This window comes from Mesorhizobium sp. WSM4806, assembly GCF_055811635.1.
Window position 1 is genome coordinate 42,449 of the sequence record NZ_JBVVQZ010000024.1, and the last position, 54,365, is coordinate 96,813.

At 63.0% G+C, this 54,365-nt stretch carries 60 protein-coding genes (1 of these 60 cut by a window edge); 26 read left to right on the forward strand and 34 right to left on the reverse strand.

The genetic code is table 11. The features are described from left to right. Window positions 1-177 precede the first annotated feature (177 nt). Entirely contained in the window at window positions 178-495 is a 318-nt protein-coding gene (locus tag AC0L2M_RS29600; RefSeq protein WP_473536617.1) for a hypothetical protein, read from the reverse strand. Between the two features lie 134 nt (window positions 496-629). On the opposite strand from AC0L2M_RS29600, the gene AC0L2M_RS29605 reads away from it, so the two are divergent. Then, window positions 630-896: a BrnA antitoxin family protein gene (locus AC0L2M_RS29605; RefSeq protein WP_473536653.1), complete on the forward strand. Its 267-nt coding sequence runs from the start codon at window positions 630-632 to the stop codon at window positions 894-896. 43 nt (window positions 897-939) lie between these two features. Here the strand turns inward: AC0L2M_RS29605 and AC0L2M_RS29610 are convergent, their stop codons facing one another. Further along, a complete protein-coding gene (locus AC0L2M_RS29610; protein ID WP_473536618.1) occupies window positions 940-2,421 on the reverse strand; it encodes an ATP-binding protein in 1,482 nt (493 codons plus the stop codon). Then, window positions 2,418-3,137: a response regulator gene (locus AC0L2M_RS29615; RefSeq protein WP_023798507.1), complete on the reverse strand. Its 720-nt coding sequence runs from the start codon at window positions 3,135-3,137 to the stop codon at window positions 2,418-2,420. Before AC0L2M_RS29615 ends, AC0L2M_RS29610 begins: the two co-directional genes overlap by 4 nt. 311 nt (window positions 3,138-3,448) lie before the next feature. Between AC0L2M_RS29615 and AC0L2M_RS29620 the strand changes: the two genes are divergently transcribed. Genes AC0L2M_RS29620 through soxA form a run of 8 tightly spaced genes read left to right on the forward strand, consistent with a single transcriptional unit; the run spans window position 3,449 to window position 9,754 of the window. Further along, on the forward strand, window positions 3,449-3,919 hold the full coding sequence (locus AC0L2M_RS29620; RefSeq protein WP_128172455.1) for a (2Fe-2S)-binding protein: 471 nt from the start codon (window positions 3,449-3,451) through the stop codon (window positions 3,917-3,919). A gap of 11 nt (window positions 3,920-3,930) precedes the next feature. After that, window positions 3,931-6,105, forward strand: coding sequence for a xanthine dehydrogenase family protein molybdopterin-binding subunit (locus AC0L2M_RS29625; protein WP_473536620.1), 2,175 nt, complete (start codon window positions 3,931-3,933; stop codon window positions 6,103-6,105). Continuing rightward, entirely contained in the window at window positions 6,092-6,454 is a 363-nt protein-coding gene (locus AC0L2M_RS29630; protein ID WP_473536621.1) for a c-type cytochrome, read from the forward strand. Before AC0L2M_RS29625 ends, AC0L2M_RS29630 begins: the two co-directional genes overlap by 14 nt. After that, complete coding sequence (locus AC0L2M_RS29635; protein ID WP_473536623.1) at window positions 6,441-7,703, forward strand: FAD-dependent oxidoreductase; 1,263 nt, start codon at window positions 6,441-6,443, stop codon at window positions 7,701-7,703. The genes AC0L2M_RS29630 and AC0L2M_RS29635 overlap by 14 nt, the downstream gene beginning before the upstream one ends. After that, on the forward strand, window positions 7,703-8,152 hold the full coding sequence (gene soxX, locus AC0L2M_RS29640; protein ID WP_473536654.1) for a sulfur oxidation c-type cytochrome SoxX: 450 nt from the start codon (window positions 7,703-7,705) through the stop codon (window positions 8,150-8,152). The genes AC0L2M_RS29635 and soxX overlap by 1 nt, the downstream gene beginning before the upstream one ends. A 2-nt stretch (window positions 8,153-8,154) precedes the next feature. Then, on the forward strand, window positions 8,155-8,655 hold the full coding sequence (locus tag AC0L2M_RS29645; RefSeq protein ID WP_473536624.1) for a SoxY-related AACIE arm protein: 501 nt from the start codon (window positions 8,155-8,157) through the stop codon (window positions 8,653-8,655). Next, entirely contained in the window at window positions 8,655-8,975 is a 321-nt protein-coding gene (gene soxZ, locus AC0L2M_RS29650) for a thiosulfate oxidation carrier complex protein SoxZ (RefSeq protein ID WP_023798501.1), read from the forward strand. The genes AC0L2M_RS29645 and soxZ overlap by 1 nt, the downstream gene beginning before the upstream one ends. Beyond that, window positions 8,975-9,754, forward strand: a complete 780-nt coding sequence (gene soxA / locus AC0L2M_RS29655; protein WP_128168219.1) for a sulfur oxidation c-type cytochrome SoxA — start codon at window positions 8,975-8,977, stop codon at window positions 9,752-9,754. Before soxZ ends, soxA begins: the two co-directional genes overlap by 1 nt. A gap of 27 nt (window positions 9,755-9,781) precedes the next feature. Here the strand turns inward: soxA and AC0L2M_RS29660 are convergent, their stop codons facing one another. The 11 genes from AC0L2M_RS29660 to AC0L2M_RS29710 form a co-directional block, all read right to left on the reverse strand. After that, on the reverse strand, window positions 9,782-9,913 hold the full coding sequence (locus AC0L2M_RS29660; RefSeq protein ID WP_023798499.1) for a hypothetical protein: 132 nt from the start codon (window positions 9,911-9,913) through the stop codon (window positions 9,782-9,784). An 18-nt stretch (window positions 9,914-9,931) separates the two neighbouring features. After that, the gene (gene ccoS / locus AC0L2M_RS29665) at window positions 9,932-10,120 is read right to left on the reverse strand and encodes a cbb3-type cytochrome oxidase assembly protein CcoS (protein WP_128168220.1); all 189 of its coding nucleotides are present in this window, start codon (window positions 10,118-10,120) and stop codon (window positions 9,932-9,934) included. Further along, window positions 10,117-12,375: a heavy metal translocating P-type ATPase gene (locus AC0L2M_RS29670; protein ID WP_128168221.1), complete on the reverse strand. Its 2,259-nt coding sequence runs from the start codon at window positions 12,373-12,375 to the stop codon at window positions 10,117-10,119. Before AC0L2M_RS29670 ends, ccoS begins: the two co-directional genes overlap by 4 nt. Window positions 12,376-12,378: 3 nt before the next feature. Continuing rightward, a complete protein-coding gene (locus AC0L2M_RS29675) occupies window positions 12,379-13,197 on the reverse strand; it encodes a DUF2189 domain-containing protein (RefSeq protein ID WP_287228108.1) in 819 nt (272 codons plus the stop codon). Window positions 13,198-13,208: 11 nt separating this feature from the next. Then, window positions 13,209-13,355, reverse strand: coding sequence for a hypothetical protein (locus tag AC0L2M_RS29680; protein ID WP_473536626.1), 147 nt, complete (start codon window positions 13,353-13,355; stop codon window positions 13,209-13,211). 44 nt (window positions 13,356-13,399) lie between these two features. Continuing rightward, the gene (gene ccoP, locus AC0L2M_RS29685) at window positions 13,400-14,281 is read right to left on the reverse strand and encodes a cytochrome-c oxidase, cbb3-type subunit III (RefSeq protein ID WP_128168224.1); all 882 of its coding nucleotides are present in this window, start codon (window positions 14,279-14,281) and stop codon (window positions 13,400-13,402) included. Continuing rightward, window positions 14,272-14,442, reverse strand: coding sequence for a CcoQ/FixQ family Cbb3-type cytochrome c oxidase assembly chaperone (locus AC0L2M_RS29690; protein WP_023798493.1), 171 nt, complete (start codon window positions 14,440-14,442; stop codon window positions 14,272-14,274). The genes ccoP and AC0L2M_RS29690 overlap by 10 nt, the downstream gene beginning before the upstream one ends. Window positions 14,443-14,456: 14 nt before the next feature. Then, window positions 14,457-15,209 (reverse strand): cytochrome-c oxidase, cbb3-type subunit II, encoded by a 753-nt coding sequence (gene ccoO, locus AC0L2M_RS29695; protein ID WP_023798492.1) that lies wholly within the window; start codon window positions 15,207-15,209, stop codon window positions 14,457-14,459. Between the two features lie 3 nt (window positions 15,210-15,212). Continuing rightward, window positions 15,213-16,853 (reverse strand): cytochrome-c oxidase, cbb3-type subunit I, encoded by a 1,641-nt coding sequence (ccoN, locus tag AC0L2M_RS29700; RefSeq protein ID WP_473536629.1) that lies wholly within the window; start codon window positions 16,851-16,853, stop codon window positions 15,213-15,215. A gap of 26 nt (window positions 16,854-16,879) precedes the next feature. After that, the gene (locus tag AC0L2M_RS29705) at window positions 16,880-17,335 is read right to left on the reverse strand and encodes an Rrf2 family transcriptional regulator (protein ID WP_128168226.1); all 456 of its coding nucleotides are present in this window, start codon (window positions 17,333-17,335) and stop codon (window positions 16,880-16,882) included. A gap of 144 nt (window positions 17,336-17,479) precedes the next feature. Next, complete coding sequence (locus AC0L2M_RS29710) at window positions 17,480-17,923, reverse strand: group III truncated hemoglobin (protein WP_128168227.1); 444 nt, start codon at window positions 17,921-17,923, stop codon at window positions 17,480-17,482. Between the two features lie 164 nt (window positions 17,924-18,087). On the opposite strand from AC0L2M_RS29710, the gene AC0L2M_RS29715 reads away from it, so the two are divergent. Beyond that, the gene (locus AC0L2M_RS29715; RefSeq protein WP_473536630.1) at window positions 18,088-18,351 is read left to right on the forward strand and encodes a DUF1858 domain-containing protein; all 264 of its coding nucleotides are present in this window, start codon (window positions 18,088-18,090) and stop codon (window positions 18,349-18,351) included. Between the two features lie 310 nt (window positions 18,352-18,661). On the opposite strand, the gene AC0L2M_RS29720 is transcribed toward AC0L2M_RS29715, so the two are convergent. Then, a complete protein-coding gene (locus AC0L2M_RS29720) occupies window positions 18,662-19,369 on the reverse strand; it encodes a Crp/Fnr family transcriptional regulator (protein WP_128168229.1) in 708 nt (235 codons plus the stop codon). 172 nt (window positions 19,370-19,541) lie between these two features. Here AC0L2M_RS29720 and AC0L2M_RS29725 point away from each other — a divergent pair, with 172 nt between their 5' ends. Next, window positions 19,542-19,985 carry a pseudoazurin gene (locus AC0L2M_RS29725; RefSeq protein ID WP_473536631.1) on the forward strand — a complete coding sequence of 148 codons (444 nt, stop codon included), beginning with the start codon at window positions 19,542-19,544 and terminating at the stop codon, window positions 19,983-19,985. 714 nt (window positions 19,986-20,699) lie between these two features. Here the strand turns inward: AC0L2M_RS29725 and AC0L2M_RS29730 are convergent. Continuing rightward, window positions 20,700-21,017 carry a pyridoxamine 5'-phosphate oxidase family protein gene (locus tag AC0L2M_RS29730; RefSeq protein ID WP_473536632.1) on the reverse strand — a complete coding sequence of 106 codons (318 nt, stop codon included), beginning with the start codon at window positions 21,015-21,017 and terminating at the stop codon, window positions 20,700-20,702. A 268-nt stretch (window positions 21,018-21,285) separates the two neighbouring features. On the opposite strand from AC0L2M_RS29730, the gene AC0L2M_RS29735 reads away from it, so the two are divergent. Continuing rightward, window positions 21,286-21,912, forward strand: coding sequence for a class I SAM-dependent methyltransferase (locus AC0L2M_RS29735; protein ID WP_128168230.1), 627 nt, complete (start codon window positions 21,286-21,288; stop codon window positions 21,910-21,912). 47 nt (window positions 21,913-21,959) lie between these two features. Here the strand turns inward: AC0L2M_RS29735 and AC0L2M_RS29740 are convergent, their stop codons facing one another. From AC0L2M_RS29740 to nirK, 10 genes are all read right to left on the reverse strand, one after another. Then, entirely contained in the window at window positions 21,960-22,685 is a 726-nt protein-coding gene (locus AC0L2M_RS29740; protein WP_473536633.1) for a NapC/NirT family cytochrome c, read from the reverse strand. A 1-nt stretch (window position 22,686) separates the two neighbouring features. Next, window positions 22,687-23,184, reverse strand: a complete 498-nt coding sequence (locus AC0L2M_RS29745; protein ID WP_287239543.1) for a nitrate reductase cytochrome c-type subunit — start codon at window positions 23,182-23,184, stop codon at window positions 22,687-22,689. Next, window positions 23,157-25,658, reverse strand: a complete 2,502-nt coding sequence (gene napA / locus AC0L2M_RS29750) for a periplasmic nitrate reductase subunit alpha (protein ID WP_287228104.1) — start codon at window positions 25,656-25,658, stop codon at window positions 23,157-23,159. The genes AC0L2M_RS29745 and napA overlap by 28 nt, the downstream gene beginning before the upstream one ends. After that, a complete protein-coding gene (locus tag AC0L2M_RS29755) occupies window positions 25,655-25,960 on the reverse strand; it encodes a chaperone NapD (RefSeq protein WP_287239542.1) in 306 nt (101 codons plus the stop codon). The genes napA and AC0L2M_RS29755 overlap by 4 nt, the downstream gene beginning before the upstream one ends. Before the next feature lie 4 nt (window positions 25,961-25,964). Then, window positions 25,965-26,162 (reverse strand): periplasmic nitrate reductase, NapE protein, encoded by a 198-nt coding sequence (gene napE, locus AC0L2M_RS29760; RefSeq protein WP_287260351.1) that lies wholly within the window; start codon window positions 26,160-26,162, stop codon window positions 25,965-25,967. A 151-nt stretch (window positions 26,163-26,313) separates the two neighbouring features. After that, window positions 26,314-27,555: an NnrS family protein gene (locus AC0L2M_RS29765; RefSeq protein ID WP_287239541.1), complete on the reverse strand. Its 1,242-nt coding sequence runs from the start codon at window positions 27,553-27,555 to the stop codon at window positions 26,314-26,316. Continuing rightward, a complete protein-coding gene (locus tag AC0L2M_RS29770; RefSeq protein WP_287239540.1) occupies window positions 27,555-27,968 on the reverse strand; it encodes a hypothetical protein in 414 nt (137 codons plus the stop codon). The genes AC0L2M_RS29765 and AC0L2M_RS29770 overlap by 1 nt, the downstream gene beginning before the upstream one ends. Further along, window positions 27,965-28,429, reverse strand: a complete 465-nt coding sequence (locus AC0L2M_RS29775) for a hypothetical protein (RefSeq protein ID WP_473536662.1) — start codon at window positions 28,427-28,429, stop codon at window positions 27,965-27,967. Before AC0L2M_RS29775 ends, AC0L2M_RS29770 begins: the two co-directional genes overlap by 4 nt. Then, complete coding sequence (locus AC0L2M_RS29780) at window positions 28,353-29,240, reverse strand: SUMF1/EgtB/PvdO family nonheme iron enzyme (protein ID WP_287260352.1); 888 nt, start codon at window positions 29,238-29,240, stop codon at window positions 28,353-28,355. Before AC0L2M_RS29780 ends, AC0L2M_RS29775 begins: the two co-directional genes overlap by 77 nt. 61 nt (window positions 29,241-29,301) lie before the next feature. Next, complete coding sequence (nirK, locus tag AC0L2M_RS29785; RefSeq protein ID WP_473536634.1) at window positions 29,302-30,405, reverse strand: copper-containing nitrite reductase; 1,104 nt, start codon at window positions 30,403-30,405, stop codon at window positions 29,302-29,304. 265 nt (window positions 30,406-30,670) lie between these two features. Between nirK and AC0L2M_RS29790 the strand changes: the two genes are divergently transcribed. Further along, window positions 30,671-31,201 carry a YcnI family protein gene (locus tag AC0L2M_RS29790; RefSeq protein WP_287260355.1) on the forward strand — a complete coding sequence of 177 codons (531 nt, stop codon included), beginning with the start codon at window positions 30,671-30,673 and terminating at the stop codon, window positions 31,199-31,201. A 51-nt stretch (window positions 31,202-31,252) separates the two neighbouring features. On the opposite strand, the gene AC0L2M_RS29795 is transcribed toward AC0L2M_RS29790, so the two are convergent. The 6 genes from AC0L2M_RS29795 to AC0L2M_RS29820 form a co-directional block, all read right to left on the reverse strand. Further along, window positions 31,253-33,097 (reverse strand): heavy metal translocating P-type ATPase, encoded by a 1,845-nt coding sequence (locus AC0L2M_RS29795; RefSeq protein ID WP_473536636.1) that lies wholly within the window; start codon window positions 33,095-33,097, stop codon window positions 31,253-31,255. Between the two features lie 18 nt (window positions 33,098-33,115). Then, the gene (locus tag AC0L2M_RS29800) at window positions 33,116-33,952 is read right to left on the reverse strand and encodes a universal stress protein (protein ID WP_128244981.1); all 837 of its coding nucleotides are present in this window, start codon (window positions 33,950-33,952) and stop codon (window positions 33,116-33,118) included. Between the two features lie 40 nt (window positions 33,953-33,992). Next, the gene (locus AC0L2M_RS29805) at window positions 33,993-34,442 is read right to left on the reverse strand and encodes a universal stress protein (protein WP_287228095.1); all 450 of its coding nucleotides are present in this window, start codon (window positions 34,440-34,442) and stop codon (window positions 33,993-33,995) included. Window positions 34,443-35,062: 620 nt separating this feature from the next. Next, window positions 35,063-35,401: a DUF779 domain-containing protein gene (locus tag AC0L2M_RS29810; RefSeq protein WP_473536637.1), complete on the reverse strand. Its 339-nt coding sequence runs from the start codon at window positions 35,399-35,401 to the stop codon at window positions 35,063-35,065. Between the two features lie 58 nt (window positions 35,402-35,459). Further along, window positions 35,460-36,977: an aldehyde dehydrogenase gene (gene adh / locus AC0L2M_RS29815; protein ID WP_287260359.1), complete on the reverse strand. Its 1,518-nt coding sequence runs from the start codon at window positions 36,975-36,977 to the stop codon at window positions 35,460-35,462. 146 nt (window positions 36,978-37,123) lie between these two features. Continuing rightward, window positions 37,124-38,092 (reverse strand): GAF domain-containing protein, encoded by a 969-nt coding sequence (locus tag AC0L2M_RS29820; protein WP_287260361.1) that lies wholly within the window; start codon window positions 38,090-38,092, stop codon window positions 37,124-37,126. 192 nt (window positions 38,093-38,284) lie between these two features. On the opposite strand from AC0L2M_RS29820, the gene AC0L2M_RS29825 reads away from it, so the two are divergent. The 6 genes from AC0L2M_RS29825 (at window position 38,285) to AC0L2M_RS29850 (ending at window position 45,187) form a co-directional block, all read left to right on the forward strand. Continuing rightward, on the forward strand, window positions 38,285-39,133 hold the full coding sequence (locus AC0L2M_RS29825) for a Crp/Fnr family transcriptional regulator (RefSeq protein ID WP_473536639.1): 849 nt from the start codon (window positions 38,285-38,287) through the stop codon (window positions 39,131-39,133). Between the two features lie 98 nt (window positions 39,134-39,231). After that, on the forward strand, window positions 39,232-40,185 hold the full coding sequence (locus AC0L2M_RS29830; RefSeq protein WP_128172476.1) for a LysR family transcriptional regulator: 954 nt from the start codon (window positions 39,232-39,234) through the stop codon (window positions 40,183-40,185). A 139-nt stretch (window positions 40,186-40,324) separates the two neighbouring features. Continuing rightward, a complete protein-coding gene (locus AC0L2M_RS29835; protein WP_473524923.1) occupies window positions 40,325-41,338 on the forward strand; it encodes an amino acid ABC transporter substrate-binding protein in 1,014 nt (337 codons plus the stop codon). A 172-nt stretch (window positions 41,339-41,510) separates the two neighbouring features. Further along, entirely contained in the window at window positions 41,511-42,698 is a 1,188-nt protein-coding gene (locus AC0L2M_RS29840) for an amino acid ABC transporter permease (protein ID WP_287239523.1), read from the forward strand. A gap of 3 nt (window positions 42,699-42,701) precedes the next feature. Next, window positions 42,702-43,841 carry an amino acid ABC transporter permease gene (locus AC0L2M_RS29845; protein WP_023798464.1) on the forward strand — a complete coding sequence of 380 codons (1,140 nt, stop codon included), beginning with the start codon at window positions 42,702-42,704 and terminating at the stop codon, window positions 43,839-43,841. 167 nt (window positions 43,842-44,008) lie between these two features. Then, the gene (locus AC0L2M_RS29850; protein ID WP_473536640.1) at window positions 44,009-45,187 is read left to right on the forward strand and encodes a MalY/PatB family protein; all 1,179 of its coding nucleotides are present in this window, start codon (window positions 44,009-44,011) and stop codon (window positions 45,185-45,187) included. Between the two features lie 54 nt (window positions 45,188-45,241). Here the strand turns inward: AC0L2M_RS29850 and AC0L2M_RS29855 are convergent, their stop codons facing one another. Continuing rightward, window positions 45,242-46,120 (reverse strand): GNAT family N-acetyltransferase, encoded by an 879-nt coding sequence (locus AC0L2M_RS29855; protein ID WP_128172479.1) that lies wholly within the window; start codon window positions 46,118-46,120, stop codon window positions 45,242-45,244. Between the two features lie 255 nt (window positions 46,121-46,375). Between AC0L2M_RS29855 and argE the strand changes: the two genes are divergently transcribed. The 5 genes from argE to AC0L2M_RS29880 all read left to right on the forward strand — a co-directional run bounded on the left by argE (window position 46,376) and on the right by AC0L2M_RS29880 (window position 51,518). Then, a complete protein-coding gene (gene argE, locus AC0L2M_RS29860; RefSeq protein ID WP_473536642.1) occupies window positions 46,376-47,500 on the forward strand; it encodes an acetylornithine deacetylase in 1,125 nt (374 codons plus the stop codon). A gap of 16 nt (window positions 47,501-47,516) precedes the next feature. Further along, window positions 47,517-48,440: a 2-hydroxyacid dehydrogenase gene (locus tag AC0L2M_RS29865; RefSeq protein WP_287228035.1), complete on the forward strand. Its 924-nt coding sequence runs from the start codon at window positions 47,517-47,519 to the stop codon at window positions 48,438-48,440. A 13-nt stretch (window positions 48,441-48,453) separates the two neighbouring features. Beyond that, the gene (locus AC0L2M_RS29870; RefSeq protein WP_287260370.1) at window positions 48,454-48,810 is read left to right on the forward strand and encodes a cupin domain-containing protein; all 357 of its coding nucleotides are present in this window, start codon (window positions 48,454-48,456) and stop codon (window positions 48,808-48,810) included. Window positions 48,811-48,977: 167 nt separating this feature from the next. Further along, window positions 48,978-50,021 carry a tartrate dehydrogenase gene (locus AC0L2M_RS29875; RefSeq protein ID WP_287260372.1) on the forward strand — a complete coding sequence of 348 codons (1,044 nt, stop codon included), beginning with the start codon at window positions 48,978-48,980 and terminating at the stop codon, window positions 50,019-50,021. A gap of 18 nt (window positions 50,022-50,039) precedes the next feature. Beyond that, on the forward strand, window positions 50,040-51,518 hold the full coding sequence (locus tag AC0L2M_RS29880) for an NAD-dependent succinate-semialdehyde dehydrogenase (protein WP_287260373.1): 1,479 nt from the start codon (window positions 50,040-50,042) through the stop codon (window positions 51,516-51,518). Window positions 51,519-52,075: 557 nt separating this feature from the next. Here AC0L2M_RS29880 and AC0L2M_RS29885 read toward each other — a convergent pair. After that, window positions 52,076-52,765 carry a haloacid dehalogenase type II gene (locus AC0L2M_RS29885; RefSeq protein WP_287174371.1) on the reverse strand — a complete coding sequence of 230 codons (690 nt, stop codon included), beginning with the start codon at window positions 52,763-52,765 and terminating at the stop codon, window positions 52,076-52,078. A gap of 321 nt (window positions 52,766-53,086) precedes the next feature. On the opposite strand from AC0L2M_RS29885, the gene AC0L2M_RS29890 reads away from it, so the two are divergent. Both AC0L2M_RS29890 and AC0L2M_RS29895 read left to right on the forward strand, forming a co-directional pair. Next, window positions 53,087-53,929: a GNAT family N-acetyltransferase gene (locus tag AC0L2M_RS29890; protein WP_473536656.1), complete on the forward strand. Its 843-nt coding sequence runs from the start codon at window positions 53,087-53,089 to the stop codon at window positions 53,927-53,929. Window positions 53,930-53,976: 47 nt separating this feature from the next. Further along, on the forward strand, window positions 53,977-54,365 hold the start of the coding sequence (locus AC0L2M_RS29895) for an aminotransferase class III-fold pyridoxal phosphate-dependent enzyme (protein ID WP_473536644.1). 988 nt of this gene lie beyond the right edge of the window; 389 of the gene's 1,377 nt are visible here — the first part of the coding sequence; its start codon is at window positions 53,977-53,979; its stop codon lies off the right edge, out of view.

Genomic DNA, 54,365 nt, shown 5'->3' on the forward strand with positions numbered 1-54,365 from the left:
TATTCTTTTTCCCCCCCCCCCCCTCCCCGGGCCCAACCCGGCAACAAAAAAAAACTTCACCCCCTCCCCGGGCGGGTTTTAAAAAACCCCCCCGCGGCCGCCGTCCGATCAGGCAAAAACGCGCTTCATGACGAGGGGGCCGTGCAGAATGTTATCCAGAGATTCTCTTTCCAATCGTCAGGTGCGGAACGGCTTAGAGGCATCTCTATAGGATATCTTCGCGCGCCCACGCTCACCATACGCCGGATAATTGCAGCGAACGCGTGCACGATGCTTGCCGGTATCTTCATACCTGATGGCGCCGTTCGCGTCTGTTTCGACTAAGCCAATAGCGACGTCGAAGTCATAGTCCCCATCTCGCGAGACGCTGTTGTTCAGGATGCTGAGCTGGGACCGAGGTGGCATCTGGAAAATTGGCAGTGTAAAGATCAGCTGCTCCGCCGCCATCAAGGGCGTAGCCACCAACACGCCGGCAAAGAATGCAATGGCGCGCATTTCCTCCTGGGGAGGCGAGACCATTGCCTCTCGCGTCGACATTCGATTCACTGTTCCAGGCAGTGGGCCGAGGCATTCAGCTGCGTTTTGCGTTGCATGTCTCCTTCCTTTCGTCATATCGAGTCAGACCATCAATGGCAAATCCTCCGCGCCGACCGACAAATCCACTGGCTGCTGCCGAAGCCGCCTTCAAGCCTGCCAAGAAGCCGATCGCACCGATTCGCGAAACCGCAACTGCTCCAAATGTCAGAGAGCTTGTTTCAATCAGGATTGATCGAGCTGTCTTGGATTATTTCCAGGGCGACGGACCGGGCTGGCAGGACCGTATTAACGACGCTTTGCGGGCCATGGTCGAGAAGCGGATCGCCGCCGAGGACGACCGTCCGGACAAGGTCACCTAACGGAAAATGTGAGCGCCTGGCGCGATCGCGGGACGGGTTTCGGTCAAGCCGGCAAGGATCGCAGTCCGGTCGGAGGGCTCGTCTCAGGCACCGGCGCCGGGGCAAGCTGCTTGGCCATGTCGATGAGCGGCAGCCTGATGATCGCGCGAAGGCCGTTGCTCCGGTTTTCCAGCACGATGTCGCCGCCATGGTGGCGGGCGATGGCGCGGGCAATTGACAGGCCGAGCCCGACGCCGCCGGTCTCCCGGTTGCGCGACTGCTCCAGGCGGAAGAAGGGCGCGAACACCTGTTCCATGTCGGCTTGCGGAATGCCGGGCCCGGCGTCCTCGACCACGATGTCCAGGCTGTCGGTGCGCCTGACCAGGCTCACCCTGGCCTGCTCGCCATAGCGGACGGCATTTTCGACGAGGTTGCGGATCGCCCGGCGCAGCGAGTCCGGCCGGCAGCGATACAGCACCTTTGGCCCGTCGCTGACGGTGATGTTTTGGCCCAGCTCCGCGAGGTCGTCGCAGAGGCTGCCGACCAGCGCCGAAAGATCGACGGTTCGCGTCTCCTCCACCGCGGCGTCCTCGCGCGCGAAGGCGAGCGCTGCTTCCGTCATCGTCTGGATTTCCTCGATGGTCTTCAGCATTTTTTCCTGAAGATCGTGATCCTGGACGAACTCGGCGCGCAGCCGCAGCGAGGTCAGCGGCGTGCGCAGGTCGTGGCTGATCGCCGCCAGCATGCGCGTGCGGTCCTCGACGAAGCGCTGCAGGCGCTCCTGCATGCGGTTGAACGCCTCGGCGGTCTGGCGGATGTCGTCCGGCCCTGATTCCGGCAGCCGTGGCACGGCCTCGCCGCGGCCGAACAGTTCCGCGGCATTGGCGAGCCGTCGCAGCGGACGCGCGATTGCCTGCGCCCCGAAAATCGCTATGGCGGACAGGATGAGTGCGGTGAGCGCCAGCGATATCGCCGATTGCGCGGTCCAGAAGGCGCTCGGCATCACCTTGGCGTAGGCGGCATTCAGCCAGGTGCTGTCGTCAAGGCGGACGGAAAGCCCCATGCCGTTTGGGGCGCCGTCCAGATACAGAAACTTGGCAGGTCGCGTGAACGGGCTGCCACTGCCGGACAGGTCCAGCATGCGCGGCGGCACCGAAGGATCGGCGGCAGCGACCGCGTTCGAGGCCTGCCCGTTCATGTAGGCTGCATATTTGGCGGCAATGCCGGGCAGCGGCTTGGCGAGTTGCGTCAGCGCCTCCTGTTGCCAGGCGAGGGGGTTGCTCGGCCCGTCGTGCGAGGTCCAGAAGCGCGTATAGGCCGTGCCGCTGACGTTGAGGATGTCGGGTCGAAGCGAGGGCGGCGTCGTGTCCAGCAAAATGGCAAGCGAGGACGTGCGGCTGACGAACTCGCCCTTGGCCGCCGCGTGCAGGGCTTGTCCGCGCTCGTCCCACGAGATCAGGAAGGTGATCGCCTGCGACAGGGCGAGCGCAAGCAGCACCAGCATGAGGAAGCGGACCGCCAGGCTGCGTCTCCATAACAGCATCATGCCTGGGCCACCTCGGCGGTGAAGCAGTAGCCGCCGCCCCAGTGCGTCTTGATCAGCATCGGATTCTTCGGGTCCGCCTCGATCTTCTTGCGCAGCCGGCTCACCTGGTTGTCGACGGCCCGGTCGAAACCGTCGGCCGAGCGCCCGACGGTGAGGTCGAGCAACTGATCCCGGCTGAGCACGATTCCGACATGCTCGATAAAAGCGGTGAGAAGGCGGAATTCGGCCGTGCTGAGCGCGACCGCCACGCCGTCGAGCCCGACCAGCTCGCGGCGGCCGACATTCAGCGTCCAGCGGTCGAAGCGCAGCGCGTTCGACTTGAGCCGACCGCGCTGCGGCGGCAGGCTGTGGACGCGCCTGAGCACAGCCTTGATCCGCGCCAGCAATTCCCGCGGATTGAACGGCTTCGTCAGGTAGTCGTCGGCCCCGATCTCGAGGCCGACGATCCGGTCGACCTCCTCGGCCATGGCGGTAAGGAAGATGATCGGAACGTCAACCGTTCCGCGCACGTGCCGGCAGGCGGCAATGCCGTCCTCGCCAGGCATCATGACGTCGAGGACGATAAGATCGGGCAGGCTGCGGTCGAGCAGCCGCTTGAGCGCGGCCGTGCTGTCGGCGACGCTGACGCGATAACCCTGCTGCGTGAGGTATTTCCCCACGAGATCGCGGATGTCCCTGTGGTCGTCGACGACCGCAATGTGCTGCGCCACTTCCATGCAATGCTCCAAGGTCGCCGCTGAATAGTCGGTCAGTATCGACGATATCTAGTTTGCGTCTACACGGATGATCACCTTCCGCGCCATGGCGGCAATCTCGCCCGACATCAACAAAGCGTGAGAAGTGTAACGAAATGTATCAGAGCACTGCGCCCGCGACAACTTGCGATGAACTGCCGGTGTTCGGGACAAGGTTCTGCGACAGCTCCCGCCTAACTTGGCCCCGTCGCTAGCCGGGACGTCCGGTCTTTGTCGCCAGGGGCGGCATCCAGACTCGGTCCTCGCCAGCCTTTGATCGAAAGGATTGCACAATGGCCAGATTGATCATCAACGGCATGCCACGTGACATCGAGGTCGATCCGGACACGCCGCTGCTGTGGGTGATCCGCGAGCAGATCGGGCTTACCGGAACGAAGTACGGTTGCGGCGTTGCCGCCTGCGGCGCCTGCACCATCCATATAGACGGCGTCGCCACGCGCTCCTGCGTGCTTCCGGTGAGCGCGGTCGAGCCCGACCAGCAAATCACCACCATCGAGGGGCTTTCGCCGGACAGCTCGCATCCGGTCCAGCAGGCCTGGCTGGCGCTCGACGTGCCGCAATGCGGCTACTGCCAGGCCGGCATGATCATGGCTGCGGCGGGTCTGCTCATGCAGAACCCGAACCCCGCGGACGAGGACATCAACGCCGAGATCACCAACATCTGCCGATGCGGCACCTACAACCGGGTGCGCGCCGCGATCAAGCTGGCCGCCAAAGCCGGCGAAGCAACGCAACGCGGCTGAGGAGAACAGTCATGAACGCCACAATTTCCCTCTCCCGCCGCAGCTTCATCATTGGCGTGGCCGCCTCGGCCGGCGGCTTGTCCCTCGGATTCAACGTGCCGTTCATCAAGCCGGCACGCGCCGAGGGCAGCGAGGCGGCGCCGGAGATCAATGCCTGGGTGGTGATCAGGCCCGACGATACCGTGGTCATCCGCATCGCCCGCTCCGAGATGGGGCAGGGGACGCTGACCGGCCTGGCGCAACTCGTCGCCGAGGAGCTGAACTGCGACTGGTCCAAGGTCACGACGGAATACCCGTCGCCGGCCCAGAACCTGGCGCGCGACCGCGTGTGGGGGAATTTCTCGACCGGCGGCAGCCGCGGCATCCGCGAGTCGCACGAGTATGTGCGCATTGGCGGCGCCGTTGCGCGCGAGATGCTGATCGCCGCCGCGGCCGCCGAATGGGGCGTGCCGGCCAGCGAATGCACCGCAAGGATGGGCATGGTCACGCATGCAGCGTCGGATCGCGCCACCTTTTATGGACAGCTGGCTGCCGCCGCCGCGCGAATGACGCCGCCCGCCAATGTCACGCTCAAGGACCCGAAGGATTGGACCATAGCCGGCAAGCCGCTGCCGCGGCTCGACACGGCCGACAAGCTTAACGGCAGCCAGGTCTACGGCGCCGATCTCAAGCTGCCGAACATGCTCAACGCGGCGATCCGGGCCTGCCCGTATTTCGGCGGCAAGGTGGCGAGCTTTGACGCGGCGGTGGCGGCGGGCATGCCGGGCGTGCGCACTGTCGTTCAGGTCGACGAGACCGCCGTTGCGGTTGTCGCCGACACCTGGTGGCGGGCGAAGACCGCTCTCGATGCCTTGCCGATCGTCTGGGACGAAGGTCCCAACAGGCAGGTCACCAGCGCCTCGATCGCGGCGATGCTCGAAGAGGGACTCGCCGCAAATGACGCCTTCATCGGCGCCAGGCAAGGTGACGCCGGTGCTGCCCTGTCCGCCGCCGGCCGGACGGTCACGGCGACCTACGCCTTCCCCTACCAGAACCACGCGACCATGGAGCCGATGAACGCGACGGCGCTCTACACGCCGGAGCGCTGCGAGGTGTGGGTGCCGACCCAGAATGGCGAGGCCAGCCTTGCGGCAGCGGCCGAGGCCGCCGGCCTGCCGGTGCAGCTATGCGAGGTGCACAAGATCCATCTCGGCGGCGGCTTCGGCCGACGCGGCAACTTCCAGGACTATGTGCGCCAGGCGGTCAGCATTGCCAAGCAGGTGCCGGGAACGCCGGTAAAGCTCATGTGGTCGCGCGAAGAGGATATGCTGCACGGCGCCTATCACCCGACCACCCGATGCCGGCTGACGGGCGCGCTCGACGCGGACGGCAATTTGACCGCTCTGCACATGCGCATATCCGGCCAGTCGATCCTTGCCGCGGTGCGGCCGCAGGGCATGCAGAACGGCATGGACCCGGTGGTCTTCCAGGGCCTCGTCCTCAGCGGCACCGAAGGCACGCTGGGCTATACGGTGGACAATCTGCTTGTCGACCATGCCATGCGCAACCCGCCGATCCCGCCAGGTTTTTGGCGCGGCGTCAACCTCAACCAGAACGCGCTTTACGTCGAGTGTTTCATGGACGAACTCGCCCATGCGGCCGGCGTCGACCCGCTCGCCTTCCGCCGCAAGCTGATGGCCAAACATCCAAAACATCTCGCGGTGCTGGAGGCGGTTGCCGAACGGATCGGCTGGGACACCCCGCCCGCGGCCGGCATTCACCGCGGCCTGGCGCAGATCATGGGTTTCGGCAGTTATGTGGCGGCGGCAGCGGAGGTTTCGGTGACTGATGGGCAGCTCAGGATCCATCGCATCGTGGCGGCCACCGACCCGGGTCATGTCGTCAACCCCGCCCAAGTCGAGCGGCAAATCGAGGGCTCCTTCGTCTATGGCCTTTCCGCCTGCATCTACGGCGAATGCACGGTCAATGGCGGCCGCATGGAGCAGGAAAACTTCGACAGCTACGAGGTCCTGCGCATGGCCGAAATGCCTGATGTGGAGACGATCATCCTGCCGTCCGGTGGCTTCTGGGGCGGCGTCGGCGAGCCGACCATCGCGGTCGCCGCGCCGGCCGTCCTCAATGCGATCTTCGCCGCCACCGGAAAACGCATCCGCACGCTGCCGCTGAAGAACCATGACCTCGCCTGATATGAGGCGCGCGAAGAACAGGCCTGGCGGACGGGCGCTCGCGCCTGTCCTGCTTGCGGCGCCTGTCCTGCTTGCGGCGCTTGCGGCCAGCGCGCCGGCATGGGCCGACGCGGCGCCTGGTGCTACGGCATGCACCGGCTGTCACGGGCCGGCGGCACTCGGCTCAGCCATCCCTTCGCTCGACGGCCACGCGGCAGACGACATCGTCGCCCAGATGCAAGCCTTCCGTTCCGGTGAGCGCAAGGCAACGGTCATGGACCGCATCGCCAGGGGATTTACCGAGGCGGAGACGCGCGCCATCGCCGAATGGCTCGCCAAGCCGGAGGCCGTACGCCATGCCCAGCCGTAGAGCCCTGATCGGCGGCGTGGCGGCTAGCGTCGCCGCGGCCGTCCTTGCCGCGCCGCAGCTGCGCGCACAGACGCAGCCCGGCGTGGTCATTGTCGGCGGCGGCTTTGCCGGGGCAAGCTGCGCCCGCGCGCTGAAACGGCTGGATCGCGATCTTGCGGTGACGCTGATCGAGCCAGAGCCCGCCTATCTGGCCTGCCCGTTCAGCAATGCCGTGATTGCCGGGCTGCGTGGCATCGAGGCGCAGACTTTCAGCTATGACCAGTTCGGCGACATCGCGCTGATCCGCAAGCGGGCTGTCGCCGTCGATGCCGAGCGCTGGCGTGTTCGCCTGGAGGATGGCACGGACATCGACTACGACAGGCTGGTGCTGGCGCCCGGCATCGACCTGCGCTTCGACGCCTTGCCGGGCTACGACGAGGCGGCGGCGGCGATCATGCCGCATGCGTGGAAGGCTGGCGCGCAGACGCTGCTGCTGCGCGACCAGCTCGCGGCGATGCCGGACGGTGGGGTCGTCATCCTCGCCGCGCCAGCCAATCCGTTTCGCTGCCCGCCCGGTCCCTACGAGCGGGCAAGCCTGATCGCGCATTATCTCAAGACCAGCAAACCCAGATCCAAACTGATCATCCTCGACGCCAAGGACGCCTTTTCGAAGCAGCGGCTGTTCGAAGCGGCCTGGCAAGAACTCTATCCCGGCTTGATCGAATGGGTGCCGCTGTCGTCGGGCGGCAGGGTGACGGAAGTCGACCCGGCGACGAGGACGCTGGTGACCGAGTTCGGCGATCACAAGGCGGATGTCGCCAATGTGATCCCGCCGCAGCGTGCGGGCGCGATTGCGCAGTCGGCCGGCGTTGCCGACCAGACGGGCTGGTGCCCGATCGACCCGGTCACCTTCGAGTCCCGCCTGCAGCCGGCGATCCACGTCATCGGCGATGCGGCGATCGGCGGGGCGATGCCGAAATCCGCCTTCAGCGCCAACGCCCAGGCAAAAGCTTGCGCCGCCGCGGTCGCCGCCCTGGTCAGGGAGCGGCAGCCGGCGCAGCCGAAGCTCATCAACACCTGCTACAGCCTGGTCGCGCCCGGTTACGGCATTTCGATCGCCGGCGTCTACCAGCCGCGTGACGGCCTGCTTGCCGAAGTGGAGGGTGCGGCCGGCACCAGCCCGCTCGAAGCGCCGCTTTCCGTGCGCGAACTGGAAGCGGTCTATGCGCAGGATTGGTTCCGGACGATCACCAGTGAAGTGTTCGGATGATGAGGGTGGCTTTTCTGGCTCTGATGGGATTGCAGCTTGCGGCCTCGCCCGGTGCCGGCGAGGAGACGGGGTCTTATGTCGTGACCGGCGATGCGATCATGCAACCTCTGATTGTCGACAAGGGTGATCCGACGCGCGGCGCCGCGCTGATCGCGGACCGGCAGCGCAGCCTCTGCACGCTCTGCCACAGCGGGCCGTTTCCCGACGCGCATCTGCACGGCACGCTGGCGCCCGACCTGACCGGCGTCGGGGCAAGACTTTCGGAAGGCCAGATCCGGCTGCGCGTCGTCGACATGAAGCGGCTCGTGCCGAACACGATCATGCCTTCCTACTATCGGGTCGCGGATGAGCAGGGCCGGCGCGTCGCCACCGTCTGGCGCAGCAAGGCGATCCTGGGCGGCGCCGATATCGAGGATATCGTCGCCTATCTCACGACGCTGAAGGGGTGATCATGCACCAAGACCCGCTTCGAGTTTACGCAGGCCTGGGAGTTTACGCAGGCCTGGTTGGGCGGCGGCAGTTTCTTCGGGCCGGCATGACCGGCCTGCTGGCGATCAGCCTGCCGCGCTGGGCCGTTGCCCGTCCGAGCCTCGAGGAAGCGATCCGGACCTTCACCGGGGGCGCCAACGTTCTCGATGGCCGCGTCCGGCTCGACCTGCCGCCTCTGGTAGAGAACGGCAACGCGGTCGGGATCACAGTCGTCGCCGAGAGCCCGATGACCGAAGACGACCATGTCCGGCGCATCGCGGTCTTCAACGAGAAAAACCCGGAGGCGAATGTCGCGGTTTTGCACCTCGGGGCGCGCTCCGGCCGCGCCATGGTCTCGACGCGGATCCGGCTCGCGACCTCGCAGGTCGTTGTCGCGGTCGCTGAGATGAGCGACGGCAGCTTCTGGTCGAGCCGGGCGAGCGCCATCGTCACGCTGGCCGCCTGTATCGAGGACCTTTCATAATGGCGCGCGCGCTCGTCAATGTGCCGAAAGTGGCCAGGCAGGGCGAAGTCGTCGAGATCAAGGCGATGATCGCCCATCCCATGGAAACCGGCTATCGTATCGGCCCGAACGGCTCCAACATCCCCCGCGACATCATCCGCCGTTTCACCTGCACCTACAATGGCGAGGAGGTGTTTTCGGCCGATCTCTTTCCAGCGGTATCGGCCAATCCGTTCATTGCCTTCACGCTCGTTGCCACGACGAGCGGCACGATCGACTTCACCTGGACCGACGATGCCGGGAAGACCCAAACGGCGTCGGCGACGATCACGGTGAGCTGATGCGCGCCCTCGCGGGCCTGGTGGGGATTATCGCGGCGGTCGTCTGCGGCATTGCCATCGCCGCCGACATCGAAGACGTCGAGAAGCGCTCCGGCTTCGACTTCATGACGCCGCAGACGCAGGCGCTGCAGGCCGACGACATGAGCAATCCCGGCATGCTGTGGGTGCTGCAGGGCGAACAGCTCTGGCAACAGGCGCAGGGCAGGGCGGATGTCGCCTGCTCCGGCTGCCATGACGATGCCCGCCAGACGATGCGCGGCGTTGCCGCGCGCTACCCGGCCTTTGACGCGGCGACCGGCCGGCCGATCGACCTTGCCGGGCGCATCAACTCCTGTCGAGCGGAGCGGCAGCAGGCCGAGCCGCTGGCGCCGGAGTCCGACGCTTTGCTCGCCCTGACGGCCTATGTGACGCATCAGTCGCGCGGCATGCCAATCACACCGGCGACCGACGCCCGGCTCGCGCCGTTTCGCGACAACGGCCGGCGTCTGTTCCAGAGCCGCATCGGACAGCTCGAGCTTTCCTGCGCCTCCTGCCATGACGACAATTGGGGCAAACGGCTTGGCGGCAGTGTCATCCCGCAGGCGCATCCGACCGGCTATCCGCTCTACCGCCTGGAATGGCAGACGGTCGGCTCGCTGCAGCGGCGCCTGCGCAACTGCATGATCGGGGTCAGAGCCGAGCCCTTCGAATTCGGCGCAGCCGAACTCGTCGACCTGGAGCTCCATCTGACGGAGCGGGCCCGCGGCCTTCTGGTCGAGACGCCGGCCGTGCGGCCGTGATGCCGGGCTGTGGCCGTCGTTTCCTGCCTAGAACAAAGCGGCTATCACCGCGATCAGGGCGACTGCAAGCGCGACAAGGCTTGGAACCATCACCGCAACGCCGGACACAGTCGCCAGCCCCGCTATCCAGTCAAATTTTCTGTCGGCAGTTTCGCCCATTGTCGCTTCCCTTAGAGATCAACGCCTGTTCGGTGATGGCTGTTCCACATCCGGCAGCGGGGTGTCGGCCGCCTCGTTGAGAAGCACCCGCTCCGCTGCTCCGTCCAGGTCCTCGAGCTGGCCGCTTTTCATCGACCATAGGAAGGCGAGAAGCCCAACCAGGCCCATGCCGAGTGCTACGGGGACCAGCCAGGCGAGCAGGCTCATGCAGCCTCCGCGAGATGAGTGGACGTCACGCCACCTTGTATTCCTTGCGGATCTCGGCTCGGACCCGAAAGACGAAGCGCATTGGCAACCACCAGGATGGATGATGTGGACATCGCCACCGCCGCGACCAGCGGCGTAACGTGGCCTGTAACCGCGAGCGGGAGGGCCAGCGCATTGTAAAGGATGGAGAGCCCAATGTTCTGGGTGACGAGCTGCCTGGCCTTGCGGGCAATGGTGATCGCTTTCGGAACGCTGTCCAGGCTGGAGCCCAGGAACACGAGATCGGCCGCGTTGCGCCCGACGTCCGCGGCCGAGGAGGGCGCCATCGACACGTGAGCCGTTCCCAATGCGGGCGCGTCGTTGAGGCCGTCACCGACCATCAGCACCTTGCGGCCCTGCGCGCGCAGGACTTCCAACCGCGCGACTTTGTCGCGAGGAAGCATCCCGGCAGTGGCTGCTGCTACGCCGAGCATGCCTGCCACCTTCCTTACCTCCGTTTCCACGTCTCCGGACAGGATCTCGACGCCGAGGCCGAGACTGCGCAGGCGCTTTGTAGCGGCGGCGGCTCCGAGACGGAGGCTGTCGGAAATCCGGAACGCGCCGAGGACGCGGCCGTCAGCCGACAACCAGGCTTCGGCCGAGGCGGAACCGGCAGTGGAGCGGGCGTCGACCCAAGATTGGCGGCCGAGCCTGTAAACGCGGCCGCCGACCGTGCCTTCGATGCCGTTTCCGGGCTCCTCCCGAATCTGCTCGACGGCAGCCTGCCCGGCCGGATGCAGCGCCGCCACCGCTCGCGAGGCAGGATGCCGAGAGAACCGGGCAAGCGCGGAGGCCGCTTCGATCTCGTCGTCCGGCACCGTGAAAGACGCCACTTTTGTCAGGCCTGAGGTGAGCGTACCCGTCTTGTCCAGTGCGACGTGATCGACTTCGGCCAGCCGTTCCAAAGCCGCGCCGTCCTTGAGGGTCACACCGAGAGCGAAGAGACGCCGCGCAGCGACGGCTTGGACCATCGGCACGGCCAGGCCCAACGCGCATGGGCAGGTGATGATGAGGACGGCGATCGCCACCGTCAGTGATCGGTGCAAGTCTCCGGTGGTGATCATCCACCCTGCAAAGGTGGCGAAGGCAAGCAGATGGACCACCGGCGAATAAAGCGAGGCGGCCCGGTCGGCGATGCGCCGATAACGGGCGCGGCCGCCTTCGGCAGCCTCCATCAACCGCATCATGTCAGCAAGGAAGGACTCTTTCTGAGGTCGGTCGACACGCAACGTCAGCGGCCCGTCGAGGTTGAGCGATCCCGACAGCACGCTGGCCCCCGGTCGGACCGACTCCGGGGCGGACTCGCCCGTCACAACCGACAGGTCGAGCGAGGCGTTTCCGGAAATTACGGTGCCATCGGCCGGCACGCGCTCTCCCGCGAGAACAAGGACAGTCTCGCCGCTGCGGATAGCGGATACGTCGCGATATTCGCGTTCGCCATCGGGCGTGAGCACCGTGGCGCCTCGCGGCATCATCCGCGCGAGCGACCTGACCGCTTCGCGAGCGCGTCCGCGCATCGCCTGGTCCACAGCGCGTCCAGCCAGCAGGAAGAACAGCAAGGATGTCACCGCATCGAAGTAAGCATGGGCTCCGCCCGTCACCGTATCGTATGCGCTGAGGCCGAATGCGAGCAGCACGCCGACGCTGATCGGCACGTCCATGTTCGTCCGGCCGCCGCGCAGGGCGCTCCACGCGGAAGCGAAGAAAATCCGGCCCGAATAGGCCAGCGTCGGCAACGCGAGGGCCGTGGAGATCAGGTGGAATGCGTGCCTCGTGCCGGCGTCCGCTCCCGACCAGACCGAGACGGAAAGAAGCATGATATTCATGGCGGCGAAGCCGGCAACGGCCGTGGCGCGCAGCAAGCGGCCCATCTCCGGATCGCCGTCTCCGTTCTCAGGCTCGGCGAGTGTTGCTTCGTAACCGGCTTTTCGAAGCGTTTCGATCATCGGCGGCACGGCGCCGTCCCGCCGCCACTTCACTACGACACGTTTTGCGGTCAGGTTCACCCGTGCGGAAACGATGCCCTCGACTTGGCTGAGCAAGCCTTCGATCGCGCCGATGCAGCCTGCGCAATGCACCTGAGGGACGGAAAAGTCCGTCTGAATCGTACCATCGTCGAGATCTCGGCTCGCAAAGACCACCTCTTGCGAGACGATCTCGCGCCGCCCGGGCCCAATCATCAGGGCCGCCTCGGATCCCGGCGCGCAGCAACTCATCGATCAGGCCTCCGGCCGGGCCACTGCCCGGTAGGCGTGCCATGTCGCGTGTCCGAGCAGCGGGAAGATGACGATCATGCCGATAAGGCCAGTGGCGACGCAGATGCCGAAAAGCACGAGCACCATGGCACCCCAGGCGATCATCGGCGGCAGGTTGTTCCACACCATTTTCATGCTCGTGGCCATCGCGGTCAGAGCATCGACGCGCCGGTCAAGCAGCATAGGAACGGCAAACACGCTGATCGAAAACGCGAAGGATGCGAACAGACCGCCGATCGCCGTTCCTATGATCAACATCGCCCATCCCGACGGCGTGCCAATCAGTATCCCGATCACATTGTCGAGGCCCGGAAACGCCGTCACGCCAAAAAACAGCGCCCACAGGAGAACCGCCGCCCGCATCCAGAGCAGCATCAGGAGACAGAGAAGCAGGCCCGTGAAGAAGATCTGCGCGCCCGCTCTCGGTCGCACATGAAGCATCGAAGCAAGCCCGATTTCGCGGCCTTCGCCGATCGCGCGGCTCTTCTCGTAAAGCCCGATCGCCAGGAACGGTGCGACGATCAGGAAGCCGGCAAGCGATGGGAACAGGATATAGTCGCGACCGAACTCGACGAGGGTCCACACGAACGCCACCGAAAGCACGAAAACGCCGACACCGTAAGCGAGGCTGGAGGCGGGGCGGGTCCAGAAATCGCGCCAGCCCTCAGCGAGCCAACGCAATCCTTCCAGGACCGGAAGGTGGCGTTGAAGCTTGGGATCCCGGGTTTCCCCGATGCCGGATGTCTCGCTCAGCAGCCAGTAGGATTCGTCGGCCTCGCCCATGTCTTTCTCCTTCAGCAGGCTGACTTGGCGGCGCGATATCCGCCGCCGTCGCTGGTATCCTTCACGTGCGCCACGCAGTCCGGCTGCGATTGGAACGCCACGTAGACAAGATGCGCGTTGGCGCCGGCGAAGAGCAGCAGCCCCGCCGGGACGAGCAACCAGAGGATCCATCCGCCGGGAAGGCGAGTGCTTCTGCGGGGGGTCATGGCTGGCGCGTCCCCAGGTCATGGACAAAAAGCGCAAGTGTCCGAATTTCCGCGGTGGTCAGCCGCTCGTCCCAGGTCGGCATGTGGCCTTGCCGGCCACCGTGGACGGAAGCGATGATGGTGTCCATGCTTCCGCCGTAGATCCAGTACGCGTCGGTCAGGTTCGGCGCTCCGACCTCGCGATTGCCTTGCGCGTTCTCGCCATGACAGGCCGCGCATGTCGTCACGAAGACTTCCTTGCCGGCGTTGATGCGGCCGAGGTTCTGCGGTGTCGAGGTGTCGGGATTTGTCAGCGAGTAGACATAGGCGGCAACGTCGCGCACCTGGTTCCGGTCGAGCATGTCGTCGCGGCCGAAAGCAGGCATCTGCCCGATACGGCTTTCGGGATGGGCGGTGTTGATGCCGACGCGCATCGTCTGCTCGATCAGCTGGGGACCGCCGCCCCACAGCCAGTCGTCGTCCGTGAGATCGGGATAGTTCGCGCCGCCCTTGCCGTCGCGTCCGTGGCAGGCGGCGCAGTTGTCGCCGAACAGCTGCTGCCCGGTGTGACGGACGGTCTGCATCAGAGCTTCGTCCGCCATGATGGCGTCGTAAGGTTCGGATTCGAGCCGGGCCGTCCAGGCGGCGCGCTCGCGCTGGCCTTCAATCACCCGTGCTTCAACCGTCGTCTGCTGATCAACGCCTAGAAGCCCTTTGGTGTATGTCGTTCCCAACGGCCATGCCGGCACAAGGAACCACCATGCGAGCGCCCAGATATGCGTGACGATCAGGAACATCAGGACCCCGCGCGGGACCGGCGTGTCCAATTCCTTGATGCCGTTCCACTCGTGGCCAGTCGTTTCGCGGCCGGTAGCGGGATCGCGTTCGCTTACTTCCATGGCTTGTCGTCCCGATCGAGGATGCTGGTCTTGGCCCTGTCGAAACGTTTTCGGTTGGACGGCCAGAAGGCGTAGACAACGACACAGAGGAAGAAGCCCATCAGGTAGAAAAGGCCCCAGCTCTTGGACAGGGCAACGAGCGTGTCGTGGTCGAAATCCATCATCGGTCCTCCCGTCAGCTTTCCGGGTCCGGCTTCTTTTCCGGCGCCGCCGTATCCTCGTACGCGGCTCCCGTCAGCCTGCCCAGCACCTGCAGGTAGGCCACCAGCGCGTCCATCTCGGTGACGTGTGTGGTGACGCCGTCGAATGCGCTCACCTGGGTTTTGTCACCATACCGCTCAGTCACCCCGCTTGAGAAATCAGTGTCGGGGGTCGCCTGCCCGTAGGCGTCGCGGGCAGCGTTTTCCACCATCGCCTCGGTATAGGGTACGCCGAGTGCCCGCTGGGCCGCCAGATGCTGCGGCAGGTCGTCCGTCTTCAGCGTCGTGCGGGCAAGCCAGGTATAGGCGGGCATGTTCGATTCCGGCACGACGTCGCGTGGATTCGTCAGATGTGCGACATGCCAGAAATCCGAATATTTTCCCCCAACACGCGCAAGGTCGGGTCCGGTCCGCTTCGACCCCCAGAGCATCGGCCGGTCGTATTGGGATTCCACGGCGAGCGAATACGGACCGTAGCGCTCGACCTCGTCGCGCAGGGTGCGGATCATCTGACTGTGACAGGCGTAACAGCCTTCACGGACATAGATGTTGCGGCCCGCGAGCTCCAGCGGGGTGTAAACCCGCATGTCGGGCGCCTGCTCGACGGTTTCGTCGATGGTGAACAGGGGAGCAATCTCGACGATGCCGCCAACGCTGGCCGCAGCTATTATTCCAAGTACGAAGAGGATCGCGGACCGCTCGATCTTGCGGTGGAAAAGTTCAGGCATCCGTCATTCTCCCGGTACTGCGGCGGGGATGACGGGTGCGTCTGTCTCACGGGCTGCCGCGAGCGGCACCATACGGACCGTCATCCAGATGTTGTAGCAGCCGACCAGTGCGCCCAGCAGGAACAGCAGTCCGCCGATGGCGCGGGCAATATAGTATGGATACATTGCCACCAGTGAATCGACGAACGAATAGGCGAGAGAGCCTTCCTCGGTATAGGTTCGCCACATCAGACCCTGGATGATGCCGGAATTCCACATCGCGAAGACGTAGATCAGCGTTCCGGCGATCGCGAGCCAGAAATGGACCTCGACGAGCGCGGCCGAATACATCCGCTCGCGCTTCCAGAGCGCCGGGACGAGCGTGTAGACGGAGCCGAAGGTGATGAGCGCGACCCATCCCAACGCTCCGGCATGGACGTGGCCGACTGTCCAATCAGTGTAGTGCGAGAGAGAGTTCACCGGTCTGATCGCCATGAACGAGCCCTCGAAGGTGGAGAGCCCATAGAAGACTGCCGCGGCCATCATGAATCGCAGGGTCGCATCGTTACGGACCCGGTGCCAGGCGCCGTTGAGGGTCAGCAGCGCGTTACCCGCGGATGCCCACGAAGGCACGAGAAGCATCACGGAAAAGGTCATGCCGAGCGTTTGCACCCAGTGGGGGAGCGCGGTGTAGTGCAGGTGGTGGGAACCCGCCCACATGTAGAAGAAGGTGATGCCCCAGAAGCTCAGGATCGAGAGACGGTAGGAGAAGATCGGTCGCTGCGCCCGGACCGGCAGGTAGTAGTAGAGCATGCCGAGAAAACCTGCGGTGAGGAAGAACGCAACCGCGTTGTGGCCGTACCACCACTGGACCATCGCATCCTGGACGCCCGGCCAGATCGTGTAGCTCTTGGCGTGCCCCCAGGACACCGGCAGCGCGAGGTTGTTGACGATGTGCAGGATGGCCACGACCAGGATAAAGGCCATGAAGTACCAGTTGGCGACGTAGATGTGCGGCTCTTTCCGACGCGCGATCGTGGCGATGTAAAGAATGAAGTAGGTCACCCAGACGATCACCAGCCACAAGTCGGCGTACCACTCGGCTTCCGCGTACTCCTTCGACTGGGTGGTACCGAGCAGATATCCGGAAATGGCCAGAACACAGAACAGGTTGAAGCCGAGAAGCACGAACCAAGGGCTTATCTGGCCGGCTAGCCGCGCGCGAGACGTGCGCTGCACGACGTGGAAGGATGTGGCAATGAGTGCGTTGCCGCCGAACCCGAAGATGACGCCGGACGTATGCGTTGGCCGCAGCCGCCCGAAGCTGGACCAGGCCGCATCGAAGGCGAGGTCTGGCCAGGCGAGCTGCGCGGCCACCCACACGCCCATGAACATGCCGAAGACAGCCCAGGCCATCGACAGCACGATCCCGACCTTGATGGGATCGTCGTAATAGGAGACTGCTCGGTCTTCGGTCGGTTCGGCGCCGTAGAACGACGACATGAGGAGGTAGATTACGACGCCCGCGAAAAGCATGACGATGACGCCGTGCAGCCCGAGAGTGTCCGAGCGTCCGAGGGCGGCCATGGCGAGTCCCGCGAGCGCTACTGCCACCGCGATGAGCAAGGCGTACTGCCGTTCAGAGGATTTGAGGTTCGATATCATGCATTCCCTCCAGGTACGGCATTAGCTCAGGCAACTTCCCCAGAAACTCTGTGCATTTCAAGCAACTCCACCAGTTCGGATCTGTTTGCGGCTATGTCAGCCAGAGTATAGCCATCGAAGACAGCGAGAAACGCCTGCAGCGCCTTGACGACGACGCCCTCGAGCCGGCAGGCAGGGGATATGACGCACAAGCCGCCATCCCTGCGCATACACTCCGTCAGAGCGAAGTCGTCTTCCATGTGCCGCACGACCTCACCCAAGTTGATGTCCTCCGGCCGCCGGGCGAGCGCTATGCCGCCGGTGCGCCCCCGAGCCGTGGTGAGGTAACCCAGTCGCCCGAGCCTGAAAGCCACTTTCAGGAGGTGATTGCGTGATATCCCGTATGCCGCGGCCACGTCGGTTACTCGGCACGGTCTTTCCCGGTGGACCGCCAGGTAGATCAGCATCCTGAGCGCATAGTCCGTCTGAAAGGTGAGACGCATCCCGCGGATTCCTGGTTCTCATCGCAGAAAGAACCCACCCTAGCAGGCTGTCAGCTAGACGAAAATGCGACGTCAGCGCGAGCATGCCCGCCCACGCTACGAAAGCCGTCGTCTCGGCGGGAAAAGCCTGCCCTTCCGCGTTTATCATCCCGCCGCCCCCGCGGTCGGGCGATCAAGCCGGAAAAACATGGCGACCTTCAGGCTCCGCGCGATCCTTTCGGCGCGGTCGACGAACACTTCGGCTACCTCAGGCGGGCATCGCTCTTCGACGGTTTTGCGGAAATGACCGAGCCATATGTCGAAATCCTCCTCGCGCACCTGCTTCAGCTTAAGGTGCGCAGGCACGGGGCGGCCGCTGTACGCGCCATTCTTCAGAATGACCGAACACCAGAAGTCGGTCATCTTCTCCAGATGCGGTTCCCAGTCGCCGTGGATTTCCGCAGCGAAGATGGGTCCGAGGCGAGTATCCGACCTGACGCGGACGTAGAAATCGCGGACAAGCGCGGCAATGAACCCGCGGTCGACCAACGGGTGGGACAGCGGCATTTCCGCCTGCGGGCGGGCGCGATCGTAAACAGCAGAATTCATCGCAGCACACAAAGTGGTATCGTGCCTGCTACTTTTAGGTGCCTGACTTCCGCACGGCAAGCGCGCAATTCGTCCCAGCCCGCTCGTTCCGCCATTTGTTTGCGCCTGCGCAAAGTTCCGGGCGAGGCGGACGGTTTAGATGGCCTTCTTTGGAGACGACTATCGTGAACCAACCTGAAACCATCGATCCCGATATGATGGTCGAGGAGATCATGCGGCGATGGCCGGCAACCATAAGGGTGATGATCCGCAACAGAATGCTCTGCATCGGCTGTCCGATCGGAATCTTCCATACGGTCGCCGACGCATGCCACGCCCATCGGGTCGACCTGGAATCCTTCTCCCAGGAACTTCTCGAGGCGATAAGCAGCGATCCGCTTGCGAACGCGCCGTCGGCCTTCCTCGGTGATGGCGTCGCGGCGCTCTGAACCGCATGCGCCGCATGCGGCACGCTCCACCCGGAGAGGCAGTTGGCAAAATAGCGGATCCGTCACCGAGATCATTGGAATTCCAAACGTTTGGCTGATGTCGATTACCGCTCGCGGCTGAATGCGACTTGATCCAGATCAAATTTTGCGCGACGCGACCCGGAATTGGCCAACATTCACCTCGCCCTTTTCGAAGAAGTCGGCTTCCGACGAGAATCGACGGTAGGAACTTATCGGAACCCCCGATTGCTCCCATTCTACAAAGCTCGTATTGAACGCGCCCGTTTATGCCAGCGACGTGACGGCGGCGCTATGCAGCCGGCCCCTTGCGCCTGTTCTCAGACACCAGCATGAGCGCATGCGGGTCAGTCACGGTGACCTTCTGGCGCCCGCTCCTTACAATACCCTGGTCTTCCCAGGCGCTGAGCAGCCTGCTGACCGTATGCAGCGTCGTTCCGGTCATCTCCGCGATGTCCTGACGCGTGATTGGAAAGTCGATCTCGATCCCTTCTGGCGTCTTTCGTCCGGACTGGCTGACGATACGCAGCAACGCGTGGGCGATGCGCTGCTCGACCTGCTGGGTCGACATCTCCATGACCTGCGCCTGGGTTTCCTGGAGGCGGGAACCGATCGTGCGGTAGGCACTGGCCCCGAACGTCGGGAAACGCGATTGCAGTTCTGCCCACGCGGAATTGGGCCAGGCGAGGACGACGCAATCAACCGCCGCGACCGCGGACGCCGGATAGGTCGTCCTGCCCATTGCGATGGCGATGCCGAAGAGTTCACCCTCGGTGATATATCGAGCGATCACTTGATGCCCTTCGGGCGAGGTGCGGACGACGCGGATATGACCCGACAGGAGCAGGAAGAAGGACGTGGCCTCCTCCTCTTGTCCGAAAACCTCCAAATCCTTGGGAAAGCGGGAGGACCGCGCCCGAGAGAGAATAGCATCGAGGTCTTTGCCGTCGAGGCCGGCAAACGCGGGCAATCCCGAAATCAGGGACCTGTCGAGAGGCATTGTCTTCGCTTCCAGTCTGGGGCGCTGTTCCTGTGGGGCGCTGCTCCTGTGGGGCGCCGCTCCTGTTCGATTTCTAGCGGCTATTTGCGCCAGCGCAAACTGCCTGTTGGCGACACGCACTAATAAAGCCTTCAACGGCATTGGAGCCGCATACCAGGAAAGGACCAGGAAAATGAAGAAGCTCATCGCAGCGCTGGCGCTAGGCGCGGCCGTCGCGATCGCAGGCGCGGCTGGCGCGGCCGAAATCGAGGTCACGATGCTGAACAAGGGCGAGAAGGGTGCGATGGTGTTCCAACCCGACTTCGTCGGCGCCGCCCCCGGCGATACCATTCGCTTCGTGCCGACCGACAAGGGCCACAACGTGGAAACGATCAAAGGCATGCTCCCGGAAGGCGCCGAGGCCTTCAATAGCAAGTTCAACGAGGTCTTCACGGTAACGCTCGATAAGGAAGGCGTCTACGGCGTCAAGTGTGCGCCGCACTACGGAATGGGCATGGTCGCCCTGATCGAGGTGGGCCAGCCGGTCAACCTCGACGCAGCGAAGGCCGTCAAGCAGACCGGCAAGGCCAAAGCCGTGTTCGCCGAACTCTTCGGCCAGGCCGTGGCGGCCAGGTAGCGCGGGCCAACAGACGCGAAATGGCGCGGACGGCGGGGGCCGCGTCAAGGAGGCGGAAGTGATGGACCGAGCGGACAGGCAGGCTTGGCGCCAAGGCGCGCCGAACCACGATCCCGCGATCAGGAAGGAAACGTCGCGGCGATATGGCCGCTGCCACCCGGGCCACAGCTTCGCCAACCTCGTCCGTCGGTCTTCCTTTTCCAAGGAGGACCGGCGGCTCTTGGAAAACTGACTGGGAGCCGGAGGCCGCGCCAAGCCTCGTTGCTGATCCCTTGCGAAGGTGACCATCCGCGAAGCTTCACATCCAGGACGTTGGGCCACCTTCCCAGCGCAGGTTACAAGCGCCACCACCGCCGCACGTGATCCAGAGAGAACCGTTCACGCGGGGGCCGTGACGGACTGCTATTGAGTTGAACGCTTCCCGTTTTGGTTTCGTGGCAGCTGCCGCGCCGGATGACGCTGCTTGTCTTGATCTGACAGTGCGTCTGGCGCCAAATGCACTGGCGGCCGTCAGGAAAGCGTTCGCCCTGCTGGTCGAGTAGCTGCTTGGACGCTCGACGTCGACGCGCATCCGCCGCTTTGCCTCATTTCTCATGGGCCTCCCGCCCGGACATCCGCTCGACATGGATTCGAAAGAAGACGTGCGAAGCATGGTCGACGAGCGGTGCAACGACGGGCTTCAGCGCGCCGGGTTCCCACCAGTTGGCGTGCTGGCTAAGCAGAGACCAGGCCCGGTCGCTCTCGTTTGATGTCAATGCGGTCGGGCAACTCCTCGAAGCGGCCTTCGGCGACGACGCTCTTCCAAGAACGGGCCTCACCTTTTTCTTCGACCAGAAGCGCCACTTGAGGGTTGCCCCGCATGGTGTCCAGCTTTCGGCCCGGCATAGTGAAGGAATAGGTGCATCTATCGTCGTAGGCGTAGTAGATTGGCACAAGGTAGGGCTGGTTACCGGACGAGCAGGCGAGCCGCGCGAGCCGGTTCTCAGAAATCAGGGCGGTGCATTGGGCGAGGGATAGTTGTCGAATTATCATGGCGGAACTCCTCATCGAAGTCTCACAATGCGCGCGTCGCACACAATCGTCGTTGTCTCAGATCAATGTCCCTCGTTGACAACTCCCGACCAAACGTCGCTTCGAAGTGTCAATCAGCGTGGCTGCCCGGTAGTGTCTCAGATCGAATTTCTGTTATGGCTGGGAAGCAAATCGCCCGCGACGTCACCAACTCCGAAAGTCTAAGGGGCGCAACGGGCTGATGGCCCTCTCGCCATCGGTCCTCTTGTCTTGAAGGAGGAGCGCCAGGATGAGCACCGACCGGGATACCGTGCGGGCCTATGATACGGTCGCGGCGGAGTACGCTGCCGAGGCCGCGGCGATGCCAGAATGGGTCGCGACAGAGATCGATGCGTTCGTGACCGAGCTGGGTGGCTCTGGCAGGGTGCTGGAGATCGGAAGCGGTGGCGGGCGAGATGCACTTGAGCTTGAGAAGCGGGGGATCAGCGTCCGGCGCACCGACATTTCGAAGGGCTTCGTCGAACTGCTTCGCGAGAGTGGCTTCGAGGCCGACCTGTTGGACCCGCTGACCGAAGACCTGGCCGACCCGCAGCGTCCCGGCACGCCGTATGACGGGATCTGGGCCTGTGCCTGCCTGATTCACGTCGCGCGCGAGGATTTCGGCACGCTGCTTGCACGGCTTGCCGAGGCGACCCGGCCCGGTGGCCAACTGCACGCCTCGGTTAGAGAGGGCGATGGCGAGAATGTGTCCACACACGGCAGCGCTGCAGCGCCTCGGCGCTACGTCGAGACGTACTGGCGCGAGTCTGCCCTGCGGTCCGCACTCACAGACGCCGGCTGGATCGTCAGCGAGGTACGTCGGTGCATCGGAAAGCCCAATGATCGGTGGCTGAGCGTTCGGGCGAGGCGCACGTGACACCCACAGAGTTCTAGCCCCGGATGGAGCGGTGTACCGCCACCCGATCATCTGGAAGGCGCGCCGTCGTCCAAGCTCCACATCATTCCGTGCGGGGACCGCGCAGTCCTTTCCAGGCGATCGAATACAGAAGCCGCCGGTAGTTCCTCTCCCTCAAATTCGGGGGGAACTTTCCAGCCGGGATCGACGCCTTCCATGTTCGGCAGCTCGTGGGCTATGCCTTTGTGGCAGTCGATGCAGGTAGCCTCGCCAGACAGGAGGTAGCGTGTGTGGATCGTTGCCGCGCGTTCGGTTTGCTTGGACAAGTCCGTCGCCACCGAGGAATGACAGTTGCGGCATTCGAGACTGTCGTTCGCTTTCAGTCGGGCCCATTCGTGCTCAGCCAGTTCACGCCTGTATTCGAGGAACTTCCTGCGGGTGTTGATGGTGCCGAAGATCTTGCCCCAGACCTCTTTGGAAGCCTGCATTTTCCTGGCGATCTTGTCGGTCCATTCGTGCGGGACGTGACAGTCCGGGCACGAGGCCCTCACTCCTGAACGGTTCGAGAAGTGGACGGTGCGCGTGAGCTCCTCGTAAACGTTCGTCTCCATCTCATGGCAGGAGATGCAAAACTGCTCGGTGTTGGTCAGTTCCAGGGCGGTGTTGAACGCACCCCAGAACATCACACCGCCGACAAAGCCGCCGAGCGTCAGGAAGCCCAGGCTGAGCGTCGCGGCGGGCGTCGCCAATATGCGCCAGGCCCATAAGGCGGCGGCCTTGAGCCGTGACCACATGCTACTCATCTCCCGCGTGGCCGACGCCCAGCTTGCTCATGTCGGTGAACGTGTTGCCGACGAGCGGTGCGGTGTTGGCCTGCGGCACATGACAGGCGGTGCAGAAATAGCGTCGGGGTGAGACGTCGGCCAACATCTGGCCCTCGCGGGTGATGTAATGCGTGACGCTGATCATCGGTGCGCCCGACCCTTGCGTGAACTCGCGCTTGTGGCACGACAGGCAGCGGTTCGTGTTGACCGAAAGCTGGTAGCCCTCGATCGAGTGCGGGATGACGGGCGGCTGGTCGGGATAAGCGCGCATCTTTCTGATATCGTCGACTGTCCACTTGGGCGCCGGATCAGCCGGAAGTTCGTCCATGGGCTGCGCTGCCCCGGTAAGCGGCGGGACGATCTCGGCCGACATTTGCGCCAACGCCGCAGTGCCGACGGCGAGCAGGCCTGCGGCGACAAGTGCGACGCGCGCGCGGCGCGTCAGACGGGCATGACCTTGACCGCGCATTTCTTGAAATCCGTCTGTTTGGAGATGGGATCAGTGGCGTCGAGCGTCACCTTGTTGATGAGCTTGCTGGCGTCGAACCAGGGCACGAACACCACGCCGCGCGGCATGCGGTTACGCCCCCGGGTTTCGACCCTGAGCCTGATCTCGCCACGCCGTGAAACGACCCGGACCTCGGCTCCCTGGTTGATGCCGCGCCGTCGCGCGTCGTCGGCGTTCATGAAGCAGACCGCGCCGGGAAACGCCCTGTAGAGCTCCGGCACCCGCATCGTCATCGATCCCGAATGCCAATGCTCGAGGACGCGTCCAGTTACCAGCCAGACGTCGTATTCCTCGTCAGGGGATTCCGCCGGAGGCTCGTAAGGCACAGCGAGGATCACTGCCTTGCCGTCTGGTCTGCCATAGAATTTTACGCCTTCGCCCGGCTTCACATAGGGGTCGAGGCCTTCGCGATAGCGCCACTTCGTCTCCTTGCCGTCGACGACGGGCCAGCGCAGGCCACGCACCTCGTGATAGACGTCGTAAGGCGCGAGATCGTGGCCATGACCGCGGCCGAATTCGGCATACTCCTCGAACAAGCCCTTCTGCAGGTAGAAGCCGAATTCGCGCGATTCCCTGTTTTCATACTCGGCGTCGAGTTCTCCTAATGGGAAGCGGTCGACCATGCCGTTCCTGAACAGCACGTCGAACAGCGTCTTGCCCTTATAGTCAGGATTGGCATTCAGGAGGTCGGCCGGCCAGACGTCTTCGGTGGTAAAACGTTTCGAGAATTCGACCAACTGCCAAAGATCGGAGCGCGCCTCGCCGGGCGCATCCACGAGTTGGTGCCAGACATGAGTGCGGCGCTCGGCATTGCCGTATGCTCCTTCCTTTTCCACCCACATCGCCGCCGGCAGGATCACGTCCGCCGAGAGCGCGGTAACGGTCGGATAGGCATCGGACACGACAATGAAGTTGTCAGGGTTGCGGTAGCCCGGATAGGTCTCGTTCGAATTGTTCGGTGCGGCCTGAACGTTGTTGTTGACCTGGACCCAGTAGAAGTTGAGCTTGCCGTCCTTCAGCATGCGGTCTTGCTGGACGGCATGGAAGCCGGGCTTCTCCGGCAGGAGGCCGTGCGGCAGACGCCATATCTCCTCGGCGTGCTTTCGGTGCTCGGGGTTGGTCACAACCATGTCGGCGGGGAGGCGGTGGGCGAAGGTGCCGACCTCGCGCGCGGTGCCGCAGGCCGACGGTTGGCCGGTGAGCGAAAACGGGCTGTTGCCAGGCTCCGAGATTTTGCCAGTCAACAGGTGGATATTGTAGACCATCTGGTTGGCCCACACGCCGCGGACGTGCTGGTTGAAGCCCATGGTCCACAGCGACATCACCTTCACGTCGGGGTTGGCATAGAGCTCCGCCAGTTCCTCGAGGAACTCGGGCTCGACGCCAGACAGTTCCGAGACCATCTCGAGCGTGTAGTCCGAGATCATCGTCTTGAACGCGTCGAAGTCGATTGGCTCCGTTTTTCCGGGATCCGCCGCACCCTTGGCAGCCATCTCTACGGGATTGTCCGGCCGCAGCCCGTAGCCGATGTCGGTGGCCCCGCTCATGAACACAGTGTGGTCGCGCACGAACGTTTCGTTGACCCGCCCGGACAGGATGATGTGGTTGGCGATGTAATTCAGGATCGCCAGATCCGTGCCCGGCTTGAACACAATCGGGATGTCAGCAAGGTCCATCGACCGGTGCGTGAAGGTCGACAAAACCGCGCAGCGCACATGGGGATGGCCGAGCCGGCGGTCCGCCACCCGTGTCCACAGGATTGGGTGCATCTCGGCCATGTTCGAGCCCCACAGCACGAAGGCGTCGGCGTGCTCGAAATCGTCGTAGCAGCCCATCGGCTCGTCCATGCCGAATGTGCGCATGAAGGCGACGGCGGCCGAGGCCATGCAATGTCGGGCGTTGGGATCGAGATTGTTCGAACGGAAGCCGGCGCGCATCAGCTTGGTTGCGGCGTAACCCTCGAAGACGGTCCATTGGCCGGAGCCGAACATGCCGACCGCTTCGGGACCTTTCTCCCGGAGCACGGCCTTGCACTTCTGCGCCATCAGGTCGAGGGCCTCGTCCCAGGAGACGGGCTCGAACTCGCCGTCCTTGTCGTAGGCGCCGCCGCGCCTGCGCATCAGCGGCCTTGTCAGGCGATCCTCGCCATACATGATCTTGGAAAGAAAATAGCCCTTGACGCAGTTCAGGCCGCGGTTGACCTCGGCCTGCATGTCACCGTGTGTCGCGACAACACGTCCGTCTTTCACGCCGACCATCACGCCGCACCCGGTGCCGCAGAAGCGGCAGGGAGCCTTGGACCACTTGATCTCCAGTGCTTCGACGCCACCGGGAACGGGCTGCGCCGCGGCCGGGAGAACGATCCCGGCCGACGCTGCCGCGAGCGACGCCGCGTGCGCCTTCAGCAGATCACGACGGTTGATGGATGACGTCATTTGCTTTCGTCCTCCCGTCCCTCGATATGCTCGAAGACCATGTTGGCGGCGATCACGCCGTCCATCATCGAGATAGTGGTCAGGGTCTCGCCGAGCATGCCGCTGCCTGGACCCTCGATCGTGACGACGATCCGGCTGCCTTCGCCAGCGTGAATCTCCACGCCAGGCATTTCCGCCAGTCGCCTGCTCAATTCTTCCCTTCGCGCCGGCAGCACGACGACGACGGCGCTCGAAATATGATGCCGAGCCTGAAATCCACCCTTGAGAAGGGATCTGCGGGTGATAGCAGGATTTTCGCGCATTGCTTCACCCTCCCGGAGGGCCGGGCGGCCCGAACACGATCTGATACATCCAGACCAGGAAGCCGTAGCCACCGACGACGCCGACAGCGACGATGGGCCAGATGCCGAAAGCAAGTGCGAGAAAGGCCAGCAACTCTCGTCGCATCGTCTTCGAACGCGAAGGTCCAGGGTCGGAAAGGGCCTGCGGGCTGTCCTGGGTCATGACCACTCCATGTGCCTTGGACTTGGCCAGATACTGTGAAGCGTCAGACCGCTGAACAGGCTATCGTCTTAAGTGGCTTTTTCAATACCTTTTTTCTGAGGCTCCAACGTCTCGAACTATGCCGGCCGAAGGCTCGGAGTATCCGCCCATCTCAAGCGCTGGCCCTGCGCCCCCACAGGACAGGCGCATAGCGAATGGCGAACAGCAGGAAGGCGGCACTCCACAGCGCACCGCCGCAGATCAGTAAGTGCGCGTGCCAGTCTCCTGCCAACGGCGCCGCGACCCGCAGGACAGCTCCCAATGTAACCGCTATGTAGGCTGCGAGAACGGTCCGGTCCGCGACGATCTCCCGTCCAGTGTGGCCGAGGCTGGCGCGGGTCATGACGGCGAGCGTCATCGTGCCGATCGCGCCGGCTGTCAGCGCGTGCAGAGCGGCGCTTTCCGGTAGCCCTGAAAACAGCACGGAGCCACCGAGCAGCAATAGTGCGAAGCCGAGCCAGGCGTAGCCGATATGGAGGATCAGCACGATTGGCTCGCGCGTGGTGTGCTGGCCTTGCCAACGCGCCAGACGCGCGGCCAGAAGCACACCGGAGAGACCGAGCATGCCTCCTGCGGCAGTTGAATCCGGAACGGCCACCCAGGCGGCCGCGCCAGCGGCGGTCGTCGCCAGCGCCGCCTTGTCCAAGGCGCCGAAGCTTGCCGGAAGGCGCGTCCCGCCATTCTTGACAAGCCAGTTCCGGGTGAAACTTGGAACGATGCGGCCACCGACAAGGGCAAGCAGCATAGCGATCGCGCCCAGTGCCAGCCGCACGCCCAAGCCATGCGGAACGAACCCGAAATTGGCCGCGTGGTCCAGTGCGTTGGCCAGCCCGAACAGCGTGATCATGACAGCCACGGGCGCGTTCTTCCAGTTGCGCCCCGCCACCACCTCGCGCCAGACCGCGAAGCCAAGCATGACCGGGAACGAAATATCAACGACGACGGCAGCGACCGGGCCGGGGGCGGCGGCACAAGCTATGCGCCCGGCCAGCCACAGTGTCACCAGGCCCGCGAGGGGCCAGCCGCTCAGCGGTAACCGGCCCGTCCAGTTCGGGATTGCGGTGAGCACGAAGCCGGCCAGGACGGCCTGCAGATAGCCGAACAGCATTTCGTGGGCGTGCCAGTGCAGGCCGGGGAAGGGGCCGGGCAAAGCATGGCCGGAAAAATAGATCCAAAGCCAGGCCGGGATCGCCGCGCCGGCGTGGAGCGCGGCGAGGAAGAAGAACGGCCTGAATCCATACTGGAGGATCGGCGGCATGGAGGACACCCGCCCCCGGCCGTCACGGGAAACGTAGCCGGACTTGCGCAGCGAGCGCAGCACGGACCTGTCGGTTAGCGTGGTAGCGGCGGACATCAGCTGTTTCCTCCGCCTGCCGCCTGTCTTGCGGCCTCCATCCCGAACGCCGCGAATTCAGAGACGTCTTGAAACAGATCCGCGATCTCGTGGAACGCGGAGCGATCAGGCTCGTCGGGCATGAGTTCGTCCAGTTCCCCGAGAAGCGCGAGGACGAGCACGATGGCGTCTCGCATCCTTCTGGCGTCCGCGAGCCCGCCAGCGCGCTGGACCAGATCGCCTTCCAAGCCGACATAATCTGGCATGCCGTTCGCGGCCTTGGCGCATTGACGTTCGAGCGCTGCGCCGGCTACTCCCTGACGAATGCGTTCGACCAGCGACGGCCGCGTCAGGGATTCGATCGGGAGCGTCGGTCGTCGCGCAGTATCGGTACCCATTGGTGTAGTCTCCTTGGGGCGACGGCGTTTCTTCATTCCTCAATCGCCTTCCTGACCGCACTCTCTCCAAGCGCCGCGATCTCGGAGATCTCGCGGAATATCTCTGCGATGTCGCTCGCGACGGCCTGCTTGGGCTCGCGAGGCGCCAACTCGAATATCTCATCGAGGAGCGCCAATGCGACGTCGATCGCGTCGCGCATCCGCTTCGCTTCAGCGAAGTTTTTGGCGGGACTCGACGCATGATCCACCGTTCCCGTTCGATCGGACGCGGTGTCGTCGACTTCAACGGCAATACCTTCACGCCCCACCTCGGCGAGGCGGCGCAGCAACTCCGCGGCAAAGGATTTTCGCCCCTGTTGGCAAGTTCCAGCAACCGCGACGAGGCTGCCGCAAGCATTCTCGACGCGTCTGATTTCTGTGTCACGATTGGGAACTTTCGCTGGAGAAGAGCGCGCTGATCCAGCATGCAGGCCCGCAAAAGGGCTCATCGCGAACAAGTCGAAATCCCAGTTTCTCCGGCGGCGTGCCGACGGCGCATCCGCCACTCCTGCCGTCGCGAACGAAATTGGACATGTAGGCCCGGTGCCGTCCCTCGAGCACGTGCACGCCGCAGTTCTCGACGACGGTCTCGGGCTGGCCGCTCTTGGCATCGAGCGTGACGCGGCTGTAGCAGCTCGAAGTCCATTCCCAGACGTTGCCGCCGAAATCCTCGATGCCGAGAGTGTTGGGCCCGTAGTGGCCGCCGGGCTTCGGCTCGGGATCCGCGGGGCGCCTGGCCGCGGCTTCCTCCTTGTATCGCCGTATCCAGCGCACCGCGGGATTTTGGCGATCGTCCGCCGTTGCGGAGAAGGATTCGCCACCAAAGCGTTCGCCGGCCGCCGCAGCCGCCTCGAGCGCGGTCGGGAGCCGCCAGGATTCGCCAGTGGCCTCGGAATACCAGCGAGCATATGTGTCGGCATCCGTCCAGTTGACCCCGGTGACCGGAACGTCTGCCTGAGAAGCGCGCGCGTCGGCCGCCATGCAGGCGCCTGCGGCAACGCAGCGATCGTACTCGGCGAGGCTGACCTGCCGCGTCATCATCCGGAAGCCGGCGACCATGATAGGCTTGGCGGGAGCCGCTGCAGGAACACCGCCTGACAGGAATTCGCCCGGTGCCGGAAAGTCCACGATCCTTTCCCCGATCTCGACGGTTGCCGCGACCGGAACTGACCGTTCGTGTTCCAGCGGCGCATGCAATCCGACGGCGAGCGCCGGCACGACCAGCGCGGCGACGGTGCCGAAAGCTGCTTCCAGCATGGTGACGGGCATCGAAATACTCCATGGGAACGTGGCCCGGATCCCCCTTGGTCCGGGCCGCCAGCCTGATCGGTCAGTGAGTCGGGATCGGTCCGGGAGCCTCGACCTGCTTCATCAGGTCGTCGCTCCATTCGCCCTCAACGACGAAGTGGGCCGTCGCTCCGAGTTCGACCGCTTCGATCAGGTTGTGGTTGACGTAGGCGTAGACGCCCGGCTGGAGGAAGGTGTAGAGCGCGGCTCCCGCCGATCCGCCGCGGATGAACCAGGTCTCCAGGTCCTTGGCGGGCGGGTTGGCGAATTTGCCCTCTTCCCAGACGTAGTCGCCATGGCCGCCGATCAGGTGGGGCCGGGTGTCGCGGTTGGACTGCGAGTGGACGATCAGGACCGTCTCGCCGGCCTTTGTCTTCATGGCGTTGTCGCCCGTCAGGGCGCCCTTGGCGCCGTTGAAAACGACATGGGACGGGACGAGACGTTTCATCACCTCCAGCGTGTCGGCGTAGCTGTCGCCGTGGCTCTCGTAGGACTTGAAGTTGCCGTCCTCGTCGCGCGGCACGTAGAAGTCGTTCTCGCCGATGTAGAAGACCTTGTCGTAGGTGAGCGGCTCGCCCTTCTCGTTCTTCAGGCCGTTGCGGGGCAGGATCATGATCGTCCCGCTCATGCCGGACACGACGTGCCACGGGATCATCGGGCCTTCGGGCGCGCAGTGGTAGACGAAGGTTCCGGTTCGGGTTGCCTTGAAACGCAGCTTCACCTGTTCCCCGGGATTGATGAGCGTGAGGGCTCCGCCGCCGAGCGCGCCGGTGGCGGCGTGGAAGTCGATGTTGTGGGGCATCGAGTTGCTGCCGGGGTTGACCAGGTTCAACTCGACGTAATCGCCTTCATGGACGACCATCATCGGGCCGGGGATCGAGCCGTTGAAGGTCATGCCCTGCAGCACGGTGCCTTCGTCATCGATAGTGACGGGCTTTTCCTCGATGGTCATCGTGAACTCGACCACCTTCGGACCGCTCTTGGCCACCTGTTCGTGCGCATGCACGAAGGGCGGTGCGACGAGTGTGACCTGCTCGCGCGGCAGCGCGGCGATCTCGGTCTCGTTCGCGAAAGCGGTCATTGAAGGCATCGCGGCCAGCATGGCGGCGGCCGCTGCTCCCATCAGTGCCCGGCGACGCGTGAACATCTCGGTTCTCCTTGTGATCCATCGTTGTCGATGAGCGACTTCTACGCCCGCCATGACAGAGGAGTTTGTCCTGGAACAAACTCCCGATGGATTTTCGGGGGAGCGACCTGAAGGCGTATCTGCGGAGTTTGCTGCAGCGCAAATAGCTGACGGCCAACGCGGCTATGCAGTGGCTCCATAAGCGTGCGGAACAACCCGTCGCGCAACTCGAGTGTCATTCGACCTGGAGAGGTCATTCGACCTGGAGAAGAAAGGAGACAGTCAGATGTACAGGCCTCTTATAGTTGCGGCGGTCGCTGCGATCGTGGCCGGACCGGCCCATGCGCATGTTTCGTTCGAAAACGCCCAGGCTGCCGTCGGCACGACCTACAAGGCGGTTCTAAGGATTCCGCACGGTTGCGACGGCAAGGCCACGGACGAGGTCCGGGTCCGGATCCCGGAAGGCGTTATCGCGGTCAAGCCGATGCCCAAGGCCGGATGGACGATCGAAAAGACGGTGACGGGGTACAAGGCAGAGTACGATCTGCACGGCAAGAAGGTGGCCGAAGGCGTTACCGAGCTATCCTGGAGCGGCGGAAGCGTGGCGGACGACGAGTACGATGATGAGTTCGTCTTCAGGGCGACTCTCGACGCAAGCCTCCCGGCGGGCGAAACGATCTATTTCCCGGTGATCCAGGTCTGCGGCACGGACAGGGCAGAATGGACCCAGGCTCCGGCCGAGGGCCAGACAGCTCATGACCTGGAGCGACCGGCGCCCGGGCTGGAATTGCTTCACGGCGAACACGCGGGGCACTGAAACGCCTGAACGCGGGAAATCTGGGGCCGAGTGGCTCAGGAGTCCGGAACATCACCGGAGGGCACGCAGGGCGTTGAGGATCACCGCTACGTCTATGCCCTCCTGCACGAGTGCGCCAGCCACAGGCGGGAGATAGCCGAGCGCAGCCACAGCCATCCCGACGACGGAGAGGCCGAGGCCGGCGACCACGCTTTGCGTTGCGATTTGGCGGGTCCGATGCGCGACCTCTACCGCGGACGCCAGGCTGTCGATGCGGTCGACGAGAATGACGACTCCGGCGCTTTCCGACGAGGCGGCGGAGCCGCGCGCGCCCAACGCCACGCCCACGTCGGCGCTCGCCAACGCGGGAGCGTCATTCACGCCGTCTCCAGCCATGAGCACGGGAGCGCGCATGCGTTCCCTGGTCACGACTTCGACCTTCTGCGCCGGATCCAGTTCGCCATCCGCCTTGGCTATCCCGAGCCGGGCAGCCACGGCGTCGACCACATCCTGGCGATCGCCGGAGGCGATCACGACGCGGTCGATCCCAGCCTTCTCCAGCGCCCGGAGCATGGCGGGCGCCTCCGGCCTGATCGCGTCAGCCATGGCGATGATCCCGGCCAGGACGCCGTCTACGCCGACGGCCACCACGGCGCTTCCCCAGGGAAGACCTTCCCGCAACCCATGGGGATCGCCCTGCGTGATCGCGTCCCTGACGAAGCGGCTGCCGCCGATAACCAGCCTGCGTCTTTCGACAATCCCTTTGATTCCGGTTCCGGCGATCTCGCTGACGTCCGTCGGCGCAGAGAGCGGGAGCCCCTTCCGGCGTGCGTCCGCCACCAGCGCCGCTGCCGTGACGTGGCCGGACGCCTGGTCGAGCGAGGCGGCGAGCCGCAGGACCTCGTCAGGTAACCAGGTCCCGACGGTGCGTACGTCGACCACCTCGGCTTGGCCGAACGTCAGGGTTCCGGTTTTGTCGAGGATAACCGTCTTGACCTTCGCAAGGGTCTCGAGAGCCCCGCCGTCCTTGACGAGAACGCCGAGCTTGGCGGCGCGCGACATGCCGGAGATGATGGCGACGGGCAGGGCGAGGATGAGCGGGCACGGCGTTGCGACCACCAACACAGCCAGCACTCTGACAGGGTCGCCGGAGATGGCCCAGGCAGTTCCTGCCGCCAAGACCGTCAGCAGCAGGAACCAGACCGCGTAGCGATCCGCCGCACGCACGCTGGGAGGCTTGCCTTCCTGTGCCTTGGTTACAAGCCGGACGATGTTGGCGTAGGTGCTTTCGGCCGCGGGTCTGTCCGCAAGGAGATCGAAGGCATCGCCAGCATTGGTTGCTCCGCTCAGGACTTCGTCACCCAGCAACTTCGTGCGTGGCAGGCTCTCTCCGGTCAAGGCGGACTCGTCCAGGACGGCAGAAGGTGACGCAAGGCTGCCGTCGACGGGGATCACTTCGCCGCGGCGAACGAGGAGCCGGTCGCCTGGAACGATAGCCTGGATGAGGACTTCGTCGAGCCCGTCATTGCCGTACCGCATGGCGCTGTGGGCCACGCGACCGAGTAGGGCGGTCATCTCCCTGCGTGCGCGGCCGGCCGCATAGCCTTCGAGAAACTGGCCACCCGCGTACATCAGCGCGACGACGTTGCCCGCTAGCATCTCGCCGAACGCGAGCGCGGCCGACATCGATAGCGCGGCGACCAGGTCAAGCCCGACTTCGCCGCGCGACAGACTGCGGACGATCTCGACGGCGAGGGCCGCCAGCACCAACGCGGTCGCGAGGGCCCACGGCCAGGGATGCCAGCCTGCGCCGGACGCCCATCCAGTAATGCCGACCATGAGTCCGCTGAGCGCCACGCCGAGGAGCACTCCTCTCAACGAGAGAATCGGCCACCGCGCATCAGGCAAGGTAAGCATCCATCATCAGCAGGGCGGTCAATGCGAAAGCAGCACTGGCATCCTCAGGTCCGCCAAGACGCCTTCGGTCGCGCCGCCGAGAACGAAATCCCTGAGCCGTGAGTGACCGTAGCCTCCCATCACCAGCAGATCCGAACCTAGGCCGGCAGAGTGGCGCTGCAGGGTTTCTGCAATCGGGCAGTCCTCCGCGCGCACTGCCGAGAAGGTGGCTTTCAGCCCGGCTTCGCGCAGACTTCCCGCGAGCCGCTCCCCCGCATCTGCCTCGTCGATTGACTTTTCGTCTGTGACGGTGACAACCTTGATCTCCACGGCGCGCTCCAGAACAAACCTGGCGTCTGACACGGCGCGGGCTGCGACGCGCGTGCCATCCCATGCGATCGACACCCGGCTAAAACTGGCGGGCGGCGCCTGATCGGGCAGAAGGATCGTCGGGCGGCCGGAGCTGAAGACAACGGCCTCCGCCAAAGCGCGGATACCGGGGTTGTCGGAGTTCCACCCGACAAGCGCCATGTCGAAATAGCGGGCATGGCGAGCGGCCGCCTCGCCAAGCAGCGCGACCTGCGTCCTCTCCACGGAAGTCGTCAGATTCAGGCTTCTGGCTTCCGCCTCAACCCTGGCCGCGGCCAGCAGTTCCGCGCCGTTGCTCGCGCTGAGTTTCTCGGCGTTGCGGATCATTTCCGGCAGATTCATGAGCATGCGGGAGAACGCGTTCGAAACCTCTGGAATGTCAGCTTCTAGCACCAGCGCGTGGAGGTCCGCGCCAAGCAGATCCGTCACCGCCACAGCATTGGCTACGACTGCCGTCGTGTGGGGTTCCGGATAGGTGAGTAGGGGCACTAGAGCGCGAAGCTTCATTCGATGTAGTCCTTCAGGACAGGAATTTCCTCCATCCCGCTCAGCGTACGACGAGCACTGGAACGGGGCTATGGGCCAGCACTTCCGAGGTCTGGCTGCCCAGCAGCAGGCGCCCGAGGCCGCGCCGGCCGTGCGAGGCCATGACGATCAGGCTGCATTCTTGGGCCTTCGCCGCGTCGACGATAGCTTCCGCTGGCCTCGCGTCGGGCACGTGCAGCACGTCCGCGCTGACGCCGATCCTGGCGGCCGATTCCCGCACCGTCGCCAGGAGTTTCTCCGCAGCCTTCTTCTGCCCCTCTTCATACCCCGAGATATCCCCGGGAAGCGGGACCCAGCCGCCGCCGGCCGCGCTCGCATGGAAGGGGAAAGGCTCGGTGACCGTGATGACGGTCACCTTCGCGTCGAGGCTCTTGGCAAGCGAAAGCCCATGGTCGACGCCCCTCTGCGCGACGTCGGAGCCGTCCGTCGAAATCAGGATGTGCTTGTACATTGCCTTCTTGTCCTCTGTTGCCTGTTCCGCCCAAGGAACGCTCGCGCTTGGCGCGTCCAGTCCACAGACACGCCGGGACGAGGCCTTGGCCTGAACTCTACCTTTGGGCCTTCTTTTCAGCTTGATCGAGATCAAAGCGGCCCAATCTGCGCAGAAGCGTAGGTGTCGCATATCGGCGCGTATAGCAGACCCGAATAACAATACTCGTGTTCAACGCTGGCCGTGAGCCCCTCAAAATCGGGTTCTCCGGATCGATGGGAAGATCAACGCGTTCATACGATCGTTTCGCGACGGGCGTTGCGACTACCGCCTCCACCACGGCACGCCGGACGAGTGCGGGATGGCAGGCTGCGGCGATATCGGTGATGCGCTCGAGTAGAACCGGAGGTGCTCAAGCGGTTGAGCTTGGCCGCCTGCCAGAGGACAGCCGCTTTCGACGAGCCGTTTTATCGCGTTGCTGCCTTGGCAGGCGAGGGTTCAAGAATTACGCTTCTCGCTATCGAGGCGTCTGACGCCGGCCGGGCTTCGTGCTTTTGTCGATTTCGTGAAGCAACGGCGCAGACATGAACCAGCTTGAGGGCGCGAGGGCGCGCCAGATAGACGTCCGCTGATACTCGAAATCAGATCCCCATGTGGCACACCGTGGACCGCGTCAGGAACCGTCTCTCGCGGCCGTTATCGAGTGAGAACATGCCACCGCGTTCGGGCACAGCATCGATGACGAGGTTGGTGTGCTTCCACGCGTCGTATTGCGCCGCGCCGATGTAAAACGGCGCGCCGCCGATCTCGCCGAGCAATACGTCGCTGTCCCCCAGAGCGAAATCACCCTGGGGGTAGCACATTGGCGAGGAACCGTCGCAGCAGCCGCCCGACTGGTGGAACAGCACCGGCCCATGCTCGGCGATGATCTCCGCCAGGAACTCCAGCGCCGCCGGCGTGGCGCTCACCTTGTCGTGCATTCCATCCTCCCTCCGGAAAGCGAAGCGCGGGAACGTCCCGCGCCCCGTGAGGCAGTCCTCAGAAGAAGCCGAGCTTCTTGGGGCTGTAGCTGACCAGCATGTTCTTGGTCTGCTGGTAGTGGTCGAGCATCATCTTGTGGGTCTCGCGGCCGATGCCGGACTGCTTGTAGCCGCCAAACGCCGCGTGCGCCGGGTAGGCGTGGTAGCAGTTGGTCCAGACGCGGCCCGCCTGGATCGCCCGGCCGAAGCGGTAGAGCCGGTTGGCGTCGCGGCTCCAGATGCCGGCGCCGAGGCCGTAGAGCGTGTCGTTGGCGATCGACAAGGCCTCGTCGTCGTCCTTGAAGGTTGTCACCGAAACCACCGGCCCGAAGATCTCCTCCTGGAAGATGCGCATCTTGTTGTGACCCTTGAACACCGTCGGCTTGACGTAATAGCCGCCGGCGAGATCGCCCGGCAGCTCGTTGCGCGCGCCGCCAGTGAGCACTTCGGCGCCTTCCTGCTTGCCTATGTCGATGTAGGACAGGATCTTCTCGAGCTGCTCGGACGAGGCCTGCGCGCCGATCATCGTCGCCGGATCCAGCGGGTCGCCCTGGACGATCGCCTCGACGCGCTTCAGCGCCCGCTCCATGAAGCGGTCGTAGATCTTTTCATGGATCAGCGCCCGACTCGGGCAGGTACAAACCTCGCCCTGGTTGAGTGCGAACATGACGAAACCCTCGATCGCCTTGTCGAAGAAATCGTCGTCCTCGGCGGTGACGTCCTGGAAGAAGATGTTGGGCGACTTGCCGCCGAGTTCGAGCGTTACCGGGATAAGGTTCTGGCTGGCGTACTGCATGATCAGCCGGCCAGTGGTCGTCTCGCCGGTGAAGGCGATCTTTGCGATCCGGTTGGAGGAGGCGAGGGGCTTGCCTGCCTCGAGGCCGAAGCCGTTGACGATGTTGAGCACGCCCGGCGGCAGCAGGTCGCCGATGAGGTCCGCCCAGAGCATGATCGCCGCCGGGGTCTGCTCTGCGGGTTTCAGAACCACGCAGTTGCCGGCCGCGATCGCGGGGGCCAGTTTCCATACCGCCATGAGCAGCGGGAAGTTCCACGGGATGATCTGGCCGACGACGCCCAACGGTTCGTGGAAGTGATAGGCAACGGTGTCGTGGTCGATCTCGGAGAGGCTGCCCTCCTGGGCGCGGATCGCGCCGGCGAAGTAGCGGAAGTGATCGATGGCCAGCGGCAGATCGGCGGCGGTCGTCTCACGGATCGGCTTGCCGTTGTCCCAGGTCTCGGCGCGCGCGAGGAGATCGAGGTTCTCCTCCATGCGATCAGCAATGCGATTGAGAATCAAAGCGCGTTCGGCCGGGCTGGTGCGGCCCCATGCGTCCCTGGCAGCATGGGCCGCGTCGAGCGCGGCCTCGATATCCTTGGAGTCGGAACGGGCGACTTCGCAGAGAAGCTGACCGTTTACCGGCGAGAAGTTCTCGAAATACTTGCCGGACAGCGGCTCGGTCCATTTGCCGCCAATGAAATTGCCGTAACGCCTGTCGAAGGGCGCCTTGACGGAGCGTGAGAATTCAACCTTGTTCATATCAACCTCCCGAAACAACGCCGCGGGATGCGGCGCTTCGGCGGAAAGACTTGCCGCATCTGCCCGCTCGCTGTCACGATGGTGAGAACAGTGGACCCGCAGGACGTGTCGCAAAACTGCGACAGTCATGCCGGGATTCGAAAAGATCAGTGCGATCTATGGAGATCGAGGCGGTTGAGCTTCCGGTGGAGCGTCGCACGGCTGATCCCAAGTGCTGCGGCCGCGGCCGAGACATTTCCATCTGTCCGTGCCAGCACCCGTTGCAGAGCCCCGCGCTCCGCCTCGGCGAGGGCTTCGGTGACCTTCCTCGCCCCGCCAAGCAGATCGGCCGCGGGGAGCGGCTTCCGAAGGCTCTTTTGCGTGATCCCCAGCGCCAATCGCGCTAAGCGGGTCGCGCCGACCACAAGGTCGTCCGCATCGACCGCGATCAGTCCGCCCGAACCTTTGTCGGTTATTGGCGCGAGCAGAATGCGCGCCTTCGGGAATGCCATCTTGAAGTTCTCCGCCTCAATGCGTCGCGCGGCGTCGACTACGGCCACCGAAATAAGATTGGCGAAGGCTTCGGTTAGATCTGCCCGGCAGGAAGACACGTCGAGGGCGGCAACGAGGTCTCCCTCGTGATCGTAGATGGGCGCGGTGATGCAGCTCAGCGCTGTGTTGCGCGTGTGAAAATGCTGGTCGCGATGGATCGTCAGCACGCGCTGCTCGACAAGACAGGTGCCGATGCCGTTGGTGCCCTCGCTCTCCTCGTTCCAAACCGAGCCTGTCCACAACCCCCAGTTGTGAAACGTCTCGTCATCCGCAGGTGCACCGCGTCGTTCGATCGGCACGCCCTCTTGGTCGGCGAGAAGCACGCAGCATCCAACACCTCCCACCGCCAGGTAGAGTCTGTCGAGGCTTGATTGGGCAGCTCGGATCAGCGGTTCGATCCGTTGCCTGGCGTCGATAAATTCGGCCTGGGTCAGGTATCGCGGCGGTTTGGGATCGGTTGGATCGAGCTTATGCAAATTGGATGAGCGTCGCCATGAAGCGACCAGCGCCGACTTCGCCGCGGCATCTGAAATGATTGCGGCCTGTATCCGATCGGCATGATGACCGGCTAGAGCCTCGCCCATGCTATCCTCCCAAATCCCGACTCTTTCCTTTCAGTTCCTGGATCAGGCCTTTCAGTTCCTGGATCAGGTACGTGTTACGTCGGGGTTGCGTTGGCAGCGCTATCTCCGCTTCGATCGAACCCTCTGTCAATTGCCCAGAAGAACCAGGCGCCTCCCTTGCGCCAGCGTTATCCGGCAACGGCCGGAGCTCTCTTGACATGGATCAAACGTGCGGACGCGTTTCTGGATCGGCTGCGTCTGCGGCAATATGCGAACCTTGTGTACGCGACGCTGGCATTCGGCGCCGGAGTGTCCGATATTCCCGACAGCGCCATGGACACGAACCGCAAGGACATACACAACTCCGATATTCCTGTGCTTTGCCGGAGCTGCGAGGCTCGGCACAAGGGAATGTGCGGCGTGCTCGATTCTGCCGAGCTTGTTGCGCTTTCGCGCCACACTCGCCTGGCCCGGCATTCTGCCGGAGAGGAACTCGCCGCTGACGGCATGCCCGTCGAGTCCTATGCGAATGTAATGCGGGGCGTAGTCAAGCTGACCAAGGTGCTGGAAGACGGCCGCCAGCAGATCGTCGGACTGCAGTTCGCCCCGGATTTCCTCGGGCGACTTTTCACGCCTGACAGTGCTGTAACTGCCGAAGCTGCGTCCGACGTCGATCTCTGCCGCGTGTCGAAGAGCGGTCTGGAACGGTTGATCGCGGCGAATCCCAAACTGGAGCGTCGGTTAATGGAGCAGACTCTCAGGGAACTCGATGAAGCCCGCGAATGGATGGTCACACTGGGGAGAAAGACAGCTGCCGAGAAGGTCGCCAGCTTCCTTTATCTCATCGCCACGCACCTCGATCCCTCAGCGGACAGCGAACAGAAGGGCCGCAAGTTTATTCTGCCTCTCACGCGCGGTGACGTCGCCGATTTCCTCGGGCTGACGATCGAGACCGTCTCGCGTCAATTGTCCAGGCTCCGCGCGGAGAAAGTCATTGCAATCAGCGCAGTGACCCAGGTCGATGTGCCCGATCTCGAGCGGCTCAGGAAACGTTGTGGCTGAACGGAAGGACCAGCGCCAGAAGCGGAAAGAGGATTTCCTTTTCGAACGCCACGTGGACGTTCTCGCCTCATGATGAAAAACCAAGGCCTGTTCGGCTCATGAGTTTCGATGACCTCGACCTGAATTTGCTGCGCGTGTTCGACGTGATGATGCGCGAAAGAAGCGTCACGCGTACGGCATGCGAATTGGGAAGAACGCAATCTGCGATCAGCCATTCCTTATCCAGGCTGCGGCACCTTTTCGGTGACAGGCTGTTCACGCGCGATGGAGGCGTTATGAGGCCAACGCCGCGGGCGGTCGAGCTTCTGCCAGACATTTCGGCCGGATTGGCAACGATTCGAGCCTCGATTGATCGCCATCAAACTTTCGATCCCGCAACCACTCGGCGGAACTTTCGTGTCGGGCTCACCGACTACCATGCGATGATAATCATACCACGTCTTCTGCGGGAGTTTTCCAGGCAGGCGCCCGGTGCCACGTTGAATATTATTCCAGCGAACGGGCTCGATATCCCGTCCTCGGTTCATCTTCGACAGATCGACTGTGCATTGACTGGAGCAGTGATCAAGGATGACCCAAGCCTTTTGAAGATCGAACTGGGCCAGGATCGTCTCTTCTGCGCAGTTTGGAGCGGCAGCCAAATCGCAAGTTCGGCGATGTCATTGGAGACATACCTGTCAGCGTCTCACTTGCAGGTTTCCGCCGATGGTGTTTCCAGCGGACTTGCGGATGCCGCGCTCAAGGAGCTTGGTTTGCGGCGGAACGTGGTCGCGACGATATCGAATTATCTGGCACTTCCGTGGGTCTTGCGAGGCACCGAACTTGTTGCTCATTGTGGTGACGGAATCCTCCAAATCCTTGATAAAGCGAGTGAAGTGACTCTCCTTTCGCCGCCGCTGCCGATCCCGAATGTGAGCGCGTGGTTGCTCCTTCATCCGCAAATGGCCACGGACCCAGGGACGATCTGGCTCAAAGAAGTTCTCTCAAACATCTACTCTGAGTCACAGATTAAAAAGAGAGAAATTGTTTCTGAGAGAGAACAGAAGAAATAAACAGGAGACACACGGCTGAAACCATTACGAGTGCAGCCACTGTATGAGTAGACCTCATAGTCATCATGACGAGAATGAATTTGACCAATAATGAGGCCTGCGCAACCTTGGTGCTCCACAAAAAAATAAGGGAACCAAGATGCAAGCAATTCTCAAGGGTCTGGTCGGAGCAGCGGTAGGGCTCGTTGTATCCAACGCGTCCGCCGCGACGATCGAAAACGTCAAGAAGAACGGAGTTCTGACCTGCGGAACCAACTCAGCGACGGCCGGATTTAGCCTTCCAGACAATGAGGGCAAATGGACCGGGTTCGTGGTCGACTATTGTCGCGCTGTTGCAGCAGCGGTTCTGGGCGATGCGCAGAAGGTAAGGTTCATTCCGCTTACGCCGAAGGACCGGTTCACCGCGCTTCAGTCGGGCGAGATCGATATACTCGCACATAACGCAACCTGGACGTCATCCCGCGACACGTCTCTCGGAATACTTTTTGCGGGCACGTATTTCTACGATGGCCAGGGCTTCATGGTCCGCAAATCGGAGAACATCGGTTCGGCCAAAGATCTGGATGGCGCGTCCATCTGCGTCACTCAGGGCACGACGACCGAGTTGAATCTCGCCGATTACTTCCGCTCGCATTCGATGACATACTCGACCGTCGGGTTTGCCGACGAAGAAGCCGTGGTAAAGGCCTACGACGAAGGTCGCTGCGACGTCCTCTCGGCCGACACGTCCACCTTGAATGCGTCGCGCCAGCGCATGGCGAAGGCCGACGACAGCGTCGTGCTTCCCGAACTTATCTCCAAGGAGCCACTTGGGCCTGCCGTGCGGCAGGGCGATGATCATTGGCTCAACGTGGCCAAATGGGCGCTCCTTGTCATGGTCGCTGCCGAAGAATTGGGAGTAACCTCGCAGAATGTCGATGAAATGAAGTCATCGGACAACCCGAACATTCGCCGGCTGCTTGGAGCGGAGGGCAGCCTCGGAGAGGATCTCGGGCTTGGCGATACCTGGTCCGTGGACGTTATCAAGCAGGTCGGCAACTATGGCGAAGTGTTCGATCGCAATATCGGCAAGGCCTCGCCGCTCAAGATGGAGCGCGGCCTGAACGCTCTTTGGAATCAGGGCGGTCTCCAGTACGCCCCGCCGATCCGCTAGGCCGGGTCGGTCACAAGCCGCCGGCGATTGCGCCGGCGTCTTAAAGCGCGTCGGGGTTGAATGGAGTCATGCGACACGCTTTAAGTTCTTGTTTATGCATGTCGTTATCGCAAAACCGCTGCGCACTTTTGCGCGACATGCATTAGTTCTGCACCAACACAGGAACAGGGTCATGTCCGATGTGCTGCTCGCCGCGCCCTCGCGCAGGAGCTTGTCCCTGCACGACGCCAAGGTCCGGGGCATCATCTATCAACTTTTGCTAGCGGGCAGCCTGCTGGCATTGGCCGTGGGCATTGCCGTTCAGACTGCGTCGAACATGAGGGCACGCGGGATTCCGCTGTCTTTCGGCTTCTGGAACGAGGCCGCCGGCTTCGACATCAATCAGACGCTGATCCCCTACGACACGCTCTCCACCTACGGCCAAGCGTTCTGGGTGGGTGTGGTCAACACCCTCTATGTGAGCTTGCTTGGGATCGTGTTGGCCACAGTCTTGGGCTTTGTCGTCGGCATTGCCCGTCTGTCACCGAACTGGATCGTTTCAAAGGTCGCGGCTTCGTATGTCGAGATCATACGCAACATCCCGTTATTGCTGCAGCTTTTGTTCTGGTACAATGCAGTCCTGAAAGCGCTGCCTGCGCCGAGGGCGTCGATCGAACTCCCCGGCCGAATCTATCTGAACAATCGCGGTCTCATCATTCCGGAAATCCAGCTCTACGCAGGAGCAGGTACCGTGGGACTCGCGTTCCTGGCAGCCAGCATCTTCTGCGTCGCTTTTTGGTCCTATGCCAGGCGCGCACAGAACCGCACCGGAAAGCAGCTGCCCGTGCTTTGGGTCAGCCTCGCTGCCTTGATCGGACTGCCTCTGATCGTCTTCCTCCTGGTCGGTTCGCCGGTGTCGTTCGTGACGCCAGAGTTGAAAGGGTTCAATTACCGGGGTGGACACCAGCTTTATCCGGAGTTCGCGGCTCTTCTGATCGGTCTGTCCGTCTACACCGCTTCCTTTATCGCGGAAATTGTCCGCAGCGGGATCCAGGCTGTGCCGAAAGGCCAGACCGAAGCCGCCCATGCGCTCGGGCTTGCGCCGGGCAAAACGCTTCGCCTGGTCATTGTTCCGCAGGCACTGCGCATCATCATACCGCCCCTGACCAGCCAGTACCTGAATCTCACGAAGAATTCCTCACTCGCCGTGTTTATCGGCTACCCCGATCTCGTTCAGATTTTCGCGGGAACGGTGCTCAACCAGACTGGCGCCGCCGTCCAGGTGATGGCGATTACGCTGTCGGTCTACCTCGCGATCTCCCTCGTCATGTCGATGACCATGAACGCGTTCAATCAACGTTTCGCGATCGTCGAGAGGTGATGCATGAGCGGCCAGTCCCTGCATCCGCACCTCGTTAGCGCTCCGCCTCTGCCGCCTGTGGCGCCGCCTTGTGGAATCCGGCCGAGCCCGGCGACCTGGATCAGAAAGAACCTGTTCTCGACGCCGTTCTCCGGCGTGCTGACGATCTGCTTCACAGTTCTCGCCGCATGGCTTTTGTATCAGTTCGCGAGTTTTGCAGTCTTGGATGCAGTCTGGGCCGGCGGACAGGAAGAATGCCGCGCCAACCCTGAGGGCGCGTGTTGGCCGTTCATCGTGGAGAAATTCGACTATCTCCGTTACGGGGCATATCCGATTTCCGAGCGCTGGCGGGTGGACCTGACGCTGGCGATCGGCGCCGTGCTGATCGCCTGGCTGCTGTGGAAACGGGCGCCGCGGCGCAACGTGGCGGCGTTGCTGTTCTTTGCTGCCTACCCGGTCGTCGCCTTCGCGTTGTTGCGCGGTGTCGCGTCGCTCGATCTGCCGGTCATCGATACCGTCTTGTGGGGAGGTCTGCTTATCACGCTGCTCATGTCGATCGTGGGCATCGTCTTCTCGCTGCCGCTCGGTGTGCTTCTCGCGCTTGGCCGACGATCGGAGCTTCCCTTCGTCAGGGCAGTGTGTGTGATCTTCATCGAGGTCGTCAGGGGCGTGCCGTTCATCACGGTGCTGTTCATGGCGAATTTCATGATGCCGCTCTTCGTCCCCGACTATCTGACGCCCGATCGGCTGCTGCGTCCGCTGATTGCGATAGCGCTGTTCTCGTCCGCCTACATGGCCGAGGTGGTGCGCGCCGGCCTTCAAGCGATCCCCAAGGGGCAATATGAGGCGGCAAAGGCGCTCGGCGTCAGCTACTTCACCATGATCCGTCTGATCATCCTGCCGCAGGCGCTCACTATCGTTATCCCAGGCATCGTCTCTACCTTCATCGGGCTGTTCAAGGACACGACGCTGGTAGCGATCGTCGGCATTGCGGACTTCCTGAGAGCCGTCGAAACGGCGCGAGTCGACCCGAACTGGGCCGGGCCGACGATCTCTTCGACCGGCTATCTCTTCGCCGGGCTGGTCTACTGGATCTTCTGCTTCGGAATGTCCCGGTACTCGCACTCGATGGAGCGCGCGTTGGCGCGCGGCCACAAGAGCTAGGAAGCGGAATATGCGACAGGCAGTTTCAGCAGCGAGGCACGTGGCGCAAATCCTCAAATAGCCCGCCAAAAGTTCGAGCAGCCGCGAGCGGCGAAAACCACATCGGAAACCAAGCAATGGCTTGTGCAGATGCATCGCAACCGACGGTTGCGGAAAGAAATGTTGGAATGATTGACTTCGACAGGATCTATGATCGCCACCAGTTTGGGTCAGTCAAATGGGCCAATCAGTGGGACGAATTCTCGCCTCGGGTCGAGGGCGAAGATCTGCTTTCGCTGTGGACCGCGGACATGGATTTTCGCGCGCCTGAAACCGTCATCGCGCGGCTGCGGGAAGCGGCGGACCATGGAATCTATGGCTATACCCGCCGCGCCCCCCGTCACTACGAGATTGTGCAATCATGGTTCGCGCGTCGGCACGGCTGGTCGCCGGCACTGGACTCGCTGCTGCCGGCGCCTGCGATCATGCCGTCGGTAGCCGCGATGCTTCGGACCTTCACGAAGCCCGGGGACGGGGTGATTGTGCAGTCTCCCATTTACTCGCCCTATTTCGAAGTGATTCAGGGGAACGGCAGGAAGCTGCTGGTCAACAGGCTAAGGTTGCAGGATAACCGATATGAACTCGACCTGGAGAACTTCGCGAAACTGGCAGCCGGCGCCAAGGCCTTCCTGTTGTGTAATCCGCACAATCCCGCTGGAAAGGTGTGGACGCGCCAGGAACTGACGGCGCTCAACGATATCTGCGAGCGCTACGGCATCCTTGTCATATCTGATGACATCCATTGCGATATCAGATTGTCGGATCGCCCGCACATCGTCTTCTCGTCCCTCTCGGAGGATGCCGCGGAAAAGTCATTCATCTGCACGGCTCCAACGAAGACCTTCAATCTGGCCGGCGTGCCCTCCGCAACCGTGTCGGTGGCCAACAAGCAGCGGCGCGAGGCGCTTCTGGCCACCATGCAGGCATCGTTCATGGTCAATGCCAACTTCTTTGGACGGCTGGCGCTAGAGGTCGCCTACAGCACCGGCGCGCCGTGGCTGGATCAGCTGACGCGCTACATCGGCGGTAATGTCGATTTCGTCCTCAAGTTCGCCGAGGATCGCCTGCCGGGCATCACACCGATGCGGCCGGACGCTTCCTTCCTGGTGTGGCTGGATGCGCGCGGGCTCGATCGGAAGGTCGGAGGCGTTCAACGGTTTTTCGTCGACCGAGCCGGAGTCAATTTGTACGACGGGCGCGTCTATGGACCCGGCGGTGAAGGCTTCATTCGCCTCAATGTCGGTTGCCCTCGTCCGCTGTTGCGGAGAGGGCTCGAACGCATGTCCAGGGCGCTGGAGTCGTTGTGAGAGCGTTGACGGGACCGGAGCGGCCCTGCGGCATCGGCGACAGCGTGCTTGCATTCAGCTCCAGGCGTGGCTGGCCAATCCATAGACCCAGGGCGCGTTGCTTTCGCGGTTCAGAAAGCGGCGGCCTTTGGACATCGTCGTCACGGTCTCGGCAATGCCGAGGCCGCTCTGCTGCAGAAACTCGGCAAACACGCCATCCTTCTCGCGCGTATCGACGCGGGCGAATCGACCTGCCAGCTTCTTCAGATGGACGGCTGTGAGGTGGACCGCGTCCTGGTCGTTTCGGGCTATTGTGGGACCAATCACATGGCCGCGCCCGAACTCGCGACACATGGAATAGCCAACGACCTCGCCGCCGCGACTCAAAGTGGCGATCGAGGCATCCTCCGAGAGCAATGCAAGCAGCCTTGCACGGTTGGTCCCGAATGCGCGCGCGTCCAGTTCGGTGATCTCGCGAAGTCCGCCGCTGGGCAGATCACTTAATTCACCATCCGGAGCTGGCATTGGCGGGAGTTTTTGTGGGATCTCGCCCTGGCGCATGTAGACGATCGCCTCGTTCGTGAAGCCGAGCGAGACATACAGAGGATAGGCGGCATGGGTGGCATTCAGGGCCAGATTGCGATCCCCGCACTGCTCGAGGACCTGGTCCATGAGCCATCGGCCGCCTCCCTGCGCCTGTGCGCGAGGCGTCGTGATCACCAGGCCGATGGTGGCAAAATCGTCCCCTTGGGGAAACCACATCGCGCTTCCGAAGACGCGCCCAATTCCGTCAACGGCGACGATGCCGTGGCCGGCGCGGCGCAACAAATCCCAGTCCTTGGGACGATGCGGCCAGCGGACCGAAATCGATAGTGCATGCAGCAGATCAACATCGACATCATTGATGTCTCGCGCGACCAGTTCAAAGGATTTCAGGCGTACTGATCTCTGCATCTCAGTCGATCCGCTCCTTCAACGAATGTCTTTCAACGAATGCCCAGGGCACGCGGTGTTAAATCCTAGCGCCGATAGCCATGTTTGCGACAGGCCTCATTTGCAGCAGCATTACAGGGGAACGCCAGCAGGTTTCGCTGGTTCGAGGCGTTTTTTCGCAATCTTCAGCCAAAGCACGACGCGATTCGGCAGGGAACACTGCTGCTCAGGGATAGGCTGGTCGCAACCTACAGTGTGCAAGCAGAGCGGACAGCCATGAACGTGGAAGAAATCCTCGCGACCCTGATTGCGTTTCCCTCCGTTGTGGGCACGCCAAACGGTGAGATCGTCGATTGGATCCGCGACTACTGTCAGGCAGCCGGAGCCGAGGTGACGGTTCTGTCCGGTCCCGAGGGCGACCGGTCCAACCTGTTCGTCACGGTCGGCCCGCGTGGCGGTCGGGGCTACGTCATCTCCGGACATATGGATGTCGTGCCGGCCGGCGAGCCGGAATGGAGCTCCGATCCGTTCGTCCTGCGTCGCGAGGGCGGCAGGCTTTACGGCCGCGGCACCACCGACATGAAGGGCTTTCTCGCCTGCGCATTGGCCGCGCTGCCAGGACTTGCGGCAATGAACCTGCGGCAGCCAGTCCATCTCGCATTCTCCTACGACGAAGAGGCGGGGTGCCGTGGTGTGCCGCATCTCCTGGCTGCGTTGCCGAGCTTGTGCGAGAGGCCGCTTGGCGCGATTGTCGGCGAGCCGAGCCGGATGCAGCCTGTGCGCGCGCACAAGGGGAAGGCCGCCGCGCGGCTCGAGGTGATCGGGCGATCCGGTCATTCGTCACGCCCCGATCTCGGCCTCAATGCCGTGCACGCCATGGCCGGCGTCATCACGCACGCGGTGGCATACGGCCAATCCCTCGCCGGCGGCCCGCTCGATCATAATTTCGAGCCCCCATATTCTTCCTTGCAGGTGGGCGTCATCGCCGGTGGACAAGCCGTCAACATCATCGCTGGCCACTGCACAGCCGATATCGAGGTGCGTGCCGTGCCGGGCGTTTCTCCGGCATCCCTGCTCGAGCCGGTCAAAGCCCGGCTTTTCGATCTACGCGACAGCGGCTTCGAGATGGCCTGGCACGAATTGAGTTCCTATCCCGCCCTTGCGCCGGCGGATGGGAGCAAGCTAGCGGCAGTCCTGACAGAGCTGACGGGGCAGGAGCCGCTCACGGCGGTCAGTTACGGCACTGAGGCCGGGCTTTATCAGCAGGCCGGTATCGATGCGATCATTTGCGGCCCTGGCGAAATTTCCCGCGCGCATCGTCCCAATGAATACATCGAGATCGGTGAACTTGCTGCCTGCCAGAGCATGATCGACGATCTCGGCGCGCGTCTCGCGGCCTGAGGGAAGGGCGGGTTCCATGGCATTTCTTTTCAACTCCGATGCGGCGCGTGCTGCGGTGTTCCGCGAGATTTTTGCGCGCGAACTCCCGGATCTGGAATTCTTCCATTCCGGCGATGAGTTGGAGCCGGACCAGGTGCGCTATCTCATCACCTGGACGGTGCCGGACGACATCTCCTGCTACCGCAACCTGGAAGTGCTGTTTTCGATCGGAGCCGGCGTCGACCAGTTCAAGCAGGACGTCGTGCCGAGCCATGTGAAGCTGGTGCGCATGGTCGAGGACGGCATCATCCGCATGATGCAGGAATACGTCGCGCTTGGCGTGTTGGCGCTCCACCGGGAGATGCCCGCCTATCTCGAGCAGCAGAAAAGGTGCCTCTGGCAACCGATTGCCGCTCGACAGGCGGCCGAGCGCCGGGTCGGCTTTCTTGGTCTTGGCATGCTGGCGCAGGCGGCTATCGAGCGCCTGATGCCATTCCAGTTTCCGCTTGCCGGGTGGAGCCGCAGCGAAAAGCGGATAGAGGGAGTCACCTGTTTTCACGGCGCCGATCAGTTGCCCCGCTTTCTGAAGCAGACGGATATTCTCGTCTGCCTGCTACCGCTGACGCAGGAAACCAGCGGCATTCTCGATGCAAAACTCTTCTCCTTGCTGCCAGCAGGGGCGCGCCTGCTGCATGTCGGCAGGGGTCCGCAACTCGACCAGGCCGCGCTGATCGACGCGCTCGACAGAGGCCACGTATCCGCGGCGATGCTTGATGTCACTGATCCGGAACCGCTCCCGGAAGACCATCCGCTGTGGTCGCATCCGAAGGTGATGATAACGCCGCACATTGCCTCGGTGACACAACCACATACGGCGGCGCAAGCCGCCGTCGACAACGTCCGGCGCCACCGCGCCGGCGAAGAACTGATCGGCCTCATCGATCGGACACTCGGCTACTAACCAGGAGACCCACATGTCACTGCTGACCACGATTGACACAAATCCCGCCTTCACGCCGAAGGAGGCATTGCCGCTGCCTGAGCGGCTCATTTCCGGCACTCCATCCTTCAAGAGCTGGGCGCAGGATGCCTCGAAAGGCGAGAAGGTTCTGACCGGCGTCTGGGAGGCGACCCCCGGCGAGACGCATTCGATCAAGGGCACTACCTACGAGTTCTGCCACATCATATCGGGTCTCGTCGAAATCGAGGAAAAGGGCGGTGAGACCAAGACTTACCGCGCCGGCGACAGTTTTGTGATGAAGCCCGGCTTCGTGGGTGTCTGGCGCACGATCGAAACCGTGCGCAAGATCTACGTCTGCGTTTACGACTGAGTTCAGTGCTCAAGGTACGGCCGAGTAGAGCGCGCGGCGGTTCCAGAACAATCGACCATCCAAGTTCGGCCCGACGCGATTCGACGCTGTCGGGCCGCTCATTCTCGACGAAAAATGCGGCGCGCGGTCCGCTATGGTTCCGCTAGTGCGAATGAGGACCTCGATCGATGAAGACCTATGACATAGCGCTCATCCCTGGCGACGGCATCGGCAAGGACGTGACCGGGGCGGCATGGCAGGTGATGCAGGCCGCGGCCAAACGGGGCGGTTTCGCCCTTGATGGCACACGCTTCCCATGGTCGTGCGCCTACTACCTGGAAACCGGCGCAATGATGCCGCCAGACGGCATCGAGACACTCCGAAAATTCGATGCGATCTATCTCGGCGCTGTAGGCTGGCCCGCGGAAGTACCCGACTCAGTATCGCTTCACGGACTGCTGCTGCCGATCCGGAAAGGGTTCACGCAGTACGCCAACATACGGCCGCACAGGCTGTTGCCGGGCGTTCAGGGGCCCCTCCGCTCCGATGGTTTCGACATCCTGTGCATTCGCGAGAATACGGAAGGCGAATATTCCGGCGCCGGCGGGCGCGTGCATTCCGGCACGGCCAATGAGGTCGCGATTGAGACGTCAATCTTCACGCGTGCCGGTGTCGAACGGATCATGCGTTTCGGTTTCGAACAGGCGCGGGCGCGCGGCAAGAAGCTCGCATCCGTGACCAAATCCAACGCCCAAAAGCATTCCATGGTTTTCTGGGATGAGGTCACGCGTGAGGTGTCGAAGGACTATGCCGATGTCGAGGTCTCGCACTACCACATCGACGCGATTGCCGCCCGCATGGTGCTGGCGCCGGAAAGCCTCGACGTGATCGTCGCCTCGAACCTGTTTGGCGACATCCTCACCGATATTGGAGCGGCCATTCAGGGCGGGCTGGGTTACGCCGCCTCCGCCAATATCAATCCCGATCGCAGTGCGCCTTCCATGTTCGAACCGGTCCACGGTTCGGCGCCCGACATCGCGCATCTCGGTGTCGCCAATCCGATCGCCGCGATCTGGTCCGGTGCGATGATGCTCGAGCATCTGGGCGAGGGGCATGCTGCGGCAGAAGTGATGTCGGCAATCGAGTCCATAACCGCGCGGGGCATTGGCACGATCGCAGGCAAGGACCGGACTGAAACAATCACGCAAGCCGTGCTTGCGGCGTTGAGCTGAAAGGGCAGAGGAAAGACCATGAATGCGATAACGAAGATTGGCACGTTTGACGATGCGGACCTGTTCCGCCAGCAGGCGTTGATTGGCGGTGTGTGGCGGGAAGCGGATACAAAGGCCGCCGTCGAGGTCACCAACCCTGCCACCCTGGCCGTTCTTGGCAGCGTTCCCGATATGGGCGGCGACGACACCAAGGCCGCTATCGCTGCTGCGGCCGAGGCATTCAAAAGCTGGAAGAAGACGACCCATGCCGAGCGTGCGAGATTGCTGGAGCGATGGCACGACCTCATTCGCCAGCACGAACAGGATTTGGCGCTTCTGCTGACGCTGGAACAGGGTAAGCCGATTGCCGAGGCGTCGGCGGAAATCCGCTACGGCGCATCTTTCGTGAAATGGTTTGCGGAGGAGGCGCGCCGCATCGGTGGCTCGACCATTCCGTCACCCACCGCCGATCGACGCATTCTGGTTCTCAAGGAAGCAGTCGGCGTCTGCGCCATCATTACGCCGTGGAATTTCCCCAACGCGATGATCACGCGCAAAGTAGCACCGGCGCTGGCCGCAGGTTGTACGGTTGTGATCAAGCCGTCGGAATTTACGCCTTTCTCGGCGCTGGCCCTCGGCGTGCTGGCGGAGCGGGCGGGCATCCCGGCAGGCGTTATCAACATCGTGACCGGCATGCCGGGAGAGATCGGCAAAGAACTCATGGCCAACGAGACGGTGCGCAAGATCTCGTTCACCGGTTCGACCCGCGTCGGTGCGCTGCTCATGCGTGGAGCGGCCGACAGCATCAAGCGGCTGAGCCTGGAGCTTGGCGGCAACGCGCCCTTTATCGTCTTTGACGACGCCGATCTGGATAACGCAGTTGAAGGGGTGATCGTATCCAAGTTCCGCAATGGCGGTCAAACCTGCGTTTGCGCGAACCGGATTCTCGTGCAGGAAGGCGTTTACGACGCTTTCGCCGAAAAGCTGAGCCAGCGCGTCACCCGGATGAAGGTTGGCGCGGGAACCGACGAGGGCACCGAGATCGGCCCGATGATCAACACGGCCGCGATCGACAAGATCGAGCGTCACATCGCGGATGCGAAGAAGAAAGGCGCGCAGATCCTCGCCCAAAGCGAGGCAGTGCCCGACGGCAGGCAATATGCGCGGCCCGTCGTCCTGGGAGGGGCTACTACCGAGATGCTCCTGGCATCGGAAGAGACCTTCGGTCCGGTGGCGCCGCTTTTTCGCTTCGAGACGGAGGAAGAGGCCATCACGATCGCGAACGCTACGCCGTTCGGCCTTGCCGCCTACTTCTACACCGACGACCTCAAGCGGTCATGGCGTGTCGCCGAGGCGCTGGAGTTCGGCATGGTCGGGCTCAACACAGGCCTGATCTCGACCGAGGTTGCGCCTTTCGGCGGTGTCAAGCAGTCAGGCGTGGGGCGAGAAGGGTCGCAGCTCGGCATCGACGAATATCTCGAGGTGAAGACGCTTCATGTTGGCGGGTTGAACCAGTAGGCTTTGCCGGAGTCGCAACAGCGAATTAAAGCGCGTCGCGTTTTGACCGGCCTCATGCGACGCGCTTTAGGTTGTTGTCGCTATCGCAAAACCGCTGCACACCCTCGGTCAGGCCTAGGGTCAGCCCCGAGGGCATCCCTTTGCGCGACATGCATTGGAACACAGTCCCCTTTTCAGCGGCCGATTTTCAGTGGCAATCGCAAACCTCCGGGATTAGCCGAAGCATCCCTCCACTTCGGTCGAGTAAAGGCGATGGGCGACCATCGCCTCTACCTCGACCGAAATCGTGGTGGCTTATGCCAATCGCCAGCGTTGGAGATTTGGCTGCCCGACCGTCAGGCAGCGAAGGTCCACCGCCGTATGGATGTCAGGGTCTATGCTGCGCCGCTCGCTCCTTGCTCTGCCCTGGGACGACGAGCGAGGGGTGGTTCGGTCAATCCCAGGCTCCGAGGGCATGCTTTTGTGCGACATGCATCAGCAATGAGAAAGGGGCGGTCGAACCGCCCCTTTCTCATTTCGATACTTCGAATGCCGCGATGGCCGGAGGCCCGCCGGCCTCAAGCAACTTCCCGAACGGGCTCCAGGCCGACCGCGGCGGCCAGCCCGCCGATATCCTTGATCTCAGTATATTCGTAGAAAGGGTTCGCGGGCTCGTGGCCGCGGTTCACCCAGACCTTGCTCTTGATGCCGAGATCGTAGGCGGTCATGAGATCGTAGCGGAAGGAGGAGGAGACGTGAGTGATGTCCTCCGGGCCGCAGCCGAGCTTGTCGAGCATGTATTCAAAGCCCTTCATCAGCGGCTTGTAGGCGCCAACCTCTTCGGCGGTGATGACGGTGTGAAAGGGCGCGCCGAGCTTTTCCACATTCGACATGATCAGGCTGTTCATGGAGTTGGACAGGATCACCAGTGGGATTTCCTTGGCCACTCTGGACAGGCCAGCCGGGACGTCGGGGTGCGGACCCCAGGTCGGCACTTCGTCATAGATGCGTTGGGCGTCTTCGGGTTTGAACTGGATACCAATGCGCTTGCAGCTGCGTTCGATGGAATTCTGCACCACCTCGAGGAAGGGTTTCCATGGCCCCAGCACCTCGTCAAGGCGATAGCCTCTAAAAGCCTCCACGAAGCTGGCCATTGCCTCCGGGGAGAGGCGCTCGCCGTAGACGCGCCGCGCCGCGCCGGCCATATCGAAATTGGTGAGCGTGCCGTAGCAGTCGAAGGTGATGTATTTCGGTCTGAACGTCGACATGGCGACAATCCTCCTGGTTTTTCTCGGCACAGCGTGCCTGTACCACAATCACCATAGTCGGAGATCTGGAAGACTAACGGCCGCATTCGCGGCGACCTGAAGCAGATCGTTTCGTATTGCATCGCCGGTTTGGCAGAGAGTTGCGCCAGGTGTCCTTTCGAGCTTTGGCAGCGGCGCGGCCTGTCGGCCTTGCTCCGGCAGAAGATGCGGCACGAGCGGCGAAGGATAGTGAAAACGCGTCGCGCTTGGCTGCCGGTCGGAAGGAACTGCTGTCTTTGGTGGTCTACCGTCAGCACTGAAGACGAAGGCTGGAAATTCATCATGACCACACGACAGATCATCCTTGAAGAGATGACACCGGGGCACCTGGAAGGTGCTGTCGAGTTGTCTCGCCAAGTCAATTGGCCGCATCGCCGCGAGGATTGGGAACTGGCCCAGCCGGTCAGCCGGGGGATCGTCGCCCTGGAAGAAGAACGCGTGGTGGCGACCATCATGATGACCCCCTACGGCGACGATGCCGCCGCCATCAACATGGTGATCGTCGATGCGGCGATGCGCGGCCGCGGACTCGGCCGAAAGATGATGGAAGAGGCGCTTGCGAAGGCGGGTGAGCGCACCTGTTGCCTGACGGCGACACGGGAAGGCCTGCCGCTCTATGAGAAGCTGGGCTTCGTCACGACTGGCGAGATCGTGCAGCATCAGGGCGAGGCGTTGGCAGTTTCGGCGCCTGCCCGTGTATCCTGGGCAGAGAGCGGCGATCTTGCGCGCCTCGAGGTGCTGGATCGCGAGGCATTTGGCCATGACCGTTCGGCGCTGATGAAGCGGCTTTTCGAGCGCGCGAAGCTCGCTGTCATTCGCGATGACGGCGATATCCAGGCCTTTTCCGCCATCCGGCCATTCGGCCGGGGGCTGGTCATCGGCCCGGTGGTGGCGAGAAACGGTACCGAGGCCAAGGCACTGATCGACTTTCTGCTCGCCCATCATAAGGGCAAGTTCGTCCGTGTCGATACCGACGTCTCAACGGATCTTGCTGAATGGCTCACCGGGCGCGGCCTCGCGCACGTCGGCGGTGGGATCACGATGCGACGCTCCATGGCCACGCACAGGGAAAGCAAGCCGGCGCATCATCGCACATATGCGTTGGTCAGTCAGGCACTTGGTTAAATCAGGCACTCGGTTAAATCAGGCACTCGGTTGAATCGGAGGAAGAAATGCTGGCAAATTCACTGATCGAACTCGATCGCGCACATCTGGTTCACCCGTTTTCATGCTATCGGAGCCACGAGGAGACGGGCGTGCGGGTGCTCAAATCCGCCAAGGGCGCAACGGTGACCGATGCAAGCGGGAAAACCCTGCTGGACGGATTCGCCGGTCTATGGTGTGTAAACCTCGGCTACGGCCAGGAAAGTATCGTTGAAGCAGCCGCAAAGCAGCTGAGAGAGCTTCCCTATGCCACGGGATATTTCGGGCTGGGGTCCGAGCCTGCCATTCGCCTTGCTGCCAGGCTTGCCGAACTGGCGCCCGGCGATTTGAACCATGTCTATTTCACGCTTGGCGGCTCCGACGCAGTCGACAGCACGATCCGCTTCATTCGCTATTA

Coding starts and splice junctions, on each gene's coding strand:
- AC0L2M_RS29670 (WP_128168221.1), bottom strand. CDS start 12,375: ATGAGTTGCTGCGCGCCGGGATCCGAGGCGGCCCTGATGATTGGGCCC.
- AC0L2M_RS29845 (WP_023798464.1), top strand. CDS start 42,702: ATGAGCGGCCAGTCCCTGCATCCGCACCTCGTTAGCGCTCCGCCTCTG.
- soxZ (WP_023798501.1), top strand. CDS start 8,655: ATGGCGCGCGCGCTCGTCAATGTGCCGAAAGTGGCCAGGCAGGGCGAA.
- ccoS (WP_128168220.1), bottom strand. CDS start 10,120: ATGAGCCTGCTCGCCTGGCTGGTCCCCGTAGCACTCGGCATGGGCCTG.
- AC0L2M_RS29740 (WP_473536633.1), bottom strand. CDS start 22,685: ATGTGGTCACGGCTCAAGGCCGCCGCCTTATGGGCCTGGCGCATATTG.
- AC0L2M_RS29810 (WP_473536637.1), bottom strand. CDS start 35,401: ATGCACGACAAGGTGAGCGCCACGCCGGCGGCGCTGGAGTTCCTGGCG.
- AC0L2M_RS29690 (WP_023798493.1), bottom strand. CDS start 14,442: ATGGATTTCGACCACGACACGCTCGTTGCCCTGTCCAAGAGCTGGGGC.
- AC0L2M_RS29875 (WP_287260372.1), top strand. CDS start 48,978: ATGAAGACCTATGACATAGCGCTCATCCCTGGCGACGGCATCGGCAAG.
- AC0L2M_RS29615 (WP_023798507.1), bottom strand. CDS start 3,137: ATGGAAGTGGCGCAGCACATTGCGGTCGTCGACGACCACAGGGACATC.
- ccoP (WP_128168224.1), bottom strand. CDS start 14,281: ATGGAAGTAAGCGAACGCGATCCCGCTACCGGCCGCGAAACGACTGGC.
- AC0L2M_RS29800 (WP_128244981.1), bottom strand. CDS start 33,952: ATGAAGCTTCGCGCTCTAGTGCCCCTACTCACCTATCCGGAACCCCAC.
- AC0L2M_RS29885 (WP_287174371.1), bottom strand. CDS start 52,765: ATGTCGACGTTCAGACCGAAATACATCACCTTCGACTGCTACGGCACG.
- AC0L2M_RS29630 (WP_473536621.1), top strand. CDS start 6,092: ATGACCTCGCCTGATATGAGGCGCGCGAAGAACAGGCCTGGCGGACGG.
- AC0L2M_RS29600 (WP_473536617.1), bottom strand. CDS start 495: ATGCGCGCCATTGCATTCTTTGCCGGCGTGTTGGTGGCTACGCCCTTG.
- AC0L2M_RS29710 (WP_128168227.1), bottom strand. CDS start 17,923: ATGAATTCTGCTGTTTACGATCGCGCCCGCCCGCAGGCGGAAATGCCG.
- AC0L2M_RS29635 (WP_473536623.1), top strand. CDS start 6,441: ATGCCCAGCCGTAGAGCCCTGATCGGCGGCGTGGCGGCTAGCGTCGCC.
- napE (WP_287260351.1), bottom strand. CDS start 26,162: ATGACCCAGGACAGCCCGCAGGCCCTTTCCGACCCTGGACCTTCGCGT.
- AC0L2M_RS29890 (WP_473536656.1), top strand. CDS start 53,087: ATGACCACACGACAGATCATCCTTGAAGAGATGACACCGGGGCACCTG.
- AC0L2M_RS29820 (WP_287260361.1), bottom strand. CDS start 38,092: ATGGGCGAGGCTCTAGCCGGTCATCATGCCGATCGGATACAGGCCGCA.
- AC0L2M_RS29720 (WP_128168229.1), bottom strand. CDS start 19,369: ATGCCTCTCGACAGGTCCCTGATTTCGGGATTGCCCGCGTTTGCCGGC.
- napA (WP_287228104.1), bottom strand. CDS start 25,658: ATGACGTCATCCATCAACCGTCGTGATCTGCTGAAGGCGCACGCGGCG.
- AC0L2M_RS29675 (WP_287228108.1), bottom strand. CDS start 13,197: ATGGGCGAGGCCGACGAATCCTACTGGCTGCTGAGCGAGACATCCGGC.
- ccoO (WP_023798492.1), bottom strand. CDS start 15,209: ATGCCTGAACTTTTCCACCGCAAGATCGAGCGGTCCGCGATCCTCTTC.
- AC0L2M_RS29790 (WP_287260355.1), top strand. CDS start 30,671: ATGTACAGGCCTCTTATAGTTGCGGCGGTCGCTGCGATCGTGGCCGGA.
- AC0L2M_RS29645 (WP_473536624.1), top strand. CDS start 8,155: ATGCACCAAGACCCGCTTCGAGTTTACGCAGGCCTGGGAGTTTACGCA.
- AC0L2M_RS29835 (WP_473524923.1), top strand. CDS start 40,325: ATGCAAGCAATTCTCAAGGGTCTGGTCGGAGCAGCGGTAGGGCTCGTT.
- AC0L2M_RS29610 (WP_473536618.1), bottom strand. CDS start 2,421: ATGATGCTGTTATGGAGACGCAGCCTGGCGGTCCGCTTCCTCATGCTG.
- soxA (WP_128168219.1), top strand. CDS start 8,975: ATGCGCGCCCTCGCGGGCCTGGTGGGGATTATCGCGGCGGTCGTCTGC.
- AC0L2M_RS29625 (WP_473536620.1), top strand. CDS start 3,931: ATGAACGCCACAATTTCCCTCTCCCGCCGCAGCTTCATCATTGGCGTG.
- AC0L2M_RS29770 (WP_287239540.1), bottom strand. CDS start 27,968: ATGAAGAAACGCCGTCGCCCCAAGGAGACTACACCAATGGGTACCGAT.
- argE (WP_473536642.1), top strand. CDS start 46,376: ATGAACGTGGAAGAAATCCTCGCGACCCTGATTGCGTTTCCCTCCGTT.
- AC0L2M_RS29855 (WP_128172479.1), bottom strand. CDS start 46,120: ATGCAGAGATCAGTACGCCTGAAATCCTTTGAACTGGTCGCGCGAGAC.
- AC0L2M_RS29620 (WP_128172455.1), top strand. CDS start 3,449: ATGGCCAGATTGATCATCAACGGCATGCCACGTGACATCGAGGTCGAT.
- AC0L2M_RS29780 (WP_287260352.1), bottom strand. CDS start 29,240: ATGCCCGTCACCATGCTGGAAGCAGCTTTCGGCACCGTCGCCGCGCTG.
- AC0L2M_RS29605 (WP_473536653.1), top strand. CDS start 630: ATGGCAAATCCTCCGCGCCGACCGACAAATCCACTGGCTGCTGCCGAA.
- AC0L2M_RS29850 (WP_473536640.1), top strand. CDS start 44,009: ATGATTGACTTCGACAGGATCTATGATCGCCACCAGTTTGGGTCAGTC.
- nirK (WP_473536634.1), bottom strand. CDS start 30,405: ATGTTCACGCGTCGCCGGGCACTGATGGGAGCAGCGGCCGCCGCCATG.
- AC0L2M_RS29880 (WP_287260373.1), top strand. CDS start 50,040: ATGAATGCGATAACGAAGATTGGCACGTTTGACGATGCGGACCTGTTC.
- AC0L2M_RS29830 (WP_128172476.1), top strand. CDS start 39,232: ATGAGTTTCGATGACCTCGACCTGAATTTGCTGCGCGTGTTCGACGTG.
- AC0L2M_RS29730 (WP_473536632.1), bottom strand. CDS start 21,017: ATGATAATTCGACAACTATCCCTCGCCCAATGCACCGCCCTGATTTCT.
- AC0L2M_RS29660 (WP_023798499.1), bottom strand. CDS start 9,913: ATGGGCGAAACTGCCGACAGAAAATTTGACTGGATAGCGGGGCTGGCG.
- AC0L2M_RS29765 (WP_287239541.1), bottom strand. CDS start 27,555: ATGTCCGCCGCTACCACGCTAACCGACAGGTCCGTGCTGCGCTCGCTG.
- AC0L2M_RS29705 (WP_128168226.1), bottom strand. CDS start 17,335: ATGCGTCTCACCTTTCAGACGGACTATGCGCTCAGGATGCTGATCTAC.
- AC0L2M_RS29865 (WP_287228035.1), top strand. CDS start 47,517: ATGGCATTTCTTTTCAACTCCGATGCGGCGCGTGCTGCGGTGTTCCGC.
- AC0L2M_RS29735 (WP_128168230.1), top strand. CDS start 21,286: ATGAGCACCGACCGGGATACCGTGCGGGCCTATGATACGGTCGCGGCG.
- AC0L2M_RS29870 (WP_287260370.1), top strand. CDS start 48,454: ATGTCACTGCTGACCACGATTGACACAAATCCCGCCTTCACGCCGAAG.
- ccoN (WP_473536629.1), bottom strand. CDS start 16,853: ATGATATCGAACCTCAAATCCTCTGAACGGCAGTACGCCTTGCTCATC.
- AC0L2M_RS29745 (WP_287239543.1), bottom strand. CDS start 23,184: ATGCGCGGTCAAGGTCATGCCCGTCTGACGCGCCGCGCGCGCGTCGCA.
- AC0L2M_RS29805 (WP_287228095.1), bottom strand. CDS start 34,442: ATGTACAAGCACATCCTGATTTCGACGGACGGCTCCGACGTCGCGCAG.
- adh (WP_287260359.1), bottom strand. CDS start 36,977: ATGAACAAGGTTGAATTCTCACGCTCCGTCAAGGCGCCCTTCGACAGG.
- soxX (WP_473536654.1), top strand. CDS start 7,703: ATGAGGGTGGCTTTTCTGGCTCTGATGGGATTGCAGCTTGCGGCCTCG.
- AC0L2M_RS29755 (WP_287239542.1), bottom strand. CDS start 25,960: ATGCGCGAAAATCCTGCTATCACCCGCAGATCCCTTCTCAAGGGTGGA.
- AC0L2M_RS29840 (WP_287239523.1), top strand. CDS start 41,511: ATGTCCGATGTGCTGCTCGCCGCGCCCTCGCGCAGGAGCTTGTCCCTG.
- AC0L2M_RS29725 (WP_473536631.1), top strand. CDS start 19,542: ATGAAGAAGCTCATCGCAGCGCTGGCGCTAGGCGCGGCCGTCGCGATC.
- AC0L2M_RS29795 (WP_473536636.1), bottom strand. CDS start 33,097: ATGCTTACCTTGCCTGATGCGCGGTGGCCGATTCTCTCGTTGAGAGGA.